We start from the raw sequence: 57,010 nt of genomic DNA, 5'->3' as shown, positions 1-57,010 counted from the left end.
AAAGCGCCCATCGGGCAGCCGTTCGGCCATGTCGCCGGGGACTGCATAAGCCTGTCCGTCGATCGTGCGATAAACGCTGGCGGTCTTTTCGGGATCGCCATGATAGCCGGCGCCGAACGGCGGTCGCCGCGCCAGCCAGCCCGAACCAACCTCATCATCGGCAAGCACGCGGCGGCCGTCCTGATCGACGATGACCGTCTGCGGACCCGGCTCAAACAGGCCCGTCGGCGTGGCGCGTTCGCTGTTGGTGATCGCATAGCCGAAACCCGAGGCTTCCGAAGCACCAAGAATGTCGAGCAGTGTGAGCTGCGGCAATGCCTCAAGCAGCGCCGCCTTCACCTGTTCGGACCACATAAGGCCCGCCGAGGAAATCAGCCGCAACGCCGACAGATTCCAGCGCCCCGGATTGGCGAGCAACGTATCGGCCATCGGGCGTGCAAAGGCGTCGCCGACGATCAGGATACGCGTGACGCGATGCCGTTCGGCCTCGCTCCACAATTCCTCGGCACTGAAGCGATCCGACGGTAGCAACACGGCCGTGCCGCCGACGAGCAATTCGGCGAGCGAGCTATTAAGCCCCGCACCATGCATCAGCGGACATGCTGGCATCACGCGACCCGCCGCGCCCTTCAGCACCTGCGCGACATGATCGTCCATGCTGGCGGGCGTCGACACGGCGACCGGCGATTCCAGTTGCGAGCGCCGCGCATCGGCCGAGCGCCACATCACACCCTTCGGACGCCCGGTGGTGCCGCCCGTGTAGAGAAGATAACCATCGTCGGGCGAACGCTCGATGCCCAGCGGCGACGCCTCACCTTCCGATACGATCGCGTCATAGGTGCCCTCACCGCCGATCTGCACCGCATAGGTCAAATGGTCGATCTCGCCGCCGATCAGCGACGCAACGACCGGAGCGAACTCGTCCTGATAAAAGAGGCCAGCGGCCTGACAGTCACGCAGCACATATTCGATCTCGGACGTCGTATAGCGATAGTTCAGATTGACGTGCGTCAGCCGAGCCTTGAACGCTGCGGCGGCAATCTCGATGAACTCGGGAATGTTGCGGGCGAGGATCGCGATACGCGCGCCTGCGGGCAGCCCAGCCGCCAACATCGCACGCGCCAGCCGGTTCGACCGCGCGTCGAAATCGGCCCAGTTGGTGACATGGTCGCCGCGAATGATCGCCGGCCGATCGCCCGGCACATTCGCCGCGGTCGCGTCCAGCAGGTCGCCGAAATTCCAGTCCATGACGGTAGCCCTCAGCGGCCCTGGAAAACCGGCGCGCGCTTTTCGACGAAGGCCGCGACGGCTTCCTGCGCGTCATAGGAGGTCGAAAGCTTCGCGGTATTGCCCTGTTCATAGATATAGCCGTCGCGCAGCGTCATATTCTCGATCGTGCGCATGCTGTCCTTGGCATAGCGCGTCGCGAGCGGGCTCTTTGACGCGATGACCGCCGCCATCTCCATGCAATAGGGCAGCAGCTCGTCGGCCGGCAGGCATGCCTCGATGATGCCGCGACGGTACATTTCCGCCGCTGGCGCGCGATAGCCGGTCAGCATCATGCGCCGCGTCAGCGAATGCGGAACGATGCGCGACGTGTGCTTGCCACCGCCCATCAGGCCCACGTCGATCTCGGGGAGGCCGAAGACGGCATTTTCGGAGGCCACGATGATGTCGCAGCTCGCCGCGAGGCCGAAGCCGGCGCCGAGCGCAGGGCCGTTGACCGCTGCGATTACCGGCTTCGCGCAATCGGCGATCGAATAGGCAACCTCGCGGACGACGCGATTGCGGTTCCAGCGTTTGCCGGGGATCGACAGGTCGGGCCGATTCTTGAGGTCAGCGCCGGCGCTGAAGCATTTGCCCGCGCCGGTCAGCACCGCAACGCGTACATCATCGCGGTCATTGAAGCTGTCGAAGACGTCGGTGAGTTCCTGAAGCATGTCCAGCGCGGCGGCGTTGACCGGCGCATTGTCGAGCGTGACGAGCGCGACGTAATTTTCGATTTCGGTGCGGATGCTGCTCATGATTATGTCTCCCAGTTGCCGGGTTCATGGCATCGGCACGACGGATCGGGACGAGAAAGCCGCGAACCGGCCCGAAAATCTCATTCTGGATTGAACACGCCCTCGCGGAATCGCGATTGTGATTATCGGGCCCTCTTGCCGCGCCCGCATTGCTCTTCGCGCTCCGACACCGGAACGGGGGGCCGCCGGCTCGTCATCGAACGGCAACAGGACTTAAAACCCGCGCACCCCTTTTACGGCGAATCGCCAGACGAAGGACGAACGGAAAGCGCGATTCACAGGGAGTGGACAATGACAACGCACCTCAGACTTCTTTTGGCGAGCGCCGGTTTCGCGGCGATGGCCATGGCGTCTCCCGTGTTCGCGCAGGAAGCCGATACGGCTCAGGATGAAGCGCAGCAGAACGACGGCGGCGGCCTCGGCGACATCATTGTGACCGCGACGAAGCGCGGTTCGGCGCAGAATGTGCAAGATGTTCCCATCGCGATCACCGCATTCGGGTCGAACGAACTCGACAGCATTCACGCGCGTTCGATTTCCAGCGTCAGCTACGCCGTTCCCAACGCTTCGCTTGAAAGCGTCGGGACGACGCCGGGCTATGCGAATTTCTCGATCCGCGGCCTCGGCATCAATAGCTCGATTCCCTCGATCGACCCGACCGTCGGCGTGTTCGTCGACGGCGTCTATCTGGGCGTCAGCGCTGGCGTGCTCTTCGACACCTTCGATCTTGAAGGGGTCGAGATCCTGCGCGGCCCGCAGGGCCTGCTGTTCGGCCGCAACGTTACCGGCGGCGCGGTCCTCCTGCGCACCACCACCCCGTCGAACCGCTTCCGCCTCGATGCAAAGGCCGCACTCTCGACCGGCCTTGAAAAGCGGGCGAGCATCTCGGTGTCGGGCCCGCTTGCCGGCGATGTGCTCAGCGGCAAGGTTGCTGTCTATTACAACGACGACGACGGCTGGTTCCGCAACGACTTCGACGGCAAGAAGATCGGCGGCAGCGAAACGCTGATCATGCGCTCGGCGCTTCGCCTCCAGCCGAACGACAGCTTTGACCTGGTCCTGCGTTACGAGCACGGCCGCATCCGCGGCGACGGTCCTGCAGTCACGAACCACGGCCTCTATCCGCGCGACAGCTTCCGCGTGAATCAGAACTACGCCGGCTTCGTCAAAACCGACTGGGATCAAGGCATCGCCGAACTCAACATCGACACCGCATTCGGTGACGGCAAGATCACCAATATCGCCGCCGTCCGCGCGCTCAGCAACGATTCGGGTGCCGACGTCGACGGTTCGCCCGCGACCAATCTCCACTCGCGCAACAACATCCACCAGTGGCAGTTCAGCAACGAACTGCGCTACGCGGGCACCTTCGGCGCGTTCGACGTCACAACGGGTCTCTTCTATTTCAATCAGGACATCAATTACGCCGAACAGCGCCTGCTGTCGGGCGGCGCGCTGACCGTATCGGGTGGCGGCCGTCAGAAGCAGCGCACCGGCGGCATCTTTGCGACCGTCGACTGGCGCCTTACCGAACAACTGACCTTCAGCGTCGGCGCGCGCTATTCGGCTGAGGAAAAGGAAGTGCAGGTCCGCTCGATCGGCGTCGGCGGCTGTAATCTCGACACGCTTCGCTGCAGCTACGACTTCAATGACAAGGACAGCTGGGACGGCTTCACGCCGCGCATCGGGGTCCAGTTCAAGCCCAGCGACGATACCCTGCTCTATGCGTCGTTTGCCAAGGGTTTCCGAAGCGGCGGATATAATTTCCGCAACCTCAACCCCAATGTCGATCCGGGCCCGTTCGACCAGGAAAAGCAGGACGCCTATGAAATCGGCCTGAAACAGGAATTCGGCGGCTTCGCGCGCGTCAACATCGCGGGCTTCTACAGCCGCATCAACGGCACACAGCGCGAATTCCAAGCGCCCTTCGCACCCTTCGGCAACTTCCAGATCATCACCAACGCGGCCGATGTGTCGATCAAGGGGATCGAGGGCGAACTGCTGGTAAAGCCGGTTTCCGGCCTGACCATCGCCGGCCAGTTCGGCTACACCAAGGGCAAATATGAGGACATCCTTTTCGACCTCAACGCCGATGGCGTCATCAACGACCGCGACTATTCGCTGAAACTGCCGCGCCTGTCGCCGTGGAGCTATGGCGGATCGATCACCTATGCGACCCGCGTCGGCGGCGATTTCGATGTCGAAGGCCGCGTCGGTGCGAACTATCGCGATGCCGCTTTCTACAACGATCAGAACACCGGCCTGCTCCGTGCGGCAACGATGGTCGACGCCAGCCTTGCCGTTACGCATGGCCGGGTGAAGGTGTCCGTTTACGGAAACAACCTCCTCAACGAGGCGACGTTCGGGACCGAGGCGCCGCTGCCCTTCTTCGCCGGATCGACCTTCTCCCCGCTCAACAAGGGCCGGGTCTACGGCGTCGAAGTCGGATACAAATTCTAACCTCTCTCCCACTGGAGCCCGCCAAAAAGCGGGCTCCATTTTTATGGGGCTCTCCATGACCAAATCACTCGAGGGGCGCGTCGCGCTCGTCACCGGCGCATCGCGCGGCCTCGGCCGCGACATCGCGCTCAAGCTTGCCGGCAACGGCGCATCCGTCGCGCTGCTTGATCGTAAGGCCCATTGGGCTGAAGATCTGGCCCAGCAGATCGCGGCCGACGGCGGCAAGGCCGTCGCGCTCGGCTGCGACGTGTCGGATGGCGCCGCGCTGCACGACGCGTTCGACACCGCCGCGACCGAGCTTGGCGGCATCGACATTGTCGTCAACAACGCGATGTGGACCAAATATTCGCCGATCGAGAGCATAGACGCAGAAAGCCTCGATCGCATGCTCGGCGTCGGCATCGCCGGCATCATCTGGGGCACGCAGGCTGCGGCGAAGCATATGCGCACGCGCGGCGCCGGGTCGATCATCAACATCGCATCGGTATCGGCGCACGTCGGACTGCCCAACGCGATGGTCTATTGCGGCATCAAGGCGGCGGTCGAAGGGATGACGCGGTCGTCGGCGATCGAACTCGCGCCGTCGGCCATCCGAGTCAACGCCGTTGCTCCGTCGACCGTTGCGACCGAAGGTGTCCGCGCGATGTTGGACGATGCGACCTTCGAGGCGCGCGTCGCCAGCACCCCGCTCGGCCGACTGGGCGAAACCTCGGACATTGCCGAGGCGGTGCTCTTCTTCGCCGACAGCGACCGGTCGGGCTTTGTGACGGGTCAGTCTCTGCTTGTCGACGGCGGCATCTCGATCGCCCTTCGCTGACCGCTCAGCGATAAATACCTTCCGCGATCCCGGGGACGTCGAGCCCCCGGATCGCGGTGATCCGCCCCGCATCGGGATGATTGGCGACCAGCCGATGCCCCGAATTGGCGATGCTCGTTAGATAGAGCGTATCCATCTCCTCCCCGCCGAACGCGGGACACGAAGGATAGGGCAGCGGCACGGGGATCGACCGCAGCAGCGTCCCGTCGGGCGAATAGCAACCGACCGCTTGCGCGAGCACCAGCGCAACCCAGATTCGCCCGTTGGCATCGACGGTCGCGCCATCGGCCCCCGATCCGCCGTTCACCTGACAATCGACCAGATCATGGCGCTTGCCGATCGCTCCCGTCTCCTGGTCATAGGCATAGCGGCGAAGCTTGCCGTCGAGGCTGTCCGCAAAATAGAGCGTATCGCCGGTCGGCGAAAAACAGATGGCATTGCCGATCCCGATTCCGCTCTCGATCTGCTCGGTCGCACCGTCGGCGTCGAGCCGGAACAGCCCGCCCGCGCCCAGCGCATCACCCGTTCGCATCGACGCACATAGAAAACGCCCGGCACGGTCGGCCTTGCCGTCGTTCAGCCGCGTCCCCCCCGCCATCGCGGGGCGCGCCACCGGCGACACCTGCCCGCTGCCCGTGTCGAAACGATAAAAGCCATCTGCCATCGCAACGATCAGGCCCTCCGACGCCAATCCGATGCTGCCGATGGGCTGATCGAGCGTCCATTCGGCCTGCTTGCGGCCTTCGGCGTCGCTGGAATGAAGGCGCCCTGCCGAGGAATCGACCCACCAAAGCCGGCCGCTCCGATGATCCCATAGCGGACTTTCGCCTAGGCCGGCGACGCCAGCATCAAGCAGTTCGATTTCGACAGGCATAGAATCTCCCTTTCGCCGTCACGATAGACGTCGGCGCGGTACCCACAGCGCGTCGTACGCGGCGGGCTCCCATTATTCCGGATGAAATGCTTATTCGGCGGCGATCGCGTATTCGTCGATATCGTCGTCGCCGGCCGGCCGCTGATCCTGCGGAAAACGCACATGATACTCGGCGATCGTCTCGCGCATCATTTCCACATATTCGGCGCGGCGCGGCGACAACCGCTCGGTCGTACCGCCGATGCCAAGAACGAGCGGAATTCCGTGAATGCTATTGCCAAGGGGCATCGCTATCGATGCAATCCCCGGCACCGGATGTTCGGGCCAGTAACAATAGCCGGTGTGGCGGATCCAGCGAATCCGGCTCATCACGTCATCCAGCGTGATCGCTTTGTCGGGATTGAGCTCATAATAGTTCGAATATCGATAGATTTTATCGATCTCGCGGTCGCGCATCCGGCTCATCAGCGCCATCCCCGCCGTCGCATCCAGCATCAGCCGCATCTCGCCCGGATTGGGGGGACGCTTGTGCGGATGATCGGGCAGGCGCATTGCCACATATTGGATGAACAGGTCGTTCTGCGTCGCCAGTACGATCGTTTCCTCGGTTTTGCGAAACAACTCGTCGATCAGCCAGTTATAACCGCTACCGAAAGCGACATGGCCATAGAGCCAGCTGCCGAGCGAGGCGACCTGCAAGGTCGGCAGATAGGTGCGCGTCTTGCGATTGTAGTTGAGATACCCTTCGATCACCATGCTCTTAAGCAGGTTCGTCGTGCTGGACTGCGGATATCCGAGCGCCGAATATATCTCGTTAAGCCGCAATGGCTCCCGCCGATCACGGAACAGCTCCAGGACCTCGAACGTACGCGAGGCCGATTTGACGGGTTTTCTCTTCATCTCTCCATCCCAACAACGAGAAGGCGTCATCGCCTTGAACGGTCGGTCCAATCGCCGTCCTGCGACGGTCTCTGATGAAGACATGATAACTTCAAAGACCGCCAAGCGGCCAAAACCGCGGGTTTGGCGGCCCATATCACATATGTGATTTCTGTGCGACCCTCAGGCGTGCGCCATTGCTGCCGTCAAATGCGCCGATATCCGCTCGCCCCAAGCATGCCGAAGTCGCGGCGGACCGTCATGGCCCATCGTCTCGTCGACCTCGATCACAGCGCCTGGGATCGCTTCAGCGGTCTCGAAGGCGCGTTCCAACGGGATCACCTTGTCATGGCGGCCGTGCAGGATCAGCGCGGGAACGCGAATGGCGCGGATCGCCGCGCGCAGGTCCGGAGCGGCAAGGCTTGCTGCGAAATGGCGCGCGGTGCCGCCGGGATGGATACCGTGCCGCCAGGCCGTTCGCGCCTCCTCAGCGATGCGTTCCGCGTCGAAATCCTCCGCCATGCCGTTCACCTGTGCAACGGCGAGCTGGCGCGCGACATAAGCGTCTTCATCGGGAACATTCTCGGCCATCAGCCGGTCGAGCGCTGCATCGGGGACCGCATCGGCCATCGACCGGCTCATCGCCATAACGAGCGCCAGGCTCAGCACGCGTTCGGGGTGCCGAACCGCAAGCTGCTGCGCGACGAGACCGCCGATCGACCGCCCGACAAAATGCGCCGCCATGACGCCCTCGGCGTCCATCACCGCCAGCACATCCGCGGCCATGTCGCCGATACTATAGGGCGGTCTCGCGTCGCCGGTGTCCAGCGCGGCGGCCTTGATCGCTTGAAGGTCCGGAATCGTGCCGGTCATCGCGGTCGAATGGCCGGTATCGCGACTGTCGATGCGGATCGGCACGAGGCCCGCCGTCACGATCGGTGCGCAAAAGCCATAGTCGAAATCGGTCGATGGACGCCCTGCTCCGGCGAGCAGGATCACGACCGGCCCGTTCCCCGCCGCCATGCGCTGATAATGGACGCGAACAGGGCCGTTATTCGCATAGGCCATGTGGGTATCTCCTCGCCGGCCTGTCTGCTCGGTGCGCGCGTCCGGTGCGAGCGCGATACGCTGGGCGTGCAACATATCAGCATAGGGATAATCGCCCTGCCCGGCTGCCTCGCACCTAACGTCCGCAAAACTCCCGCCTAAGGTGGCTGCCGTAAAAGACGGGCGACGTGCCCGGCATGGAGAGGCAAATGACCGGCGACACCATCCCCCACCCCAGCGACGGCCAGCAAAAACGGATGCCCTATGGCGCGCTGTCGTTGCTGATGATCGTCTACGCCTTCAACATGCTCGACCGGCAAATCGTGACGATCCTCGTCGAGCCGATGAAGGCCGACCTCAACCTTGCCGACTGGCAGATCGGGATGATCAGCGGCCTTGCCTTCGCGCTCTTCTATACTCTGCTCGGCATCCCGCTTGCGCGCATCGCCGACCGTGGCAACCGCGTCGGTATGATCGCCGTCGCGCTGTTCGTTTGGAGCGGCTTCACCGCGCTATGCGGTCTTGCACGCAACTTCACCGAATTGCTGTTTGCGCGCATCGGCGTCGGCGTCGGCGAAGCCGGCTGTACTCCCGCTGCACACAGTCTGATCACCGACTATGTCCCGCGCGAACAGCGGGGCCGCGCGCTTGCCCTCTATTCGCTGGGCGTTCCGGTCGGCTCGCTCGCGGGCCTCGTCCTCGGCGGCATATTGCTCGCTAGCCTTGGCTGGCGCGCCGCCTTCCTGATCGCCGGCGTTCCCGGCATCCTGCTCGCGGTGATCGTATGGTTCACTCTCGACGAGCCCCGCAAGCGCGCCGTCGCAACGCAGACCGCTGTCCCGCATATGCCGCTGGGTCAGGTGCTCGCGACGCTGCGCCGCCTGCCCAGCTTCTGGCTGATTTCATTCGGCACCGCGATGGGCGCGTTCGGCTATTATGGTCAGGCGTCCTTCTTCGGCTCGCTCTACATGCGCACGCATCTTGCCGGAATCGACGCGATGGCCGCCGATTGGGGCGTGCCGCCGACCGTCTTCCTCGGCCTCAGCCTAGGCCTGATCGTCGGCCTAATTGGCATGGTGGGAACTTTCGTCGGCGGCCAGCTCGCCGACCGTGCGGCGCGGCGCGGGATCAAGGGTTACACGCTGGTTCCATCGACCTCGCTCGTGATCGCTGCGCCCCTGTTCGCGGGCGCCGCGCTCGCCCCGACCGTCACGCTGTCCTTCACGTTCCTGAGCTGCGCGATCTTCGTTCACGCGCTCAACTATGGCTCGGTCTTCGCCTCGGTGCAGACCCTCGTCCCCGCACGGGTACGCGCGATGGCAGCGGCGGTGCAATTGTTCGTGACCAACGCGATCGGCCTTGCATTGGGGCCGTTGTTCGTCGGTATCGCCAGCGACCTGCTCGCGCCTTCGCTCGGCAGCGAGCAGGGGCTGCGCGCTGCAATGGCGCTCGTCGCGCTGCCGCTTGCGATCGGCTCGCTGCTGTTCTGGCTGGCGGGCCGCCGGATCGAAGCCGACGAGGCAAAGCAGAGCGCCTGAGGCGCCCTGCAAAACCCATCTTATCGGGTAAGTTCGGCGAACCGCGCTTTATGATGGTCACGGTCGCCATGCGCGATGTCCAGCATCATCTGGCGGCGGAGATGGTGACTGACGATCAGTTCCTCGCTCGTGCCGACCCCGCCGTGCAGTTGCACCGCCTGTTGCGCGACCGCGATGCCGCATTGCGCGACGCGCACCTTCGCTGCGGCGATCAGCGCCGAAGCGTCGCCACCGCTCGCAAGCTGCGATATCGCTACCATCGTCAGCGCGCGTGCTTCCTCGCAAGCGACGCTCATGTCGACGATTTTGTGCTGAACGACCTGAAAGCTGCCGATCGGCACACCGAACTGCTGGCGGGTGCGGACATAATCGAGCGTCGCGGCGACCGCCGCCTCCATCGACCCCACCGCTTCGGCCAGATGCGCCGCGATCGCGCGGTCGATCGCGGCGTCGATGCGGTCCGCCGCCTCGCCGATCGCGCCGACCGGAATGCCCGCAACGTCTTTAAGGTCCATGCTGCAATGGCGATGGCTGTCGACCGAGCGGAAACGCTGCACGATCAATCCGTCGGCGCCGCGCGGAACAAGGAAAAGACTGACGCCGTCGCGCTCGCCCGAAGCTCCCGTTGTGCGCGCCGAAACCAGATACCAATCGGCGTCGGCACCATCTTCGACATGCGCCTTGGCGCCAGTCAGCCTGAACGTGTCGCCATCGGGCACCGCTCGGGTAGAAATAGACGCGATATCAAAATCTTGATCCTCGACGAGCGCAGCGGCGATCCGCACCTGACCCGCTCCGATCTGCTCCAGCAGCGCCGCACAATGCTCGTCCCCACCTGCAATCAGTGCCGCCGGAAGCACGCAATGGCTGACATAGGCATCGGTCATCAGGTGCCGCCCGACACCTTCCATGATCGCCATGACCTCAACCGGCCCTCCGCCGAGTCCGCCGTCCTCCTCGGCGATCGGCAGCATCAGCCACCCAAGCTCAGCCATCTTCGCCCAACGCTGCGCGGCACCTTCGCCAACTTCCGCCAACCGCTTCAACCGGTCGGCCGCGTTCCATTCGTCAGAGCCGAAGCGCAAGGCGCTATCGTGCAGCATCTGCTGCTCGTCATTATAGGCGAACTGCATGGGTCTTCTCCCTCAAAGGCCGAGTGCGCGGCGCGCGATGATGTTGCGTTGGATCTCGCTCGACCCGCCATAGATGGTGGTCACGCGCGCATAGAGCGCGCCCTTAAGCGCGAAGGGCATGTCGTCGGGCAACATGCTCTCGTCATCGAGCGCGGCGAAATGCTGCGCTTTCGGCCCCAGCGCCTCAACCCATAGCGCGGTCGCCTGCTGCGTCAGTTCGGACCAGCGCAGTTTGACCATCGACCCGCGCGGGCCCGAGTCGGCACCCGATGCGGCGTCGGCCATCAGCCGCAGCACCATCGCCTGTACCGCCATTGCCTCGATCTCGACCTGTGCCAGCTTGGCCTTGAACTCCGGCTTGTCGATCAGCAGCCCTTGCGCGGTCCGGCGGCGCGTCGCCGCCTCGCGCACAGCGCGCAGCGTCTGCGGCAGGAACATCGCGGTCGCCGCCGCCACCATGCGCTCGCGGTCGAGCAAAACCTTGCCGTAATTCCAGCCCATGCCCTCCTCGCCGACGACATTGGCCGCGGGAACGCGGACATCGTCGAGGAACACCTCATTTGTGTGATGCTTTTCGTCGAGAGTATGGATCGGGCTGATCCGGATGCCTGGCGTGTCCATATCGACGAGCATCAATGAAATGCCCTGCTGTCGCTGCCCCTCCGTCGAGGTACGTGCAAGAATGAACATCCGATCGGCGACATGGGCATAGCTGGTCCACATCTTGTGCCCATTGACGATATAGTCATCGCCGTCCCGGTCGGCACGCGTACGAAGCGCCGCAAGGTCGGAACCGGCACCCGGCTCGGAATAGCCCTGACACCACCAATCCTCGCCGCTGATGATGCGCGGCAGGTAGAAATCCTTCTGCGCCTGGCTGCCATAGGTGAAGATGATCGGGCCGATCAGTTCGAGCCCCTGATGGAATTGCGCGGGTGCATCGGCCGCGGACGCTTCCGACCAGAAGATATGCAGTTGCTGCGGAGTCCAGCCTGTGCCGCCATATTCCTTTGGCCAGGTCGGCGCACCCCAACCGCGATCGGCAAGCCGGCGCTGATAGGCGACCAGGTTTTCGGGCGACAGGCGCAGCCCGGCGCGAACGGTCTTTTTCCATTCCTCGGGAATCGAGCCCGCGAAAAAATCACGCACTTCCTGCTGAAATTCCCGGTCTTCGGGCGCTAGGTCCAGATTCATCGTCGCTTCTCCCATCGATTGCGGAGGGCTTAGCGTCAGCGAGACCCCGCTGGCTCGCGAGCGGAAGGAGATCGCGCCAATTTCGCAAATGTGATTGTCGGCGTGTGCGACCCGCGATGCTTCGCACCCGCCGCCGGCTGGGCAATCGTCGGCGGCAATCAAGTCACTAAGGGAGAGATTTCATGCACGGCCTGATGCAGGCGCAACCATTGACGACCGCGATGCTGATCCGGCACGCGGCGACCAACCACTCGCGCCGTGAAATCGTGTCGCGCCGCGCCGACGGATCGCTCGAGCGGTCGGATTGGAAGACGGTCGAACGTCACGCGCGCCACATCGCCGCCGGGCTTGCCGACCTCGGCCTTACGCCCGGCGATCGCGTCGCGACGCTGGCCTGGAACCGCCTGCCCCACCTCGAACTCTATTATGGCGTCAGCGGTGCCGGCATGGTGCTGCACACCGTCAACCCCCGCCTCTTCCCCGATCAGATCCGTTACATCATCGATCATGGTGGCGCGCGCGTGCTGTGTGTCGACCCCGACCTGCTACCGATGATCGAGCCGCTACTCGGCGACCTGCCCAAGATCGAGCGCATCATCATCCTGGCCGATCAGGCTGATATGCCCGAAACCGCTATCGCCGATCCAATTTCGTACCAGAGCCTGATCGGCGGCCCGCGCGCGATCGCGGACTGGCCCGAACTCGACGAGAACAGCGCGAGCGCGCTCTGCTACACCAGCGGGACGACCGGCAATCCGAAAGGCGTCCTTTACAGCCATCGCTCGACCGTCCTGCACGCGATGAGTGCGCTCGCGAATGATTCAATGTCGTTAGGCGCTGCGGACACGATCCTGGTCGTCACTCCGCTGTTCCACGTCAACGCCTGGGGCATCCCCTATTCGGCCGCGATGGCGGGATCGAAGCTCATCCTGCCTGGATCGGCGCTCGATCCCGTGTCGCTCTATGAACTGATGCGCGACGAGGGCGTGACCTTCTCCCTTGGCGTGCCGACGATCTGGTTCGCCTTCCTCGATCATCTGGAGCGCGAGCGCGCGGCCGAAGATCGCGAGGCGCTCAAACTCGACCGCATCTTCACCGGCGGCGCCGCGACGCCTCGCTCGCTGATCGAACGCTTCCGCAACCTGCTGGGCGTCGAGACGATGCAAGCGTGGGGGATGACCGAAACCAGCCCGGTTGCGACCGTCTGCCGTCCGCTCGCGCATCATGCCGAACTCGGCGAGGAAGAGCAGGTGGACCTGCGCGCCATGCAAGGCCGTTCCGTGTTCGGCATTGAACTGCGCATCGAGGGTGAAGACGGCAAGGAACTTCCACGCGACGGCGAATCCTCGGGCCTGCTCAAAGTGCGCGGTCCGTGGGTCCTGAGCGCCTATCACGGCCAAGCGGCAGGCAGCGCGCTTGATGCGGGCGGCTGGTTCGACACGGGCGACGTCGCGAAAATCGATCCGGACGGCTTCCTTCAGATCACCGACCGCGCCAAAGACGTCATCAAGTCGGGCGGCGAATGGATTTCGTCGATCGATCTCGAAAATGCCGCCGTTGCGCACCCAAAGGTCGCCGAAGCCGCAGTGATCGGCGTCGCGCATCCCAAATGGCAGGAACGTCCGCTGCTGCTCGTCCGGTTACACGCCGCTGAAGCCTGCACGAAGGACGAGATCATGGATCATCTTGCCGACAAGGTCGCGCGCTGGTGGCTGCCCGATGACGTGATCTTCGTCGAGGAATTGCCGCACACCGCGACGGGCAAGCTGCTCAAGACCGAACTTCGCAAGCGCCACGGCGATCATTTCGCTGCGGCGGTGGATGCCGTCACCTGATCGCGAAGACGTGATACATCGGGCCGTCGTCGGTGCGCATGCCATTGGCGACGGCGATGATGCGGTTCATCCAGTCATAATCGGGATGCGACGTGACGAAGCGCGGCGTCGTGCGCAGATAGAGATCTTCATACGGCCCCGGTTCCCGTCGCCTGAAACGCTCGGCCGCCTCGGGCGAGGTCGGTACGGTGAGGCCGGTGTAATGCATCGCGATCCGCGCGCCATCTTCGGTTTCGAGCGAGGTGCGAACGTCGATGATCATCGTCCCGTCCCCGCGCCAGGTCACCCAGTCGGCCCCATCGGGCATCACACGCCCTTTGAGGCGCGGCCCCTCGAACGTCCCGCCATGCACGGGAAAAATCCCGAGCCGACTTTCACCGCCGATCGGCTGCGCCTGGTCATAGGCGACATTCAGCCGCATTACGAACAGCGGCTCCCATGCCAGCGTCTCGATGCCCATTACCCCTCTCCCTTCTCCGCCGTACCGAACAGCGCATAGACCGGATCGTCGGGCCAGGGACGCCCGACCGATTTGCGGTGCGCGAACCGCTCGGCCTCGCTCTTGTCCGGCGCCGGGCGTTCGTCAATCCAGTCGAAGACGACGACCCGGTCGGCCACTCGCCATTCGCCTGCCCGCTTTTCGAACCGGTCAACATAGCGTCCCGCCATCATGAGTTCGACCTGCCCGCCTTCACTGCCGGGCTGGCGTTGCAAGGCGGTGAAATAGCTTTCTACTGCCGCCTCATCGCCTCGCAGCTCGATCAGAATATTGTGGATCTGGTGAATGCCGCGTTCGATCAGGGGCAGCGCCTGCATCGCCCAGTCGATAAAACCGTCGGTCGTCCCGTTATAGGCACCGTGATCGTCGGTGCCGCCAGGCCAGCAGGCGGATCGCAATAGCGCCTCGTCCGCGCGGTCGATTCCGCGACAATAGCGAAAGAGGCAATCGCGGATCATCTCGCGATCCCAGAGTTTACCGATGTCCGCTTCCATGGCCTGCATATCTCCCGGGCTATTTCGGCCGAATGTGCCCCATCGGCGCGCGCGGCCAAAATTGCGCCGCGCCGGGAGCCGCATTATCCTGTGGGAGATGAACGGCCGGCGCGAAAGGCGTCAGGCGGCGCGCTCAAAGATCGCAGCGATGCCCTGTCCGCCGCCGATGCACATCGTCTCCAGCCCATACCGCCCGTCGCGGCGCACCAGCTCACGGGTCAGGTTCGCAAGAATGCGCCCGCCGGTCGCCCCGATCGGGTGCCCGAGCGAGATGCCCGACCCGTTGACGTTGAGGATTTCATTCCGGCTATCGCCGTCGGACCAGCCCCAGCCCTTGAGCACCGCAAGCACCTGCGGTGCAAAGGCTTCGTTGAGTTCGACGAGGTCGATGTCGCCCCAGCCAAGACCATTGCGCGCGAACAACCGCTCGACCGCGGGCACCGGTCCGATGCCCATCCGGCTCGGGTCGCAGCCCGCCGCCGCCGAGCTGTGATACCAGGCGATGGGCGTGAGCCCGAGTTCGTCGAGCTTGTCCTCGGCAACAACAAGACAAGCGGCGGCAGCGTCATTCTGCTGGCTCGCATTGCCCGCAGTGACGACCCCGCCTTCGAGCGGCCGCAGCTTGCCCAGCGTCTCCAGCGTCGCGTCGGCACGGTAACCCTCATCATGCGCGAAGACGACCGGATCGCCCTTTTTCTGCGGCACACTTACGGGCACCAGTTCATCGTCGAATAGCCCGTTCGTCCACGCCGCGGCGGCGCGCTGATGGCTACGCACGGCATAGGCGTCACATGCCTCACGGCTGATATCATAATCCTTCGCCAGATTTTCGGCGGTCTCGATCATGCCGGTGATGACGCCGAAGCGTTCGACCGGCTGCGACATCAGTCGCCCGCGCGTCAGCCGGTCATGGAGCGTCAGATTGCCCGCGCGCACCCCCTTGCGGATATCGGTGCTGTAATGTTCGACGTTCGACATCGATTCGACGCCGCCCGCAACGACGACATCGGACATTCCCGTCTGAACCATCATCGCGGCGTTGATCACCGCCTGCAGCCCCGACCCGCAACGGCGGTCGAGCTGATATCCCGGCACTTCGAGCGGTAGCCCCGCGGCGAGCCACGACCAATGGCCGATACTCGGGGCCTCGCCATTGCCATAGCCTTGCGAAAACACGACATCGTCGACGCGCGTCGGATCGATCTTCGTCCGCTCGACCAACGCCTTCAGAATCACGGCACCCAGCTCGCCTGCGGTCATCGACGACAATGCTCCCCCGAACTTGCCGACGGCGGTGCGGATGGGGGCGACAATGGCGGCGCGGCGCAGGGTCATGACTTCGGTCTCCGGTCAGGTAAAAGGTGAAGATGATCAGTTCGTAGCGGCGAATTCGCGTAGCATATGCTTCGCAATCTGGAGCTGAAGGATCTGCGTTGTGCCTTCGTAGATGCGGTAGATGCGCGCATCGCGGAAGAAACGCTCGGCGTCATATTCGGCCAGATAACCGGCGCCGCCATAGACCTGTACGCAGGCATCGACGACACGGCCGCACATTTCGCTGGCAAAGACTTTGAACGCCGCAGCCTTGCGGAGGACATTCTCGCCCGCGTCGGCACGCCGCGTAACATCGTCCATCATGCACTCAGCGGCGTAGATATCGATCTCGCTCTGTGCGAGCATCTGCTGGATCAGTTGGAAGTTTGCGATTGGTTCTCCGAACGCCTTGCGCTCGGTCGCGTAGCGGATCGCGCTGTCGAGCGCGCGGCGGGCGTAGGCGGTCGCCGCCGCGCCGACCGACATACGGCCATTGTCGAGGCTCATCATCGCAAAAGCGAAACCCTTGCCAAGTTCGCCGCCAAGCAATGTCTCGCCGCCGACACGGACGTCCTCCATGATCACGTCGGCGATGTGGCTGCCCGACTGACCCATCTTCTTGTCCGACTTGCCGATCGAGATGCCGGGCGCGTCGAGGGGGACGACGAAAGCCGAGACATGCGCGTTTTTGGGCAAATTCTCCTTGCTCGTCCGCGCCATGATCAGGCCAACCTTCGCAAAGGGCGAGTTGGTGATGTAGCGTTTGGTGCCGTTGAGTACCCAGCCATTGTCGGTTTGCGTCGCGGTCGTCTGAAGTCCTGCCGAGTCCGATCCCGATCCCGGCTCCGTCAGGCCGAAACAGGCGATCTCGCCCGATGCGACCCGCGGCAGCCATTCGGCTTTCTGCGCCTCGGTCCCGCCGTTCTTCAGGGCCGACGCAAACATGCCGATGTTGATCGAGATGATCGAGCGGAACGCCGGCATCGCGTAGCTGATGGTGTGGATCGTCTTAATATACTGGCTGACGTTCATCCCCGCGCCGCCGAATTCTTCGGGGATCGTCAGGCCGAACAGGCCCATATCGCGCATTTCGGCGAGAATATCGTCCGGGATCGCGTCGCTTTCGATGATCTCCTTTTCGGCGGGTAGAAGGCGATCGCGCACATAACGTTCGAGCTGCTCGATAAACTGCTCAAAGACGTCCGCATCCATTCCGGGATTGCTCATGGCCTGTTCCTCAAATCGGGTCGTAGGGAAAGACGTGCGCCGAGACCTCATCAGCGCGCGCAAAGTCGGGACGGAACGCCGGGATCAGCTCGTCGGCGATCGCCTCGGCGGTCCAGCCTTCGAGCTTCGCCATCGAACGCACGGGACGCGGTTTCGAGAAGAGCAATATCTCATTCTTGCGTACGCTGAAAATCTGGTTCGTGACATCCTTCGACAGGTCTGACGCCAGATAGGCGACGAGCGGCGCGATCTTGTCGGCCGACATGGACTGGAGGCGCTTGACGCGCTCCTGCTCGGCTGGCGTGGTCGCGGGGATCGAAGATGTCATGCGACTCCATGCAAAGGGCGCAATGCAATTCGAACGCACCCCCACACGCGCCATATCGAGAGCGATCGACTGGGACAGCGCGACGACGCCCAATTTTGCCGCCGAATAATTAGCCTGACCTATGTTGCCGATCAGCCCGCTGGTCGAGGTGAAGTGGATGAAGCTGCCCGACTGCTGTTCCCGAAAATACGGTGTTGCAGCCTTGGATACGTTGAAGACGCCGGTCAGGTTGACCTCGATGACACTCTTCCAGTCCTCGTAGCTCATCTTGTGCCAGATGGTATCGCGAAGGATGCCGGCGTTGTTCACAACGGCGTCGATGCGGCCGAACTTTGCGACCGCATCCTCGACGATACCGGCAGCTTCCTTGGGGTCGGCAACGTTGCCGAAATTTGCGGCCGCCTTGCCGCCCGCGGCGATGATGTCGTTTGCGGTGGCCTCGGCCGGAGCGGCGTCGCCACCGTCGCCCGCTTGCGCGACGCCTGGGTCGTTGACGATGACCGCCGCGCCCTGCGCTGCACAATGCAGCGCGAGTTCGCGGCCGATGCCGCGCCCCGCGCCCGTAATCGCAACGACCTTTCCGTCCAGACATCCGTTCATGGCTGTTCTCCCGACCGATTCCCGTCCGAATTGCGTTACGCGTTATATTTCGAATTTCAACATCAGGAATTGTTTTTTCATATATATGAAATTATTGACTGTGAATGACCGGTCCGGTGCGTTCTGTTGCGCAAGCCTTTGCGATCCTTCGCCTGCTCGCTGATTCAAAGGCGCTCCCGTTGTCCGAGATTGCTCGAACCGTCGGGCTCAGCCCATCGAGCTGTCTGAACTTGCTGAAAACCCTTTCCGCGGAAGGTGCGATTGAGCGCGAAGAGCTTAAGAAGCGCTATCGCTTGACCTCCGCCTGGCTCGCCACTGGGATTTTTTCGGACAGCCGCGCGATGCGGTTGATCGATCGCGCACGACCCGGCATGGCGCATTTCGCGCAGTCTTTCGAAATGGCCGTCGGGCTGTGGCGCATTGTCTCGCGTGACCGAATGCAACTCGTCGCCCACGCGCAAAGCGATGCGGGAATGCGGCTCGCACTTGCCGATAACCAACGCCAACCGCTGGGTGCAGGTGCTGCCGGGCGCGCGATCGCAGCAGCTCAGGCGGTCGACAAAGCCGAATTGGAGCGACGCTTTGCATCGGTTCGCTGGCAGTCCGCGCTATCGTTGGACACCTACACCCGCCAAGTCGAAGAGGCTGCAGCGAAGGGATTTGGGCTCGATCGCGGCTATGCGCATCGAGGGGTTTATACGGCTGCCGCCGCGATTACCGAGGTCCCACCGGGTTTCTGCCTTACCGCGTCATGCGTCGCCGGATCGCGGACCGACGAAGAACTCGCAATCTTCTGCTCGGCGCTCACCGGACTGCGTAATGAGCTGGTTTCATAATCAAATTGGCTAGCCGAAAGTTGACGCCTAAACTTGAAGCGCGTCAGCGCGAGACAGATAATCGCAGCTAAGTGGCCGCTGAACAATTTTCATTGCACTGGCGGACGCCGGCCTAATCGAGGTCGAACATGTCATATTCGCGGATGAGGACCATGGCAGCGTCGTTCCCGCGGCGATGATGCGCGGGCTGCGCTTCGCGGTCCCCGAGCCCGCGTGAGTCGTCCGCTCAAGGAATCTCGCGAACAGAGCAAGCCCCGCAATCTATTGAGAAATACGCTACGATCCATCGCGATAACGTCACCGATGATCAGGATAACGCTGGCTTAACCATGCTGCGGAGCAGCATGGCGAGTTGGTCGGGGTTAACCTCGGCAAAAAACAGCAAGGGGTCGTTCGTCATGCCAAGCCTGTACATCTCGCCTGCCGGATCCGGGGACAAAAGTGGCAGCGATATCAACAACGCCGCGTCAATAGGCTCGCTCAACACACTGATCGGAAAGGCAGGCCCAGGGGGCGAGGTACTGCTTCTCGCCGATCAGGGCGACTACAAGGTCACGGGCATCATTGGTGTCACCCGTGGGGGTGCCGAGGGACAGCCGGTTGTAGTGCGCGGCATCGATTCTGCCGGCAATTCGATGGCCGCATATTTCACTGGCTCGCGACCAGCCGACTGGCAAGCGGGCGACGCCTCCGGCAACGAGCTGTTCAAACTCGGCACGGGCGCGGACAATCTGGAATTCCGCGACCTCAGGATCGACAATGTCGGAACCGCCTTCCGCGTTACCGCCGACATCAGCAGTCTCCATATTGAAAATATCGACGCGAACAATGTCCGCCGCTTCTTTGAGGATTACGCCAGCGCACCCTCCGGCACCGCGACGATCAGCGGGCTGACGATCCGCGATGTCGACGTGCAGGGTTTCTCAAGGACGGCGTTCCGCCTGCAATACGATACCAACAATGTGGTGATCGACAATGTCACGGCGAACATGGCCGGGCAAACGGGCGACGACCTGCCCGCCGGCGTCCATCTCGACGGCACCGTCCACAATGTCACGCTCAACCGGGTGGTGATGGAAAATATCCAGAGCACCGCCGGCGCCTATTTCAACGGCGACGGCTTCTCGAGCGAGCGCGGCGTATATGACATACGCTTCATCGACACGGTCGCGCGCGGTAACAGCGACGGCGGCTACGACCTCAAGTCGAGCGGCACCTTGGTCGTCCGCGCGCTCAGCGAGGAGAATGGCCGCAACTACCGACTGTGGGGCGAGGCGACGCTGATCGACTCCGTGGGTCTGAACCCGCTGCTCCGCGGCGGCATCTCCGAACAGAACCAGCTCTGGCTCGACGATGAGGCGGATGTCACCGTAATCGGCGGGCGCTTCGACGATGCCGGGTCGGGCACCAAGGTCATTTCCTCGCAGGGTCATCTTAACTTGCAAGGCGTGGCTATCATCCGGTCCGAACTCTCGACGCTCGTCACTCGCGACTCGCTCCCTGGCCTGGTTGGAATCGAGACGATCCGCGAAACGCTGACCGTCAATCAGGGCGAAGCCTCGCCCGGCGCAACCGGCTATATCTCGCTGCTTCCCCTCCCCACCACTGTCACAACGGACGCGCTGAGTGGCACGTCAGGCAATGATATATTCCTCATCGACGATATCGGGGACCGGATCACCGAGGCGGCCGACGCCGGGTTCGACCGGGTCGAGACGACGCTGGGCAGCTATACGCTCGCAGGCAACATCGAGCAGTTGATCCGCCGCGGCGCTGCCGATTTTACCGGCAATGGCAATGCGCTTGCCAACGTGGTGATCGGCGGCGCAGGCAGCGACACGTTGGGCGGGCTCGGCGGCAATGACGATATTGCCGGCAATTCGGGCGACGACATTCTCGTGGGCGGCAATGGCGAGGATATTCTCGCCGGCCAGTCGGGTGCCGACGTGCTTCTCGGCGGCTGGCAGTCGGATACGCTCTTGGGCGGCGCAGGCGCGGACCGGCTCGTCGGTGACCAGGAATGGTTGAGCAGCCAGGGCGCCAACGACCGGCTCGACGGCGGCGACGATGCCGACCTGCTGATCGGGGATGCGACCAATATCTATGGCGCCGGCAGGGGAGGCAATGACCGGCTGACCGGCGGCGCGGGCAACGACATATTGATCGGCGACGGCGACATAATGATCGGCAGCGCCAGAGGTGGGGCGGACACGCTGGAGGGCGGCGAAGGCAATGACTGGCTCTACGGCGACGGCCGAGATTCCGCCGCGACCGTCATCGGCGGCGCAGACAAGCTCTATGGCGGCGACGGCCCCGATCATCTGATCGGCGGCGGCGGCAACGACCTGCTCGCGGGCGGCGCAGGCGCCGACTGGTTTGTCTTTGCGCCCGGCTCGGGTGCCGACGAGATCAGCGATTTCGCCTCGGGTATGGACCATATCGATCTCAGCGCTTTCGACATCGCGTTTGAGCAACTCGGCTTCATGACGAGCACCGACGGAGTCCGTATCACTATGGGTGCGGACAGCATCTTCGTCCGCGGCGCGCAGAACTTTTCGTCCAACGATTTTGTTTTCGGCTGACCGGAGGCTCAACCGAAAATGAAATCCGCCTGATCGAGCGCGGTCACCCCGCGCACGAAGATCGTATCGGTGCCGCCGAGTTGGATCGTCACCCCCGCGCTGCTCGTTGCAAAGCGCAGCGCCTCATATGCGATATCGAAGGCGCTGAGGTCGATCCGGTCGGCCTCGGCGCCGCCCCGGGTGAAGTCGGTGATCTCGTCGGCGCCCGAACCACGCGCGAAGACGAAGCGATCGTTCCCGCCACCACCGGTCAGCTTGTCCGCACCACCGCGTGCCCCGGCCGCCATGTTCATCGCATCGCCGACGAGCACATCATTGCCGAGCCCGCCGACCAGAGTGTCGGCACCGCCGACCCCACTCGCCGTCATGCTCATTGCGTCACCGATCAGAATGTCGTCGCCATCGCCGCCGTCGAGCGTGTCCCTGGCGGCGAGCGCCGATACCCATTCGCTATCGCCAACAAGAAGATCGTTGCCTACGCCGCCGTAGAGCCGGTCGGTCTGCTGACCGCCGTAAAGCGTATCGTCGTCGTCCTCGCCGGCAAGCATGTCCTCATTCTTGCCGCCATCCAGCCGGTCGGCGCCGGTGCCACCCCGCAACGTGTCGTTGCCGTCGTCTCCGGAGAGCGCATCGTCGCCTTCACCGCCTGTGAGTATATTTGCCACCGCGCTGCCGAGCAGCACATCGGCGAAGGCCGAGCCCTGTGCATTCTCGATGCTGATCAGCCGGTCGCCCATGGCATCCCCGCCGGTCGCGGTCTGGGCGCGAAGGTTGACCAGCACGCCGCCAAGCGAGCCAGCATATTCGGCCGTGTCCGATCCCGTACCACCGTCCAGGACATCGCCGCCCGCGCCGCCGCGCAGCACGTCCGCGCCGTCGCCGCCGGTTAACCTGTCCTCACCCCCGCTTCCGACGACGAAATTGTCGAGTGCATTGCCCGTCATCGTTGCGCCGATCGTCCCGGTATAAACAAGTTCCTCGATATTCGCTCCGAGCGTGTAGCTGGTCGCGGCAGTGCGGATGCGGTCGCGCCCCTCCCCCGCCCCTTCAATCACCTGATCCCCGGCCTCATAGACCACATACAGGTCGTTGCCCGTGCCGCCGCGCATCACGTCGTTGCCACTACCCCCGTCGAGTTGGTCGTCACCGACGCCGCCGAACAGGAGATCGTCGCCGCCCCGTCCATAAAGGATGTCGCCAACCAGCAGATCGTCGCTGCCTGTGATGCTGTCGGCATAGTTGGAGCCGATCACCGTTTCAATGTCGACCAGCCGGTCGCCCTCGGCCTCGCCGCCGCGATTCACGTTGGTGACAAGGTTCACGATAATGGCGGCCGACTTGGTGTAGTCGACCTGGTCGCGCCCCGCGCCGCCGTCGAGCAGGTCGGCGCCCGCGCCGCCCACCAGCTTGTCGTCGCCTTCGAGCCCGTAAAGCGCGTCGTTCAGCGCCTTGCCGTAAAGGCTGTTGTCGAGCGCATTGCCGGTGCCGATAAAACCACCGCTGCCGGTATAACTCAAATCTTCGACGCCATCGGCGAGCGTCAGCGAGGACAGGCTGGTCCGCACGATATCGACCCCGCCGCCGACCAACTCCGTGACCTGATCGCCTTCATTGTCGATCACATAAGAATCGTCGCCCTCGCCGCCGATCATCGCATCCGCCCCCGCGCCGCCATCGAGTATATCGTTGCCCGCACCGCCTTCGAGCCGATTGGCGTTCACGTCGCCGGTCAGAGCGTCGGCGAAAGCGCTGCCCACTACGCCTTCGATCCCCGACAGGCTGTCGCCCTGCGCGTCGCCGCCGGACATGGCGCCGGTGGCGAGGTTGACCTTCACCCCGAGGGCGCTGTTGGAATAGACTGCGATGTCGAACCCACCCGCCCCGTCGATCCGGTCGCTGCCGGCCCCGCCCACGAGGATCTGATCGCCGCCATCGCCGACCAGCGTGTCCGCAAAGTTGGTGCCAATGAAACGCTCAACGCCATCGAACCGGTCGCCCTCGGCATCGGCGCCGCTACTGGCGCCGGTCTGGAGGTCGATCGAGACGGCACCCGCATTGGCGCTGTAGTCGACCGTATCGATGCCGTCCCCGCCGATCAGGATATCGGCGCCCGCGCCGCCCTGAAGCAGATCGTCGCCGCCGCGTCCTTCGAGCCGGTCGGCGCCCGTGCCGCCGTACAGCGCCTCGTCGGCGCTTACACCGGCCAACACATCGTCGAAGGCCGAGCCTACCAGCGCCTCGATGCTCAACAGCCGGTCACCCACGGCGTCGCCGGTGCCGCCCTGCACCGACAGGGCCAAGTCGACCTCTACTGCCGCTGTCGATCCCGAATAGTCCGCCGTATCGAGGCCATCGCGCCCGTCAATCACGTCCGCGCCCGCGCCGCCGACCAGCAAATTGCGACCGGCGTCGCCGTTCAGCACGTCGTCGAACGCAGAGCCGATCAGTCCCTCGATCGCAACCAGGCTCACCCCGCCAGAGGCCGTGCCTTTCGCGAGATCCGCGGCCACCGCGCTCACGCTTGTTGAAAAGTCGGCGACATCGACACCCACGCCGCCGTCGAGCCGGTCCGCCCCGCCGTTGAGGACCAGTCGGTCGTCGCCGGCGGCGCCTGATAGGACATTGACGGCCCCATCGCCAACCAGCACATCGCCAAATCGGCTACCGATCAGATTCTCGATATCCGCCAGCACGTCGCCCTCGGCATCTCCGCTGCTGCCAGTCCCGCCCAGCACCGCGTTTACCGCGGCGCCGCTCGCCGAATAGTCTGCGGTATCGATCCCGGCCCCGCCGGTCAGCCGGTCCGCGCCCGCGCCGCCGGCCAGCATGTTGTCGAACGCGTCGCCGGTCAGTCCATCGCCGAACGCAGAGCCGATCAGCCGCTCGATCCCCTCAAGCCGGTCGCCCTGTGCGTCTCCACCACTGCCAGTGCCGGTCGCAAGATCGATCGTCACGGCGCTACCGCTAGCCGAATAGTCCGCGCAGTCGAACCCCGTACCGCCGATCAGCGTGTCGGCACCCGTACCGCCAACCAGCAAATCATCCCCGCCCCGTCCGTCGATCCGGTCATCGCCCGCCCCGCCGCCGAACCAGTCCGCTCCTTCGGTGCCCGAAAGCGTGTCGGCAAAGGTCGAGCCTTCGACCCCTTCGATATCGATCAGCCGGTCGCCCGCCGCGTCGCCGCCGCTCGCCGCGCCATCTGCCAAATCGACCACGACGCCCGCACCGCTGCTGCCATAATCGACCCGATCGACCCCGGCCCCGCCGTCAAGCAGGTCTGCGCCCACTCCCCCATCGAGCATATCATCGCCTGCACCGCCCGAAAGCGCGTCATCGCCCGCACCGCCGAACAACCGGTTCGCGCCGGCGTCGCCTGCCAGCACATCGGCAAAGGCCGAGCCCTCGACATCCTCGAACCCATCGAACAGGTCGCCCGCGGCATCGCCGCCGCTGGCGGTGAGCCGCATCAAGTCGACCTGCACCGCAGCATCGCTGCCCGCATAGCTTAGCAGATCGCGTCCGCCGCCTCCGACCAATATGTCCGCGCCCGCACCGCCGCTCAGAACATCGTCGCCAGCATTGCCGACCAGCATATCCTCGCCCGCGCCGCCGACCAGCAAATCGATGCCCGCGGTACCGCCGATCAGATCGTCCCCCGCGGTGCCCGCCGCGGCCAAAGCGCGTTGCCCCTCGAGCGTCAGCACCGACCCCGTGCCCTTTTTCCAAGTCATCGTGCCCGCGCCGGTAGCAAGGCCAAAATCGCGCACGGTCAACGCGCCATTCCTTTCGGCGAGGTTGAACAAGGTCGGCGAGCCTGGATCGGAGAAGAAGGCCCCGTCGATCGTCGCGCTTGCGCCTTGGGCCAGCCAGATATGCTCGCGATTGCCGCCCGCCATCGGCGCACCGGCGTCAAGGCTGACGACATTGCTGAGCTGCCCGCCCGTGCCCCACAGCCGGATGTTGCGGCCATTGCCCGAGACGATCGCGCCGTCGACCACGATGTTGTCGCTCTTGAGGTCGAGCCCGCCATCGCTGTTGCCCGTGGCAATCACGTTGCGAAGCGTGATATCATAGGTGCCGCGTTCGGTCGCAAATCCGTCGCCGTTGCGATAATCATTCACCGTGTCGAGCGTGTTGCGCATGGCGACGCGATCGATCGTCACATCGTGCGCGGTGCCGGTAATGTGAACGCCGATGGCGAAATTGTCGCCGTCCTGAAACTGACTGTCGCCGCGAACATCCTCTATCAGCACGTTATTGGTGTCGTACTGGATACGGATCGCGCCTTTAGAATATCCGTCCACGGCGACGTCGCGGATCGTCAATCCAGAGATTGTCGCGCTGGCATTCGCCCCCGAGACCATATTGTCGAAGAAGCGCGAGACGTTCGCCGCGTCGACATGCTCGATCGTCAGGTTGCGCACGTCTGCCCCGACGCGAAAGGCCGTGCCGACATTCTCGAAGGCAATGTCGCTGAAGCGGAGATTGTCGGCGCCGCTCAACAGCCGGAAGACTTCCTCTCCCGAGGGATTGGCCGGATCGAATGGTTCAATCCGCGTGCCGGCGATCGTTGCCGCCATCGCATTGCCCGCGCCGTCCACGCCGCGGATCGTTACCGGCGCGCTCGCCGTCCCTCCCCCGACGATCGCGAGCGCCCCGGTCGGCGCGACATAGTCACCCTGATCGGCGAGCAGAAGCACCTGCCCGCCCGGCCCCGCCGCAGCGATGAGCTGCGGCAAATCTTTCAGCGTCGCAGCGTTCGCAGCGCTCGAGCCATCGCCCGAACCGCTGCCGGTCGGCGAGATGTAGAGGGTGGGCATGGCAGGGCTCCCGTCATAAGCCTGAAAACATACCCCCCACTTGATGGCGCCCAGACAGCCCGCGCCGGCACCCGGGTCAACCATATGCTGCACTTGCGAAAGCCGAGCTGCCCCTTTGCTCCGACGACCGGAGCCGCAGTGCCTTCGCTCTCCAGACTTTGGCCGCTACCTAGGTTCGTGCCGGACGAGTCACGGTGCCGCACCCCGCAGATTGTCAACGCTTCAATAATCCGATCGGAGACCCACCCGTGCAGCAGGACCTGTCCCCCGGGACATCGGAGCCGCCCGTGGACACCGGGCTCGCGGCCTTCGCCCAGATCCTCGCCATGCACCGCATCGTCGCGGACCCGGCCGAGTTGCGTCACAGCCTTGGCCATTCCGCACCGGTCGCCGCATCCGATCTGGTGCGTCTCGCAAAGCGCATCGAGGGCGTTCGCGCGCGCGTCACGAGCGGCGATTTCGATCGGTTGAGACGCCTTCCCATGCCCGTACTGGCCAACGGCGCCGGGGGCTGGTTCGTGATCGGCCGCGTGGGCGAGGATGCCGTCGCGATTCAGCGCCCCGGCGCCGAAATCGAGCGCTGGCACCGCGCAGACCTCGAGGCCCGCTGGTCGGGCGAGTTGCTCCTCGTCGCCACCCGCGACGCCGCGCAGGTCGCAGCACCCGCCTTCGACATGACCTGGTTTGTCCCCCAGATCGTCAAATACCGAAAGTTGATCGGCGAGGTGCTGCTGATCACGCTCGCGCTCAATCTGCTCGGCCTCGCCGCGCCGCTCTTTTTCCAGAATGTCGTCGACAAGGTGCTGGCACACAACAGCCTCGCAACCCTGCAGGTGCTTGCCATAGGGCTGGTGGTCGTCTCACTCTGGGAAGTCGCCTTCGGCTGGCTGCGTACCCGGCTCTATTCGGAAACGAGCCAGAAACTGGATGTCGAGCTTGGCAGCCGCCTCTTCCGCCACCTGCTCCGCCTGCCGCTTGGCTGGTTCGAAAATCGCCGCGTCGGCGATACCGTCACGCGCGTCCGCGAGTTGGAGACGGTGCGTGAATTCATGACGAATGCCTCGCTCTCCGTCCTGATCGACCCGCTGTTCACGATCGTCTTCATGGTCGCGATGTGGCTCTACTCGCCGCTCCTCTTCGTCATCGTCGCGCTTACCCTCCCCGCCTATGTGATCGTCTCGCTCGTCGTCACGGGCCCCTTGCGGCGCCGGCTCGACGAAAAGTTCGCACGCGGCGCCGCAAACAACGCGCTGCTCGTCGAGAGCGTCTCGGGCATACAGACGCTAAAGGCCGCCGCGGTCGAGCCGCAATGGCAGGACCGCTGGGAGCGCCAGCTTGCCGCTTACAGCGCCGCCAACCAGCGCGTGATCAACCTTGGCAACTCGGGCAGCCAGACGGTCCAGCTCATCTCGAAGCTCAGCCTCGCCGCTATCCTGTTCTTTGGCGCGCAACAGGTCATCGCCGGCGCGCTGACCATCGGCGGACTGGTCGCGTTCAACATGTTCGCCCAGCGCGTGTCGGGGCCCGTAATCCGCATGGCGCAGCTCTGGCAGGACTTTCAGCAGGTGCGCCTCTCGGTCCAGCGGATGGGCGACATCCTGAACGCCGGGACGGAGCCCGGCGCCGGATCGCGTACCACCTTGCCCACGCTCGCCGGTCATGTCCGGTTCGAGAATGTCCGCTTCCGTTATGCCGCCGAGGGTCCCTGGACACTCGACGGCATCGATCTCGACCTGCCCTCCGGCGCCACACTCGGTATCGCCGGGGCTTCGGGCTCGGGCAAATCGACGCTCACCAAATTGCTCCAGCGCCTCTATCTGCCCGCAAGCGGCCGCGTGCTGATCGATGGCGTCGACATTGCCCAGATCGACCCCGCCTGGCTACGCCGCCAGATCGGGGTGGTGTTGCAAGAGAATATCCTTTTCAATCGTTCGATCCGCGAGAATATCGCGCTCGCCGACCCCGTTACGCCGATCGAGCGCGTTATGACCGCAGCCCGCCTCGCCGGCGCACACGATTTCATTCTCGAGTTGCCTCGCGGTTACGACACGATCGTGGAGGAGCGCGGTGTCAACTTCTCGGGCGGTCAGCGTCAGCGCCTCGCCATTGCCCGTGCGCTGATCACTAATCCTCGCATCCTTATTCTCGACGAAGCGACCTCGGCGCTCGATGCCGAGAGCGAGGAGGTCGTGCAGCGCAACCTCAAGGCGATCGCCGCCGGCCGCACAGTGCTGATCATCGCACACCGCCTCTCTGCGATCCGCCAGTGCGACAGCATCCTTACGCTCGACAAGGGGCGCATCGTCGAAAGCGGCACCCACGACGAGTTGCTCCGCCTCGGCGGCCGCTATTCCGCGCTCCATCACCGCCAGATCGGCGTGCAAGCCGGAGCTGCGGCATGAACGCACTAACGCGTCACTGGACCTCCGTGCGCGACGCGCTCGACAATGAACGTGCGCGATCGCGCGGGGTACTGCGCACCGAGGAGGCCGACTTCCTTCCCGCCGCGCTCGAAGTGATCGAGCGCCCCGTGTCGCCGACCGCGCGGGTCACAGCCTGGCTATTGCTCGGCCTGCTCACCGTTACCGTGCTGTGGCTGGTTCTTGGCCGGGTCGATGTCGTCGCGTCGGCGCCGGGCAAGCTCGTCCCCGCCGACGACGTCAAGTTGATCCAGCCCGGCGCGGCGGGGATCGTGCACGCCATCCTGGTCCGTGACGGCCAGCGCGTCCGCGCCGGCCAGCCGCTCGTCGAGCTGGATCCCACCGTCTCGGACGCCGATACGGCACAGGCGAGCAAGGCGTTGGAGGCCGCGATGCTCGACGCCGCGCGGCTGCGCGCCATATTGTCCTCGCTGGACGGTCAGGGGCTCCGCTTCACGCCGCCCGCCGGAACCACCGCCAACGTGGCCGACACCCAAATCGCGCTCGCCCGCGCCCAACTCGCGGAGATCCGGGCGGGTAGCCAGACGCGCGCCGCCGACACCGAATCCGCGCGCGCGTCGCGGGCCGAGGCACAGATCCAAGCAGCCAAGCTCGCCGAGACCCTCCCGCTGCTCGACGAGCAGATCGCTGCCAACGAGAAATTGCTTGAAAAAGGCTATGTGTCGAAGCTGCGTGTGATCGAAATGCGCCGCCAACGGCTCGTCGCCGCGCGCGACCGCGATGCCGCCCTTGCCACCGCGCGTAAGGCGGAGGCGCAGATCGCAGTCGCCGGCGGCAATTCGCGCCAGTCCACCGCCGAGGCCCGCGCCCGCATCCTCGCCGACCTCGCCAAAGCCGAGAGCGACGCTCGGCTGCGCAAGGAAGAACTGACCAAGGCCGCGAAACGCAGCAGCCTTCAGCGCCTCGTCAGTCCGGTCGACGGCACGGTCACCCAACTGGCCGTCCACACCGTCGGCGGTGTGGTCGAGGCAGCCAAGCCGATCATGGTCATCGTGCCGACACGTGGGAAGCTGGTCGCAGAAGTGACCATCGCCAACAAGGATGTCGGCTTCGTCCGCGCTGGCCAACCCGTCGCGCTCAAGGTCGAAGCCTTTCCCTTCACGCGTTACGGCGCTGTGCCGGGCCGGCTCGAACATATCAGCTCGGACGCGGTACAGGATGAAAAGCGCGGTCTTATCTATACCGCGCGGATCACGCTGGACCATGCGACGATCCGGCGTGACGGCGCGACGATCCCCTTTACCCCCGGCATGGCCGTCACCGCCGACATACGCACCGGCCGCCGTTCGCTCGCCTCCTATCTGGTGAGCCCGATCGACGAGATTCGCGCAACGGCGGGGCGCGAGCGCTAGCAACCGGCACCGCTTTCAGGATTTGGAGCCGCAAGCCTGACAGATAAATCAACGCTCGCCCGTGGGCATATGTACGTTGCCGAGGGAATACTCGCGACGTCGGTCGGCCAACGCTTCGGAACTTGCCATTTCGCCGACCCAGAGGACACGCTTAAGCATCGGGGCCGGTTGTTCTTTTAAGCTTCGTCGGATGCAAAGAGAAAGGAATTCCCAGCCCACGGGGTTCATTCGCGGGCTGATCATTTACCGTTTGGTGCCACGGACATCGAGATCGAGGAAGGAAAGTCACGCGAATAGAAGACCGAATGGGTTTGCGCCTGATAATCCCCTGACTTCGCCCTCAGAATATTGGGTATGAAAGTTTGCGGATTGCGGTTGATCAGCGGGAACCAGCTGCTCTGGACCTGCACGCCGATACGGTGGCCTTTTTGAAAAACATGCGACGCCGAATGGAGGTCGATCCTATATTCCAGAACCTTACCCGGTTTGAGCGCCGCCGGCTTTTCATAACTGACGCGAAAGCGGCCGCGGAACACATCGTTCGCAATCATGCGCTGACGGCCGCGCAAGCCCTCGGGTATCGCCGCATCGGACGGATAGATGTCGACAAGCTTGACCACCCAGTCAGCATCGGTGCCAGTCGTACTGGCAAACAAGCGCGCCGCAATGTCGCCAGCGACGGTAACATCCTCTACCAGCGGCTCGGTCTGCCAGAACAACACATCCTTTCTTTGCGTAAAGGGCGCCTGGTCGTCCGATATCCACGTTGACCAGTCAGACCCCGGCCGCATGAACGGCTTCAATATGGTCCGATCGCGATAAGGAACCGGGTTCGCCGGGTCCGAAACGAAGCTACTGGAGCCCTTGCGCGACTGCGGCGCGTCGAAGGAGAGCTTGCCTTCGGGATGGAGATACAGGTTGCGTCGCCTGCCTTCGGCGGCGGGCCAGCGCGAAAGGCGCTGCCACCGATTGCTACCCGACTGAAAAACGAGCGCCTCGGGCTGATCGAGTTTGCCGATGCCCTTGAGCCAATGGCGAAACCAGGGAAGCTCCACCGAAGTGCGAAACCATTCCCCCGTCGGCCCGCCCAGTTCGTACGGACCGTATTTGCTTCCATCGCCGCGCCAACCGCCATGGTTCCATGGCCCGACCACCAGATAATTCAGACCCCGGTCGTCACCCTTCTCCTGATTGGCATAGATTGTCATGGGACCATAAAAATCTTCCTGGTCCCACCAGCCGGCAACGATCAGATTGGGGACAGCGACCTTTTTGGGCATCATGTGCGAGGTTCGGCTCGCGCGCCAAAAGCCGTCATAGTTTGGATGTGAAACGAAGTTTTGCCAGCTTGGCATGGAACGGCCGAGCAATTGCTGATCCATATTGGCGAGGTCCGACTGTTTCAGATACCAGCCATAGGCATCGTCGGTGCCGAAATCGAACGCGTTCATCGTCCGCCCGTCGGTCTCCAGCGCCGACACCCACGACCAGGCATAATCGAGCCGGAAGGCACCATTGTGCAGGAAGTCGTCACCGATGAACATATCTTCGGGCGACGCCTGCGATGTGACCGCCTTGAGCGCGGGATGCGGATTCACTGTCGCAATAGCTGCGGTCCAGCCGCCATAGGAGACGCCGAACACGCCGACTTTGCCGTTATTTTCAGGCAGGTTCCTGATCAACCACTCGATGGTGTCGTAGGTGTCGGTCGCCTCGTCGATTCCGTCGGCCGTCTTCTTCAGCGGGCGTAGGTTCACAAACTCACCTTCGGAGCCAAAGCGGCCGCGAATGTCCTGAAAGACAAAGATGAACTTGTCCTCAGCCAACTCGCCATAGGCCCCCGCCTTGCTGAGGTTTCGGTCGATCCGATCACGCGTAAAGCCATAGGGCGACCGTGTCATGAGAATGGGAAGTTCGCCGACATGGCCCTTCGGACGCCAGACTTGCGCGTGCAGCCGGATGCCGTCGCGCGTCGGGATCATCACATCCTGCGCTTCATATCCGGAGAGGCTTGGAGCGGCGGCAATCGGCGGACTCGCCGCCGGTTGAACCATCGCAGGCGCGCCAACGAGAAGACCAAGTAACAACGCGGACAATGCAAAACTGTGACGGATCGAACCTATGCGCATGATCGCGAATCCTGTTGCCGTGTCTGGGAGCTCGACCATGGCGGATTCGCCGATCAACTCCAAATAATTTTCCAATCAGGATTGCATTTCTCCAAACTGCATGGTTTTCTCCGATGGACGTCGAACTGTTCGTGTCGTGTCAACTGACTGGGGCTGACCGTTGGCAGACGCATGTTTGCGGTGCATCGCGTGCACATGTGGACGTTCGGGAGTCAGTGCCGGAGAGAATTGAAAATTATCAGTGTTTCGTGACGATAGCCAACGTCCGCGCGATGCGTTCCCAGGTGCAGGAGGTCGTGGCGCAGCATGTCGTGAAGACTGCCGCGTGAACTGTTGGTGTGCTCCTAGGCACTGTCGCTCAGGCATGTACAAGAATGCCGGCAAAAGAAGCTGCGTTGGACAATCGCACGGGTGTCCCTATCAGTCCGGCGCGACGTGTTGGTCGATATTATGTGGAGTTTACCATGCCGGTCGAAATCGATCCCTTTCATGCCATCACGATCAGCCGTCTTGCGCATCGGATGCGCGCCGAGGGACGGTCGGTGATCCATATGGAGTTCGGTCAACCCTCGACCGGCGCTCCCGCGGCGGCGATCGAGGCGGCACACCATATTCTCGATACCGACGGCATGGGCTATTGGGAAAGTCCGGAACTGAAGGCACGTATCGCGGCGCACTATGAAGAAACCTATGGGGTCGGCGTCGAACCCGAACAGGTCATCCTCACCTGCGGCGCGTCACCGGCGCTGGTCCTTGCGCTCTCCTGCCTGTTTTCCCCCGGCGCCCGGGTTGCGCTGGCGCGCCCCGGCTATGTTGCCTATCGCAATACGCTGAAAGCCCTTCATCTGGAGCCGGTCGAGCTCGCCTGCGGCGAAGCCGAACGGTTCCAGATCACGGCCGAAGCGGTCGAACGGCTTGAGCCCGCGCCCGATGGGCTGATCGTCGCGAGCCCGGCCAACCCCACCGGCACGATCATTCCGCCGGAGGAATTGCGGGCTTTGGCGGAGGTCTGCGAACGCCGCGGCATTGCCCTTGTCTCGGACGAAATCTATCACGGGCTAAGCTATACCCGTCCCGCTGAAACTATGCTGAAGCACTCGCCCGATGCGCTGATCGTCAACAGCTTTTCGAAATATTTCAGCATGGCGGGCTGGCGCCTCGGTTGGCTCGTCGTTCCCGAGAAGCTGATCGACGCGGCGCGTGCCCGCATGGGCAATTTGTTCCTGACGCCGCCCTCTCTCGCTCAGCATGCCGGCCTGATCGCGTTCGACTGCCGCGAGGAGCTCGAAGGTCATATCCAAACCTATGCGCGCAATCGCGAACTCTTACTCAAAGCGCTTCCCAAAATGGGGCTTCGGCGGATCGCTCCGCCCGATGGCGCTTTCTATATCTACGCCGATGTCGGCCATTTGACGGATGACAGCCTCGCCTTCTGCGAAGCCTTACTGCGCGACACGGGCGTGGCGGTGGCGCCCGGGCTGGATTTCGATCCGGTCGATGGCAAGGCTTTCATCCGCCTCAGCTTCGCGGTCTCCACCGACCTGGTCGAGGAGGCGATACGGCGCATTGAACCATGGCTGACTGCCCAAAAGGCGGCCGGAGCGGCTATCCCGCTCGCTGGATGAGACTTTTAAGCAATCGTGTAGCAGCAACCGAATGACATTGGCCATTCGCGGTCTGGCAGCTTTTGGCGCGACAATAGCGAAAGCCGACGTAGGTCGATCTCCTGATGAGCGGCGGCTTAAATCGGCTGGTCGCGGCAGCTTCCAAGACAGGTGGGTCTGAAAACGGCAGCCTTACCAAGGGCCACGTAACTATTGAATGATGACAAAATCACGATTCCGAAAAAATGGCGCGGCCGCATTAGTTAAGCGAAAGTATTTTATAGAATAATACCGAAAATGGGCTATCCAAGTCGCAATCCTCCTCAGCTCGGCGGATGCTTGATGAGGTTAGTTCATGTGGCACTTTTCAACTTTAACCGGTTTCCTAGCTTTGGCCTTCATGCCGCAAGCTTACGCAGCAGAGCCGATGCGCCTCCAGCCGTCGTCAAACTGGCACGTCAACTATGCCGACGACAGTTGCCGGCTGGCGCGTTCATTCGGTAGTGGCGAAGAAGAGGTGACGCTTGTCCTCGACCGATTTCGGCCGGGCCCGAGAGTCCATATGACACTTGTCGGTAGTCCGGTCGACGTGCGTAGCGATGTACGCAGAATCGTTCTTCGCTTCGGTCCGAACGATGCCGAATTCGAGAAAAGGTTTGCACCCGGCACCCTCGACAACGGAAAGGCCGCGATCGTCGTCGGCGGGAACGTGTGGATCACGGGCTATGATGCCAAAGAGGCGGCTCTGGAAGATGAGGGAGAGCCAAATAGGCGACGGCCCATCGATCCCGCGCTCTACTCCGCGATCCAATTTCTCGAACTGCGCATTGCTGGCAAGCGGTCGGTTGTACTCGAAACCGGATCAATGTTGGCCGCCGAACAGGCGCTGACAGCCTGCAACGACGATTTGCTTCGCGGTTGGGGCATCGATGCCGAGGTAGACAAGAGGCTGTCGCGCCGCGTCACGCCTAACGGCGACCCCCGCAAATGGTTGAGGAGCAGCGATTATCCGTCTCGGATGAGGTTCCTTGGCTACCAAGGGCTGGTACATTTCCGATTGATTGTCGATGAACGGGGAATCCCTCAGAGCTGCCATATCCAGCTCTCGACTCGGCCGAAGGACTTCGACGACGCGGTGTGCAACAAGATCATGGCACGCGCCCGGTTCCAGCCGGCGCTCGACGCGGACGGAAAGCCGGTCGCCTCCTATTATACCAACAGCGCTCACTTCGCCATTCCCACACGCTCGTGGTAACAGTGGGTGACGGGACTCACGAAAATTGGAAACGTTCCGCTTCTTAGGCTCCAACGAATTGAATGAACGCAGGAAGCTCAGGTCGCAGCTTCCCGGCCAATAGCGACCAGCTTATTGGCTTCGGACTTCATAAGCTGTCCATCGACGGTGGAAGATGCGCACCCTTCAAGAACACCTATTCGCGCGCAAATTTGTCGCCACCGAGTTCCAGAGTGGCGATCTCTCCATCCGGGGCAAAGGTGAACCCGACGGGGGTTTGGCCGATTATGCTCATCTGGCCAGGACTATCCCACTGTGCCTTGAACATATCGTTGCGATCATGGTTGAGCATCGCCGTTGCCTGCGGACGTGCTAGCTTGAGCTTGCCGTCGGCCAGCGTGATCGAGATCTTACCGAGCAAGTCGCTCGAATAGGTGCCGACATAGCGACCGAGCGGCAGTCGCGCGGGCGCAATCGCCTCTGGACCCGACATCGCCGCTGCCTTTTCTCGCGCAATTCGGACCGCGTCATCATTCTCCTGCTTCATGGCGGCGCTGTGATCGGTCGCAGGCCCGCCAAGGAACGCATCAAGCACTCGCAATTCGACGGCCGCAGCCAGCTTTGTGCGCAGGCCGTTGGTCAGCACGACTATGCCGAGCTTCCTTTCAGGTATCATTGCAACCATGCTCTGCATCCCGTCGATCGCCCCGGAATGCTGGACAATCTTTTGACCGCGATATTCCTGCACGCCCCAGCCAAGGCCGTATTCACTGAACTTGAAAAGCGGGTCGGCTCGTCCGCGCGGGACGATCTGACCGCTATGCATTTCCGCCAGCGTCGTGGGGGCGATCAGCCGCTTGCCCTCGAAAGTGCCGCCACCTAATTGCAGGCGCAGCCACTGCGCCATGTCGCGAGCGCTGGAGTTGATCACCCCGGCGCCGCCGACATTGTCGATCATGCGATATTCGACCGGTATCATCCTGCCTTCGAGCAGCACATGCGGCGTTGCGACATTGTTCATCGCTTTGAGAGCGGTAATACTGGTGCTGGTCCGGCGCATTCCCAGCGGCTCGAATATGCGGCGGGTAATGAATTGGTCAAAGCTGGCGCCGCTCACTGCGGTGACGATCTCGCCCGCAACGATGAACATCTCATTCTGATACTGAAACTGGTTGCGAAAACCGAGCGTCTCGGCCTGAAAGCGTAGCCGCCGGATGATTTCCTGACGGTCGAACCCCGATCCATACCAGAGGCTGCCGTTGGTAACGACGCCGGTGCGATGCGACAGCAGATCGCGTACGGTCACGTGGCGGGTGACATAGGGGTCCTGAAGTTCGAACGACGGCATATAATCGTGCACCGCGCCGTCCCACTCGATCTTCTTCTCATCGACGAGCATGCCGAGCGCCGCGGCAGTGAAAGCCTTGGTCGCGGATCCGATCGCAAAGACGGTATCGGCATCGACCTTGCCCGGCTTGCCATCCTCGCGGACACCGAAACCTCTGGAATATATAATTTGGTCATCCTTGACGATCGCGATGGACAGGCCCGGCACTTGCCAAGTCTGCCGGGCGCCCTCGATATATGCGTCGAGCCCTATGAGCGCTTCCGGCGTCGCCGGCGATATCACCGGCGCTGGAGTGGGCGTCTCGGCCAAAGCCGGAGCGAAGACCTGACCGGCGAACAGGGCCAGGCTCGCGCTAGACACGACAAAATGCCTCAATCGTTTATTCGAGACCACGCTGTATGCCCCTCCGCAAGAAATTTCTATTTTGAAAATATTTTCTGATATGAGCATAATTGCCCCGAACAGAAATTGTCAACGGCCTGTCGTTCTGACCGTAGAGCGATGCGCGCCCCAGATCGAAGGCGTGTCGGCGACCGAATTTCTGGACACGGCCCACCCCGAACTTCGCTCCGCTCGGTGACACGACGAAAAAAGGCCCTCGCCATTGCCACGGCGACCCGGCCGATCTTCCAATTTTGCCGTCGCTGCAGTTAGGTTTGGAATGATCAGTTTTTTCCCACATTTCCTCCCTCAGGAGGAATTTGACACGTCCGGATCGGCATGGACTGGCGGACACGGATCACCTGAAAGCAGCGCAAGCGCTTGGCCTTCTGTCGATGCTCTCGGTTGTGTGGGGAAAACCCCTGGTGGCAGGGCTTGTATCGAACCTTAGATTTACTACCTGATTTATCAGTATTTTAGGTCGTCAAGAGGGCTTGATTCCCCCACATTTTCCCCCACACATTTCTTCAGCTGGCGAAAAAAATTCGAACGAACGTTTTTCATATAGCCGATCGTGTCGAAGATTTTGGTCGCGATGGATCGCCCTTTGAGAGGAGAATAAGGGTCCCCATGCCGTGGTGAGAGGAAGCGGATCAAAGCCACAGCAACATGATGTACCGCACGAAGCTGAACATCGGCTTAGGCCATCGCCGGACGCGGGATTTCTGAGGTCGAAATCTGCAGGAGTGTGGCTTGACCTGTGGTGGCGAAGCGAGTGCGGTCGTGCAAACAATGGTATCACGGGTGGCCGGGCGAAATGTCGCTCGCAGTCAGATCGGCGGAAAAGGACGATCCCTTACCCCGTAATGTCGGTTCGATAAGAGGGTGGGTCTGCAATCCATCGATCAAGTTGCGACTCTCGCCAGCCGACGGCAGTTTTGCTCAAGCGGATCTGGCTCGGAAAAGTGCCGTCGGCGATCTTCTCGTAGATCGTTGATCGCGAGAGCCCGGTGCGCGAAATTACAGTTGCGAGGCGAACAAGTCGGTCGGGGCGGTCGCTCATGGCTTCCTCCGGCGCTGCTTGCTAAACTCCCGATCGCTCCCAATAAAGCGTTCGATCATAGGAGGAATGAGCCGCTCGGGCGGGATCGCCTCGGGCAATCCGTTCAACTTGGCATGGACAGCACCATAATCTTGAAGGTCGCGCACGAGAGCGCCCGGGAGCTCAATCGTAAGTTTGACGGGCTTCTCTTCAATGATCGGGCCAAGGCGAAGCTTGCTCATCACCTACGCTCGCTGTTCTCAAAAACGAGATCCCGCGTCACGATGACGCGAAAGACGAAGCCGGGGCGCACCGTGAGCGTCGGCGCCATGGAAATCTCTCGCTCGACAACTCGCCGTCCCGCTTCATTCGTGCCGTCCTGCAGGCCGGACCGAAGCGCTCGGACAAGATCGCCCTCGCCGCTCGCCGCCAATTCTGTACCGACTCCGAGTAGCGACGAAACCAAGGCGGCGCGCAGCATGCGTCCCCAGTGACTGTTCACGCGATCCTCGAGTCCTGCATAGCCGGCCGCATCGGCACCCGGCTGGCGATCGAGGCGAATAGATCGTCCTCCGGGTAAAATGAGCCGATCCCAAGCCAGAAGTACCCGGCGCTGACCTGCCGCGACCTCGCTGTCATATTCGCCGATCAATCGGGCGCCCTGCGGAACCAGCAACAAGCGTCCCGTAGGGCTATCGTAGATATTCTGCGTGACCTGCGCAGTGATCTGGCCGGGCAGGTCCGAGCGGATACCAGTGATCAACGCTGCCGGGATAACGGTTCCTGCCTGAATGACTGCGGCCGAGCTCGGCGCAACAATGCGCTCACCGCTTTCGGCCCCACCACGCGGGCCTCCGGCGAGAAAAGCCTGCCGGCCCGTTTTTGCACCTTCTGGTACGTTTGCGGCCTGAGCTTGCGAAGACAGCGCCTCGGCTGCAGTCGTTCCGGACATCGCACCGCCGGTTCCCCCCAAGAAGAGCCGACTGCCTTGGGCGGCTTCACGCTCCTGCATAGCGCGCAGTCTTGCCTGTTTACGTGCCGATTGCGCGGGGTCGGCTGGCGGCGGCCCCATTGCGGGCACGGGCATCGGCTCGCCCGCCTTCTGCGCCGATACGATCGGTCGGCCTAAATCGCCCGGCAGGGGCGGACCGAGTTTCGGGACGGCGCCATAATCGGCCGGGGCGCCGGTCACAGTCTCGGAACGGTTCGGCACCGCGACCTCGTAAAGTTCCTGCGCGGCTTTGGGATCGACTGGCCGCAGCGCCCAGAGCAAGGCGCCCCCGATTGCGATTCCTGCGGCCCCGCCCAGCACGGCGAGCGTCTTTCGCGACAAGCGCATCACGTTCGGCAGCTCGCCCTCGAGACGAAAGCCGTCGGGACTGGGCGGCGCCATCGCCGCCGCCTCCGCTTCGGGAGCCGCGGGGCTCGCTTCCGTCGTATCGAGCGGATCCCCCGGCACGTCTTCGCGCCGGCTCACGGGCGGCCTCGCTCGACCGGCGTGTCGCGCGAGATGCGAACCTTCTTCGCCGCCTTACCTGCCCCGAGCCGTAGCTCGCCGCGTTCGAACAGCCGGTCGACGATCATGAAGCGGCCATCGACCCGGTAATTCAGGAGTTCGGCCGCCCCTTTCTCGCCGACCGCAAACAGCGGCGGCATTTCGCCGGTCGCAACCGAAGGGCCGAACTCGACGAAGAGCTGCCGGCCGTCGTCGAACGCGCGCAACGGTCGCCATGCGACCTTGTCGCCGCTGATCCGATACGCGAAGTTGAGCGACGGCAGGTCGATCCCGCCGGCGACCGGCGCGGCCCGCACACGCTCGGCTTCGGCGGCGCGAAGCGCGATCAGCTCGTCCCGCGGATAGCGCCACGAAACAGCGGCCATATAGGTCGATGGCGTCGCGCGAAGCTCGACGTGATAAGTCCTGCGGCTCGTGTTGATGACAGGCTCGCTTTCCTTCATCTTGCGGCCGTTCGGAACGATCGCGATCGGCACGGTGACCATCAAGGTCGCGAGCGTGCCCTCGTAGCTTCCGTCGTCCTTGAGGGTCAGATTTCCAATGGTGGTACCCATGTTCAGTCTCCTTTGATGCTCGGGGACCATCCCCGATGGCGCCAGAAGGAGGGGCCGTGAGCCGCCGTCACCGAGCGCATGCGAGGGCGAACCCCCGCAGGGGGTTGACGGCATTAGGCGAGCCGAGCCCCGCAATCAGGCAGCCAATGCGGGAAAGGTCCCATGCAACGGGAGACAATGGGCCTCAGCGGAATCATGACTCCGGACGCGAAAGCCAGGCTCGCGGCCGTCGCGATTGCCCCGCTCCGCGCTCCGTTGCCGCATCCCGGCGCAAGGGCCCGAACCTTCAGTATGCCCCGCCGCCGGCTCGTACCTCCCTCCGGCCGGCGGCGCCCCCGGCACCCTCGCTTTCCGGTCTTTCATCCACAGCGATGACACCGCTTCGCCGCAGCGCGCCTTGACGAACAGCGGGCAATGAGAACAAAGAAGGAACATAAGACCAGCTTACCGAGTTATCCGCACCTATGCGCCAGTCCGTCGTTCTTGAAGATATTCGCGCCAAAATTGCGCAAATCGAAGGCGTTGGCGCGCGTCATGACGTCATTCCGTTCGGGATCGATGATCTCGACTCGCGAATCCCGGCGCGCGGAATCGCGACGGGCGCGCTCCACGAGCTCGCCGGCAGCCCCGAACTGGCCGACGATGCGAGCGCCACGATCTTCCTCGCCGGCATCCTCGCGCGGAGCGACGGCCCGGTTTTCTGGTGCCTGCGCTGGCGCGATCTCTTCGCCCCCGCGCTTCATCTAGCCGGACTGCATCCCGACCGGCTCATTCATGTCGAAGCGGGCAGCGACACCAACGTCCTCCTCGCGATGGAGGAGTGCCTCCGCCATCCGGGGCTCGCCGGGGTCGTCGGCGAGGTCAAGAAGTACAGCACCACCGCGTCGAAGCGGCTGCAGCTCGCCGCCGAAGCCTCGGGCGTCCCCGCCTTCATCTTCCGCCGGGCCTGCAAGGCCGGCGAGCCTGCCGAAGGCAGCGCCGCTTTGACCCGCTGGCGCATCACCGCGAGTCCGACCGAGGATCTCGGCATCCCCGCGATCGGACGCGCGCGCTGGCGCGTCGCGCTCGAGCGCGCGCGCGGGGGCAATCCCTACAACTGGATCGTGGAGGGCTGCGATGCGACGGGTCGTATCGCTCTTCCTGCCGCACTGGTCGACCGACCGGCTGCGCAGGAAGATGCGCAAGCCGCAGCCTGACGGCAGCGCCCCGCCCCGCCCGCTCGTTACCGCGATTCCCGACCATGGCCGGCGTATCGTCGCGGCGACGTGCCGCGAGGCGCAAATGCTTGGCATCCAGACAGGCATGACGATCACGAAAGCGCGGGCTTTCGCGCCCGAGCTGGATGTCGTCGACGCCGAGCCCGAGGCTGATCTCGACGGGTTGCGTCGCCTCGCCCTCTGGGCAGGTGCACGCTATTCGCCGGTTGTCGCGCCTGATCCGCCCGACGGGCTCTGGCTCGACATCACGGGCTGCGCGGCCATCTTCAGCAGCGAGCGAGCCTTGCTCAAGGATCTTCACCGCCGCGTCGCGGCCTTCGGTCTCAGCCTGCAAATTGCGGTCGCGGACACGGCCGGCTGCGCGCATGCGGCCGCCCGCCATGTCCCCGCCGGGCGGCCTGTCACGGTTGAACCCGGAGCGCACCGTAAGGCGATCGCGCTCCTACCCGTCTCAGCGCTCCGCCTGCCGTCCGCCGATGTCGAAGGCCTTCGCAAATTGGGCTTCGAGCGGATCGAGCAGCTGATCGGGAGCCCACGCGGTCCGCTCGCGAAACGGTTCGGGCGCGAACTGCATCGCCGGCTCGACCAGGCACTCGGCACGCTGCCGGAGCCGATCGAACCGCTCTTCCCCGAAGAGCTGCCGCAGGCGAGGCGCGGCTTCATGGAGCCGCTCGCGACGGCGGACGCCTTGGCGCAGGTGATCGGCGACCTTGCGCACGATATCGCGGGCCAGCTCAACCGCGCGGGAACGGGCGCGCGGCGCCTCGACTGCTATTTCCACCGCGTCGACGGGCAGACGCAGGCCACCCGTGTCGGAACCGCCTCGCCCTCGCGCGATCCCCGGCATCTTGCGAAGCTGCTCGCCGCGCGGATCGAGAGCATCGATCCCGGTCTCGGGATCGAGGCGATGACCCTCGTCGCCGCGCTCGCCGAGCGGCAGCCAGGGAGCCAGGCCGACGCGCTCGAAAATATCGGACGGCGCGGACCCGATCTTCCCGCGCTGGTCGACACGCTCGCCAATCGCTTCGGGCAGCGCGCGCTCCAGCGCGCGGCGCCGCGACCGAGCGCGATGCCCGAGCGCTCGGTTGCTGCCCTCCCCGCGCTCGCGCCCGAGACAGGCGAGAGCTGGAGCGACTGGCCGCGGCCGTCGCGCATGCTAGCGCGGCCCGAACCAGTCGATGTCGTCGCCTTGCTCCCCGACGATGCGCCGCGCCTCTTCATCTGGCGCCGTAAACGCTACCGGGTCACCCAAGGCGATGGACCCGAGCGGCTCCAAGGCGAATGGTGGCGCGAGGGCGGGATCGAAGGCGAAACCCACCTCACCGTCCGCGACTATTATCAGGTCGAGACCGAGACGGGCGGCCGTTACTGGCTCTTCCGCCTCGGCGACGGGGTCAATCCCGCAACCGGTTCGATGCGCTGGTTTATTCACGGAGCATTCGCTTGAGAATGCGACCGGTAGCGAACCGCATTCGCTTGAGACTGCCACCGGTGTTTAACTGCATTTGCGTGATGCGGCCATCAAGCAGCGTTGCTTTCGCATGACCGATGACGGGGCGGCCTATATCGAGCTGCAGGTCACGACGCATTTCAGCTTCCTGCGCGGGGCCTCGTCGCCCGAGGAGCTCTTCACCGCCGCTGCCATGCTCGGACTGCCCGCGCTCGGCGTCGCCGACCGGCACAGCGTCGCCGGGATCGTGCGCGCGTGGGACGCCGAGAAGGTTACCGGCGTTCGCGCGTTGACCGGCACGCGCCTCAATCTTGCCGATGGCACGGCACTTCTCGTCTATCCAACCGACAAGATGGCCTATGGGCGGATGTGCCGGCTGCTCAGCGTCGGAAAGACGCGCGCCGGCAAGGGCGCCTGCCATCTCGACTGGCCCGATCTCGAGGACTGGAACGAGGGTCTGCTTGCGATCCTGCTTCCCGACCGCGCCGATGGCGCAGCCGAGGCGGCGATCGCCCGCGCCAGTCGCATCTTCGGCGATCGCCTCTATCTCGCACTCACGATCCGGCGCCGCCCCGGCGACGCGATCAGGCTGCGCGATCTCGCAGCCTTGGCCGCCAAAGCGAAAGTGCCGACGCTCGCAACGGGCGACGTCCTCTATCACATGCCCGACCGGCGCCTGCTGCAGGATGTCGTCACCTGCATCCGGGAGAAATGCACGATCGACGAGCTTGGTGATCGCCGCGAGCGCTTCGCCGACCGCCACATCAAGACGGCGGCCGAGATGGAGCGCCTGTTCCGCCGCTACCTCAAGGACAGCTCGCCGGTCGCCCGCACGGTCGATTTCGCGGCGCGCTGCACCTTCAGTCTCGAAGAACTGCGTTACCAATATCCCGACGAGATCCAGGTTCCTGGACGCACCCCGCAGGAGGAGCTTGAGCGGCTGACATGGGAGAAGGCTCCCGTCCGCTACCCCGAAGGCGTCAGCACCGAGGTCCGCACTCAGCTCGAGCATGAGCTGCGATTGATCGGAGAACTCGATTACGCCCCCTATTTCCTGACGGTTCACTCGATCGTCGCCGAAGCCCGCCGCCGCGAGATTCTCTGCCAAGGCCGCGGCAGCGCGGCGAACAGCGCGGTCTGTTACGTCCTTGGTATCACTTCGATCGATCCGGTGCGGTCCGAACTCCTGTTCGAACGCTTCGTCAGCGCCGAGCGCCGGGAGCCGCCCGATATCGATGTCGACTTCGAGCATGAGCGGCGCGAGGAAATCATCCAGTGGATCTACGAGACCTATGGCCGGACCCGCAGCGCGCTGACCGCAGTCGTCACGCGTTATCGTTCGCGCGGCGCCGTCCGCGAAGTCGGCAAGGCGCTCGGGCTTAGCGAAGACATCACCGCGGGGCTCGCCGGCGCGGTCTGGGGTTACAGCCGCGAGGGCGTCGAGGAAAAGCATGCCGAAGCGCTGAACCTCGACCTCGGGGACAAGCGCCTCGCGCTGACGCTCGAGCTCGCGCGCACGCTCATCAACACGCCCCGCCACCTTTCGCAGCACCCCGGCGGCTTCGTGCTGACGCGCGACCGGCTAGACGAACTCGTGCCAATCGAGCCCGCCGCGATGGAAGACCGGCAGGTCATCGAATGGGACAAGGACGACATCGACGCCCTCGGTTTCATGAAGGTCGACATCCTTGCTTTGGGGATGCTGAGCTGCATGCGCCGTACCTTCGAATTCCTGCACGATCACAAAGGACTGAAGCACGATCTTTCCACCATTCCCGCGGAAGATCCCGCGACCTATGCGATGATCCGCAAAGCCGACACGCTGGGCGTTTTCCAGATCGAGAGCCGCGCCCAGATGGCGTCGATCCCGCTCATGGCGCCGCGCACCTTCTACGATCTCGTCATTCAGGTCGCGATCGTCCGGCCGGGCCCGATCCAGGGCGACATGGTCCATCCCTATCGCCGCCGCCGAAACGGACAGGAGGAGGTGACTTACCCGACCCCCGAACTCAGGCGCGTGCTTGAGAAGACGCTGGGGGTCCCGCTCTTCCAGGAGCAGGCGATGCGCGTCGCGATCGAATGCGCCGGCTTCACCCCGAGCGAGGCCGATCTCCTCCGCCGCGCGATGGCGACCTTCAAACTCACCGGCGGGGTCAGCCATTTCCGCGACAAGCTGATCGATGGCATGGTCGGCCGCGGCTACGACCGCGAGTTTGCCGAAAAGACCTTCAAGCAGATCGAGGGTTTCGGCTCCTACGGCTTTCCCGAAAGCCACGCCGCGAGCTTCGCGCTCATCGCCTATGCCTCGTCGTGGATGAAATGCCATCATCCCGACGCATTCTGCGCCGCGCTGCTCAACGCCCAGCCGATGGGTTTTTACGCGCCCGCGCAGATCGTCCGCGATGCCCGCAATCATGGCGTCGAGATCAGGCCCATCGATGTCAATCACAGCCGCTGGGACTGCACACTCGAAGAAGCGGCCAACGGCAAATATCATGCGGTGCGCCTGGGTCTGCGCATGGTCCGCGGTCTCGCCAATGAGGATGGCGCCGCGGTCGCCACGGCCCGTGCCGGCGAGCCCTATAGCAGCGCCGAGGAAATCCAGCGCCGCGCCGGGGTCGGGCGCGGCGCGCTCGACCGGATCGGCGACGCGGACGGCTTCGCCTCGCTCGGAAGCTCGCGCCGGGAAGGGCTATGGGAAGTGAAGGGCCTCGGACCTGCCGCCCTTCCCCTCTTTCAGGCTGCCGACGAACGCGCCGGACGTCTCCAGCGCGAAGCGCTGGAACCCGAAACGCTGCTCGCGCCGATGGGCGAAGGCGCCGAGGTCGTCGAGGACTATAGAGCGTCCGGTCTGTCACTCAGGGCCCATCCCCTCGCCTTCCTGCGCGACGAGCTTCGCTCGCGAAAGATCATCACGTGCCGGGAGCTTCACGGCATCAAGGACGGCCGCTGGGTCAACCTCGCCGGGGTCGTTCTCGTCCGCCAGAAGCCGGGCTCGGCAAAGGGCGTCATGTTCATCACCCTCGAAGACGAGACCGAGGTCGCGAACCTCGTCGTGTGGACCAATGTCTTCGAGAAATATCGCCCCGTGGTCCTCGGCGCCGCGATGATGGGTGTGCGCGGTCAGGTTCAGCGCGAGGGCGAGGTCATCCATATCGTCGCGCAAAGGCTCGACGACCTCTCCCCGCTGCTCGCGAGCGTCGGGCAGCGCAAGGACATCGCCGATATCTACAAGGTAGGCCGCGCCGACGTCGTCAAGAGCCCCGTGGGTCCCGACCCGCGCGATCCGGAGACGAAGCCGCTCGGCCGCAATCCGCGCGACATCTATATTCCCGACCTCCGCCTCGGGTCCGGTATCATTCCCGGCCAACCCACCGAGGGCATCAAGATCAAGCCACGGGATTTCCGTTAGCTTTCAAATGGCAGGCGGCGGAACTCGACATGGTTTCAGGGGTCTAGATCATGAGGGGCCAGCGCATGCCCCGCCAAGGTCGGCCAGGCACGCAACCAAATGGAGTGATGCCGATGAACCGCCTGATGATCCTTCCCCTCGCAGCCGCAACCGCCATGGTAAGTGCCTGCGCCTCCACGGGCAGCAGCTACGCCTATGACGACGGCGGCTATGGCTATTATGATCGTGCCTATTACGACCAATATGGCCGCTACGACTATGACCGCCCCGATCCGCGCTACAGCGGCTATTATGCGGAGAATTACTATCGCAACGACCGACGCTATCGCGAACGCCGCCTCAACGACAACGACCGGATCTATCGCGGGCGCGACAATAAATATTACTGCCGCCGAAACGACGGGTCGACCGGACTGATCGTCGGCGGGATCGCCGGCGGCGTGCTCGGTAACGTCATCGCCGACGGCAGGTCGGAAACGCTGGGCACCGTGATCGGTGCCATCGGCGGCGCAGCCGTCGGGCGCGAAATCGATCGCAGCAATGTGCGCTGCCGATAGTCGCAAAATAATCGACGGCCGTTGGAACGATCTGGCGGTCAGCGCGTATCTACTTTGCAAGCTCGGGTCTCAGGACCCGACTTCAGGAAAGCCCCGCAGCCTTGTGCAGCGGGGCTTTACCTTTTTGGGCGTCGGATGCGCCCCACTTCCAACTTTGTTAACGCTCGGGGTCTAGGCTGAGCGTGCGGGATTTCAGGAGGTTCGGCCGTCCGCAGGTGGAACCGGTCCTCCCGGTGGGCGGTAATTCTCGGCAAGGAGCTGAGCGATGTCGACCCCGGTCAAATATTCACCCGATGCGATCGAGATCGAGCTGATCCGAAGTCTCTACGATGGCCTGCTGCCCTCGCTCGTGATGTCGCTCGGCTTTCTCATCTGCGGGGCGCTGATCATCGAACAATCGGGCGACATGCTGATCGCGGGACCCTATGCGATCGGCGTCCTCGCCTCGATCGCCCGGCTCCTCGTCGCCTCGTGCGACGCAGCTGCCGCGGATAATCCCGCGATCACACTCGGTGAGGCCCGCCGGCTCGAGCGCCGCTATGCGGCGAGCTATATCGTCTTTGCAGCCATGCTCGGCTTCTTCGCGGCGCGCGCGCTTGCCCTCCCCGATCCAGCCATCGACAAGCTCGCGATCTGTCTCGTCATCGGCTATGCGGCGGGCGTCGCGGCGGGGACGAGCCTTCGCCCGCGCATCGCCATCGCCGCGCTCCTTCTCGCCGTCATGCCGCCGGTCGTCACGATGCTCGTTGCCGGAAAGCCACTCCACATCGCGACCGCGCTGATGACCGCCGCTTTCCTAGCGGGCGGTATCTTCAGCTTGCGCAAACGACACGCCCGCGCCCTCGACGACATTGGCCGGCGGCTCACCTTCGCCTCGCTCGCGCGAAGCGACGGGCTCACGGACTTGCCCAACCGGCTGGCGCTGCGCGAATGGTTCGACCGTCATGTACGCGCCGCTAAGCTCCGCCCGATCGCACTACACTGCCTCGACCTCAACGGCTTCAAACCTGTGAACGACAGCTTCGGCCATCCCGTCGGCGACGCGTTGCTCACCGCGGTCGCGAGAAGAATTTCGGGAACCTTGCGCGAAGGCGACATTGCCGCGCGGCTGGGAGGCGACGAGTTCGTGATCATCCAGCTTCAGATCGGCAATCCTGACGAGGCCTATATGCTCGCGGAACGCGTCGCAGCCTCGATCGCGCGTCCCTTTGCCGTCGGAAGCCATGATATCCGCGTCTCGGCGTCGATCGGTTACATCGTCTGCGACGACCTGTCGCGCGACCTTGAACAACTGATCAGCCTCGCCGACGAGGCGCTCTACACCGCAAAGCGAAGCGGCCGCGGCATATGCCGATATCAGGACGCTGCCGAGGTACAGGCAGCGGCTTAAAAACGGCCAGGGAGCAGCAACATCCGTTCACGTCGCGCGTTGGTGCTGCGAGGGGGATCGAGGATGAATGATGCCCCGTATTCTATTGCTCATGACGTCCGTCCTCGCAATCGGTGCCGCCACCCTTTCGCTCCAGTCCTGCGGCAGCGAACCGGTTGAGGCCGCACCGCCGGAAGCAGCGACGAGCGCGCTCGTCACGCTTCCCGATGGATCGACGATGGCGGCAGCATCCGGATCGCTCACGCGCGAGATGGCCGATTGGCTTGCATCGCGCGATGGCCAAAGCGAGACATTCACTTTTCATGGCTTCGACGAAGACAGGCCCAAATTGACGAGCATCGGTCTCGGCCGAGCCGCGGACCTCGCCACCGTCCTTCGCGCGGCTCCGGCCGCGACAATCGAAATAGCCGGCGACGAAGCCCAGATTAGCCTTCTCGCCCATTTGCTCGAGGATCGCGGCATTGCATCCGAACGGATGAAGATCGTCCCGGCGGCCGGAATCGGAACGGCGATGCTGACGCTCCATCGCGGCTCCATGTCTCCGCTGATGACGGCAAAGTCCTGAACCTCTATGAGGTGAATGAAGGCCAGCTTTAGCCTGCCAAGTCCTCGAACCACCGCGCGTAGGGCGTGTTGACTGCCATATGCCGGTTATAGTCCAGGGCTCCATCGTCCCACCACACCGGTCCGCGCTCGCCAAGCGCGCGTTTCGACCGATCGATCGCCGAGCGGGCCCGCCGAAGCGCGACGCCATCCCTTGCTGCGAGCGCCGTTCGCACGTTCCGCCGGGCAGTCATTAGTTCGGAAACAAGTCGCTCGCGCTGGCCAGGCTCAAGCGCCGGGTTCGACATACGCCAAAGGCGGCCGCGAATGACGAAATAGCGGCCGTCGGGGGTGACTTGGATTGTGTCGGGCCGCTGCTCAGACACGGCCGAAAAAGGAAGGCGATATAGTCGTGTGCCGGCGACCGAGGGGTTTGTGATCGCCGGCACCCGTGAGGATGGCAAAGTCGGAAACTTCGGCCATCCCGGAAACTCAGGGCAATGTGCGGCGTCCGCGCCCGAAAACGAAGGCGACGATGAAGAGGACAACGCCGATCACGAGTAAAATCTTCGCAAAGTCGGCCGAAAGGCCGGCGATGCCGCCGAAGCCGAGAAGCGCCGCGACGAGCGCGACGACGGCAAAGATGATAGCCCATCTGAACATGATAAATCTCCCGTCTGGACGCAGTCCGCCAGTCGCCCGACCGCGCGAGCGGGGGACGGTGAAAGCTGCGCCGATTCATCCGTGGTGGATGTCCGGGTAACGCTGGCTCGTTTAGAAAGTTCCGCGCCGAGCGCGCCTCCGCATCCCCGGAATAACCTGTGTTAATCCGAAAAATTTTCTCGGGAACGCTTGCCGCCATCGGTGCGTCATTCGAGGTTGAGATGCCTTCGGCTGAACCGGCGGGAAAGGCCTATCGAAGGCAAGGTACCGACAGGATCGCGGTACAGACGGGCGCGGATATTCTGCGCCTTCTGGGCCGGGCCGCAGCTCCCGCGCGGCCCGGCTTCGCGGGCCCCTTACGCAGGAGATCATGATGGCGGACGACAAGAAGCTGACGGGCGCCCCCGATCGCGATCGGATCAGCCTTTCCGAGGACCATGAGATCCGCGACTGTACAGAGAGCCTCGGCGTGGGCGAGAATGAACTACGCGAGGCTGTCGATGCGATTGGCAACAGCGCAGACGCGGTCCGCGCCTACCTGAACACCGGCCGATGACCTGGGACGCCGCTGCAACGGCGCCGGTCGAACGGATTGCCCGGGTCCTTGCCGGCCATGAGCTCAGCCGGAACGGCGAAGGCGAACTGGAATCGGCGGCCGCTGCGGTCGATGTACTCTGGCCCGATTACACGGCCGCGGCGCTCGCCATCCTCAAGACGATGCGGGAGCCGAGCGGGCGCATGCTGGCGGTCGGAGATGCCGGAGTGTGGGAACGCATGATCGCCGCGGCGATCGACGACGAGACAATCTCGGAGAGCTGATCGTTCAGCCGCCCGACATTAGCCCAGCGCTACAGGGCTGAGATGCCCCTCACCACCGATCTCCCTTGGGAACAGCTCGCGATCTATGCGGCGGGCGCCGCACTGGTCCTGATCCTTCTGTTCAAAATTCCCTATGTCGGCCGCGTGCTGCGCGGCCTCTTGTGGTTCGCGCTTCTCGCCTTCGCGATCTTCCTCATTCTTCAGCAGGCCCCCTTCGATCCGAACCTCAGCCGTCTCACCTCTGCGATCGGTCTCGATCGACAGCAGGTGGTCGGCAGCGAGGTGCGCATTCCGATGGGGCGGGACGGACATTTCTGGGTCGATGCCGAAATCAACGGCATCAAGCGAAGGATGCTCGTCGACAGCGGCGCCACCGTGACCGCGCTATCGCAGGAGACCGCCCGCGCAGCCGGGGTCGAGGCCGATGCAACGCTGCTGCCGCTCCTGATGCAGACCGCGAACGGGACGGTGCGGGCCGAGGCCGGAACGGTCGATGCGCTCGCGGTCGGCGCCATCGAGGTACAGCGGCTGAAGGTCGTGATCTCACCCGCGCTCGGCAATACGGATGTGCTCGGCATGAATTTCCTGTCGCAGCTCGCCGCCTGGCGCGTCGAGGGCCGCACGCTCTTCCTTGTTCCTCAACCCGCCGACGTCGACCCCTAATCGACACGGCACGGATTCGCCTTTGTTCCATTTTTGTTCTATGTTCCGTGACCGACTCGCAACGAAAGACCGGCCATGGGTGACGTAATCCCGTTCGACAGATCCGAAGGTGACGACCGCATCGGCGGCCATGCTGCCGCCAATGATTTTTTCGCACCCGGCGGTTTTCTCGCCGCGATCAATGCGGTCCATATCACCGGCGCGCATCTCGCGCGCGCGATCGAGACGATCCGGCATCTTGTGGTGAAGAGCCCCAGCGACATTGCGGAGCATGGCCGTCTGCTTGAGCGCTTCGCGCGCGAGCAGGGACTCGGTGATCACGGCGGCGCCGCGCTCCACGCGCGCGCAATCGCCCTCGATCGCTGGGCGCAGGAATTCGACCCGTTCGGCGAGAGCGACATCAGCGGCTTCTACGCCGCCGGCGGCAGCGCCCCGCTCGTCGAAACCGAGATCGGTCTCGGATTCGAGCCGGCGAGCTTTGCGGAACAAGTCCAAAAATGGACGAAGATTTTCGCCTGAAGCCCGAGAGATGAGCCGCCTCTACACCCTTGCCGCCACGGCTTCGGACGTCGCCGATCATTTCGGCGCCGGCGGCTTTACCGATATCGCCGTTCACTCGGAGACGATCGAGGCCCTCCCCGGCCTCGTCGTCCACGAAACGAACGGCCGGCGGCACCTTCGCCAGATGCTCTGGGGCTTCCCGCGCCTCACCCGCGAGATGCGGCTGCGCGGCGATCCGCCGGGCCGCATCGGCCTCGTCGCCGATCTCACCAACCCGATGTGGGAAGGTCTCGTCGTCGAGCCCCGCTATCGCTGCCTCATTCCGCTGACGCACTTCGCGAACCCCAACGGCTCGCCGGGCGAGAAGACACGCAGTTGGTTCTCTGCCGAAGGCCAGCCGATCATGGCCTGGGCGGGCTTCGCCAAGAACACCCCCGAATTGGGTCCCGTTTACGCCGGCATGACGATGGACGCGAACGAGCTCGTGCATCCCACCAACGATCGCATGCCCGTCCTCCTCATGCCCCATGAATATGAACGCTGGCTCCACGGCTCGATCAAGGATGTCATCGGCTTCCAGTTTCGTCCGCCACCGCCCGCAGAAAATTTTGTCGCCGAGCATACCGACGATCTTTGGCGCAGCGGCAAATTGCCGCCGAGCGCGCGGCCCCAGCAAGCGCTGCTCTAGCAGAGCGCCGTTTCCCCCCATGCCCTTCCTTCCCGGCTCGATGCTGATAGACTGACGTCCATGTGCAATCTCTACACCGAGCGCAAAAGCGCGGCCGAGGTTGCGGCGCATTTCGGCGTCGACCTCCCCGTACCGGCGTTCAACAGCGCCGAGGATGTGTATCCCGGCTATTCGGGCATGGTCGTCCGCGAAGAGCAGGGAAAGCGCGTCCTGCGCTCGATGACCTGGGGTTTTCCGCGCCACTCCAAAAGCAAGAAGACGGGCCTGCCTAACAAGCCGAGCCCGACGAACAACGCACGCGACGATCAGCTCTTCAATCCTTATGGTATGTGGAGCCAATGGTTTGCCCAGCCGGCGCATCGCTGCCTGATCCCGTTCACCGCCTTTGCCGAAGCCGTCGGCGAAAAAGGCGCAATGACGAAGACCTGGGTCAGCGTCACCGATCAGCCGCTTGCGGCCTGGGCGGGACTATGGCGCCCCACCGACGAATGGGGCGACGCCTATACCGGCGTGATGGTGGACGCGACCGAGGAACTGCTCGATATCCACGACCGCATGCCGGTGATCCTCCGTCCCGAAGATCATGAGACTTGGCTGCACGCGCCCGCCGACGAAGCATTCGGGCTCGTGCGCAAATATCCGGGCGACCGCCTCGTTGCCGAGCATAGCAACGACCCCTGGAGCAACCGCGGCAGGACGTCGCCCCCGCTCCCCGATATGCCGACCCTGCTCTGATGCTCACCGAAGACCGCCATCTCTGGGCCTGCGCCCTCGCCGTCGAAAAGCAGCATGGAGCGGGCGCACCGCGCTTCGTCGCAGCGCGCATCGGTGCGCTCGCGCTCGCGGGGGATAATGCGGGCGTCGAGCGCTGGAAAGCGATCGCGGCGAAGCTGAACGCACTCGCAAGGACATGAAACACAACCCTGTCAGCAAAAGTGCCGCGGCGCAGGCCGATCTGTTTGGCCGTGCACTGCTTCCCGGTCTCGAAGCGGCCGAAGCCTTCGTCACGGAAGCCGAGGAAGCGGCGCTCATAGCCCATATCGAACATGCTGGGCTCGAGGCCTTCAAATTCCAGCAATGGGAGGGCAAACGCCTCACCCGCTCATTCGGATGGAGCTATGATTTCCAGACGGGGGTTTTCGCACGCGCCGCGCCGATCCCCGACTGGCTCGCGCCGATCGCCGCTCGCGCCGAGCGTTTTTCAGAACTTCCGCCGGGCGCCCTCGCGCAGGCGCTGCTGATTTCATACGGCCCCGGGGCCGGCATCGGCTGGCATAAAGACCGGCCCGTCTTCGAGCATGTCGTCGGCATTTCGCTGGGAGCAGAGGCGGCGATGCGCTTCCGGCGCCGCCGAGGAGACAAGTTCGACCGCTTTGCACTGCCGCTCGCGCCCCGCTCGATCTATCGTTTCACCGGCGAAGCGCGGCACGCGTGGGAACATAGCATCGCGCCGATCGAGACGGCGCGCTGGTCGATCACCTTCCGCAGCCTCGCGAGTTGATCGCGATAGCGAAGGCAAATATTCGCTCCTATAGAGACCGCCCGGTCGGCGAGGGGCCGACCGCATAAGGGAGATATTGAATGAACCATGCCGACCTTTCGGACGCAGTTGCTAGCGCGCTCGGAACCAGCAAGGCCGACGGCAAGAAGGCTGTCGACGCCGTGTTCGCCGCGATCGCCGACGCCGCCGCCAAGGGCGAGGAAGTATCGGTAAACGGCTTCGGCAAGTTCAAGGTCAAGGAAAGCGCAGCCCGCGAGGGCCGCAACCCTTCGACCGGTGAGACCATCCAGATCGCGGCCTCGAAAAAGCTCGGCTTCGGCGCGGCGAAGGCGGTCAAGGATCGCCTCAACGGCTAAGACCCGACGTCAGGCGCTGAAGGTCACATGGCCTTCGGCGTCGATCGGCCAAGCCGGATTCCAAGCGATTTCCCAGGCGTGATCGTCGGGATCGGCGACATAGCCCCGATAGCCGCCATGCGGCGGTGCATCGCCTGGCCGGAGCACCCGCCCGCCTGCAGCCTCCAGTGCCGCGATCACTGCATCGACCTCTTCCGCCGACCCGACATTATGGGCGAGCGCGAAGGCCCCCGGGCCTCCCAACGAGGTCCGCGTCATGTCCTCGGCGAGCTTTGCCTCAAGCCATGTGCCGAGGATCAGACCGTTCATCTGATAGAAGGCGATTTCCTCGTTCGCGAACACCGGCGTCCAGCCGAAGCCTTCGCTATAGAAGCGGCGGGACCGGACGAGATCCGCGATCCCGAGCGTCACGACTGCAATCTGCTGCTGCATGCATCGGTCTCCGATATAGGCTCTTTAACAACGGCAAGGGAGCCAGCCTTGTTCCCGCGATCACGAAGTCCCTATGAATCGCCGAAGCCAGACATCAGCTCGCGCCGAACAATGGATCACGAACCTCCTTGTTGGAAAGTCGAGTACCGCACGGAAATTCGGGTAAACTTGATCGAAATCAATATCATATTACACGTCATTCGGAACAGTTCCTCGTAGGTGCGCATTCTTGTAGTGCCTCGTCTCTCCCCCTGGTTCCCGGGAGACGAGGTTCTCTCCCCAGATAATATTGCTACCAACGAAGAGGTTGAAAGCGCCCCGCGTCGCGGCCAGAAGCGCCCGATGAACCAGCGCCTCCTTTTTATAGCTGCTACTCTCCTTTCGCTCAGCGCTTGCGCGGGCGCCGAGCAAGCTTCGCAGCCCTTTTCGCCCTCTGTCCTGCAAGACCGGCCGCTCACCCTGGCGAGCTGGAACCTCGAATTCCTTGCCGAGCATAACGGCGACGGATGTCAGCCGCGAACCGACGCCGACTATGCCGCCATGCGGCAGATAGCCGATGGGCTCGACGCCGACCTGATCGCGTTTCAGGAAGCGGAGAGTGTCGCGGCGGCAGAGCGCGTGTTCGACCCCGCCCGCTATACCGTCGTCATGGAAGAGCGCGCCGGTAGGCCCAGCGGGACCTGCGGCGGCGAGCACAAGTCGCAGCGCGTGATCCGCCAGGCTGTCGGATTCGCGATCCGCAAGACCATTGCGTTCGACCGCCACCCCGATGTGACCAGCCTCATGCTCGGCAATCCTCAACTGCGCTCGGGCGTCGACATCACGCTCCGACCTGAGCGCGCGAGGCCGCTCCGTCTGCTTTCGATCCACTTGAAGTCGGGCTGCTTTGCCGGAGATACCGCCAAGGCGTGCCCGATCCTGTCCGAGCAGATCCCCGCGCTAGAGGCGTGGGTCGATGCGGCTGCCGAGGCGCCTGTGCGCTTCGCCCTGCTCGGCGACTGGAACCGCAGGCTCGGCCTTGCAGCCGACCGCGTCTGGTCCGAGCTCGATGATGGCACGCCCTCGAACGCCGATCTCCGTCTCGCAGATGCCGGGACGGGACCGAAATGCGATCCGCGCTACGACAGTTTCATCGATCATATCGTCCTTGACCGGCGCGCCGGCGCGGACATGCTGAGCTTTGCCGAGACGCTCTACGGGTCGGGCACCAAGCATTACTCCGATCATTGTCCCATATCGGTGACGCTGGCGCGGTGACGGGAAGAACAACCATGGATCAGGACCTTGTCGAAGCGCTTGAATTCTTGCTTGGCCGGGATGACGACGGCGCCCTGTTCGATCGCGAAACGCCGGAAGGCGGATATCGCTCGCAAGGTCTCGAGAATGCGCTGAGAACGATCCGCCGCAACCTTCGCGCAAAGCCGGATTGACCTTGGCAGCGAGAACGCTGGCCCGAAGGGCCGAAAGCCGCACTCTTGCCGGAGCCGCAGCCGGGGCGGCGTGCGGGCGGGAGCGGCGGGTCGGACGCGGCGGAGCCGTGGCCGGAGCCGCGCGCAGCGCGGCTTGCCCGCCGTGAACGCGCGCGCCCGCACCGGCAAGAAGCGAGGCAAGTGTGCACGCGCGGCCCTACATCCGTGCGACCCCTGGCCGAGCCTGCGAGGCCAGAGCGCGCTCGACAGATGCCGCGCTCAACCTCCCCGAGGCAGAATTCGATCACAGTTCCGACGAGGAACAAGCCGTGCATTGAGCGAGAATGATCTGCCAACAGTCGCCCTGCTGCTTCCAGAGCCGGAGATAGGCAAAAGTCCCGAAGAAAGCCGCGCCGGCATAGGTTCCCGCGACATCGGCCGTTACGACGACGCTCGCCACGTCACCGTGGGACCAAATGCGGCGGTCGCCGCGAAAGTCGAGTGAACTCAGGTCGAGCAGGCCCGAACGGTGCGCCGCTATATCACCCTCCCGCGATCGCCTGACCCCCTGTTGATCGACGAAGATCATGTCCTCCGCAAGCAGCCGCTCCAGTGCCTCGACATCGCCGGCCAGCATCGCGGCCCGCAGCTCTTCCTCGCACCTCGCAATAGCCTCGATCAGCTGCATCCATCCTACTCCCGAATCTGGCCACCGGCCCGATCCGGCGCGGCCCTCGTTCCCGCCGCCCTATCGATCAACGAGCAGAATGGGCAAATATTGAAAGACGATTCCGAGCCCGCCGAACGCCAGCGCCAGCATGGCGGCACGCCGTCGCCACCGCGCGAAGGGATCGCCGGACGTTTTGTGCCGCACCGCTACGAACATCCATGCCACGCCGCCGAGAATAACCAAGGTAAAGAGCGATGCTGCGAGGCGTATGCCGGGTCCGCTGCCTCCGAACTCGGCGAGGAGGTAGAGGAGGAAGAAATGTACGGCCCACAGGACGAGACCGCCCATCATGATGAACCAGCTCTTCATCCGCCAGCGCCGACCAGTCGCGAGACGAGTGCGCCCGTCACCCCCTGTGCCGCGGTGTAGACGAGAAAGAGCATCGTGAGGTCGATGCTGTTGTTCCTAGGCTGCGGGACAAGGCCCCGCACAGCACGCGCCGCGCAGTAAAGCGCCATCAAGATTGCAATCGCCGCTGCGCATGCCTGAAGGGCCAGCAGCGCATAGACGACAGCCCCCTGCCCGCTCGCGGTGGGACCAAGTTCGCTACTCGACCAACTCACGTAATCCATGCCAA

Annotated in this window: 51 protein-coding genes and 3 pseudogenes (2 of these 54 cut by a window edge); 28 read left to right on the top strand and 26 right to left on the bottom strand. The window is 63.7% G+C overall.

Annotated elements, in window-relative coordinates:
* Window positions 1–1,248, bottom strand: the 5' portion of a protein-coding gene (locus SC1_RS07680; protein ID WP_062179675.1) for an AMP-binding protein. It extends 348 nt beyond the left edge of the window; 1,248 of the gene's 1,596 nt are visible here — the first part of the coding sequence; the start codon lies at window positions 1,246–1,248; its stop codon lies off the left edge, out of view.
* Between the two features lie 11 nt (window positions 1,249–1,259).
* Window positions 1,260–2,024: an enoyl-CoA hydratase/isomerase family protein gene (locus SC1_RS07675; RefSeq protein ID WP_062179672.1), complete on the bottom strand. Its 765-nt coding sequence runs from the start codon at window positions 2,022–2,024 to the stop codon at window positions 1,260–1,262.
* Window positions 2,025–2,315: 291 nt separating this feature from the next.
* Between SC1_RS07675 and SC1_RS07670 the strand changes: the two genes are divergently transcribed.
* Both SC1_RS07670 and SC1_RS07665 read left to right on the top strand, forming a co-directional pair.
* Window positions 2,316–4,484, top strand: coding sequence for a TonB-dependent receptor (locus tag SC1_RS07670; RefSeq protein WP_062179669.1), 2,169 nt, complete (start codon window positions 2,316–2,318; stop codon window positions 4,482–4,484).
* Window positions 4,485–4,539: 55 nt separating this feature from the next.
* Entirely contained in the window at window positions 4,540–5,301 is a 762-nt protein-coding gene (locus tag SC1_RS07665) for an SDR family NAD(P)-dependent oxidoreductase (protein ID WP_062179666.1), read from the top strand.
* A gap of 4 nt (window positions 5,302–5,305) precedes the next feature.
* Here SC1_RS07665 and SC1_RS07660 read toward each other — a convergent pair whose 3' ends face one another.
* The 3 genes from SC1_RS07660 to SC1_RS07650 form a co-directional block, all read right to left on the bottom strand.
* Complete coding sequence (locus SC1_RS07660; RefSeq protein ID WP_062179663.1) at window positions 5,306–6,175, bottom strand: SMP-30/gluconolactonase/LRE family protein; 870 nt, start codon at window positions 6,173–6,175, stop codon at window positions 5,306–5,308.
* Between the two features lie 90 nt (window positions 6,176–6,265).
* The gene (locus SC1_RS07655; RefSeq protein WP_062179660.1) at window positions 6,266–7,075 is read right to left on the bottom strand and encodes an IclR family transcriptional regulator; all 810 of its coding nucleotides are present in this window, start codon (window positions 7,073–7,075) and stop codon (window positions 6,266–6,268) included.
* Window positions 7,076–7,237: 162 nt separating this feature from the next.
* Window positions 7,238–8,122, bottom strand: a complete 885-nt coding sequence (locus SC1_RS07650; protein ID WP_062179657.1) for an alpha/beta fold hydrolase — start codon at window positions 8,120–8,122, stop codon at window positions 7,238–7,240.
* 188 nt (window positions 8,123–8,310) lie between these two features.
* Between SC1_RS07650 and SC1_RS07645 the strand changes: the two genes are divergently transcribed.
* A complete protein-coding gene (locus SC1_RS07645; protein ID WP_062179654.1) occupies window positions 8,311–9,639 on the top strand; it encodes an MFS transporter in 1,329 nt (442 codons plus the stop codon).
* A gap of 20 nt (window positions 9,640–9,659) precedes the next feature.
* Here SC1_RS07645 and SC1_RS07640 read toward each other — a convergent pair whose 3' ends face one another.
* Window positions 9,660–10,772, bottom strand: coding sequence for an acyl-CoA dehydrogenase family protein (locus tag SC1_RS07640; RefSeq protein WP_062179651.1), 1,113 nt, complete (start codon window positions 10,770–10,772; stop codon window positions 9,660–9,662).
* 12 nt (window positions 10,773–10,784) lie between these two features.
* Window positions 10,785–11,966 carry an acyl-CoA dehydrogenase family protein gene (locus SC1_RS07635; RefSeq protein ID WP_062183772.1) on the bottom strand — a complete coding sequence of 394 codons (1,182 nt, stop codon included), beginning with the start codon at window positions 11,964–11,966 and terminating at the stop codon, window positions 10,785–10,787.
* A 182-nt stretch (window positions 11,967–12,148) separates the two neighbouring features.
* On the opposite strand from SC1_RS07635, the gene SC1_RS07630 reads away from it, so the two are divergent.
* A complete protein-coding gene (locus tag SC1_RS07630) occupies window positions 12,149–13,801 on the top strand; it encodes a long-chain fatty acid--CoA ligase (RefSeq protein ID WP_062179648.1) in 1,653 nt (550 codons plus the stop codon).
* On the opposite strand, the gene SC1_RS07625 is transcribed toward SC1_RS07630, so the two are convergent.
* The 5 genes from SC1_RS07625 to SC1_RS07605 all read right to left on the bottom strand — a co-directional run bounded on the left by SC1_RS07625 (window position 13,794) and on the right by SC1_RS07605 (window position 18,263).
* Window positions 13,794–14,261 carry a DUF3237 domain-containing protein gene (locus tag SC1_RS07625; RefSeq protein WP_062179645.1) on the bottom strand — a complete coding sequence of 156 codons (468 nt, stop codon included), beginning with the start codon at window positions 14,259–14,261 and terminating at the stop codon, window positions 13,794–13,796. The two genes, SC1_RS07630 and SC1_RS07625, sit on opposite strands and share 8 nt — an antisense overlap.
* Window positions 14,261–14,794 carry a nuclear transport factor 2 family protein gene (locus tag SC1_RS07620; protein WP_238586615.1) on the bottom strand — a complete coding sequence of 178 codons (534 nt, stop codon included), beginning with the start codon at window positions 14,792–14,794 and terminating at the stop codon, window positions 14,261–14,263. Before SC1_RS07620 ends, SC1_RS07625 begins: the two co-directional genes overlap by 1 nt.
* Before the next feature lie 120 nt (window positions 14,795–14,914).
* A complete protein-coding gene (locus SC1_RS07615) occupies window positions 14,915–16,129 on the bottom strand; it encodes an acetyl-CoA C-acetyltransferase (protein WP_062179639.1) in 1,215 nt (404 codons plus the stop codon).
* A gap of 36 nt (window positions 16,130–16,165) precedes the next feature.
* Window positions 16,166–17,335 carry an acyl-CoA dehydrogenase family protein gene (locus tag SC1_RS07610; protein ID WP_062179637.1) on the bottom strand — a complete coding sequence of 390 codons (1,170 nt, stop codon included), beginning with the start codon at window positions 17,333–17,335 and terminating at the stop codon, window positions 16,166–16,168.
* Window positions 17,336–17,345: 10 nt separating this feature from the next.
* Entirely contained in the window at window positions 17,346–18,263 is a 918-nt protein-coding gene (locus SC1_RS07605; protein ID WP_062179634.1) for an SDR family NAD(P)-dependent oxidoreductase, read from the bottom strand.
* A 104-nt stretch (window positions 18,264–18,367) separates the two neighbouring features.
* Here SC1_RS07605 and SC1_RS22390 point away from each other — a divergent pair.
* The 3 genes and pseudogenes from SC1_RS22390 to SC1_RS07595 form a co-directional block, all read left to right on the top strand.
* Window positions 18,368–18,526 (top strand): annotated as a pseudogene (locus SC1_RS22390) (helix-turn-helix domain-containing protein); the annotation flags it as partial.
* 30 nt (window positions 18,527–18,556) lie between these two features.
* On the top strand, window positions 18,557–19,099 hold the full coding sequence (locus SC1_RS07600; RefSeq protein ID WP_238586734.1) for a hypothetical protein: 543 nt from the start codon (window positions 18,557–18,559) through the stop codon (window positions 19,097–19,099).
* Between the two features lie 398 nt (window positions 19,100–19,497).
* Window positions 19,498–21,681 carry a M10 family metallopeptidase C-terminal domain-containing protein gene (locus tag SC1_RS07595; protein ID WP_062179626.1) on the top strand — a complete coding sequence of 728 codons (2,184 nt, stop codon included), beginning with the start codon at window positions 19,498–19,500 and terminating at the stop codon, window positions 21,679–21,681.
* A gap of 8 nt (window positions 21,682–21,689) precedes the next feature.
* On the opposite strand, the gene SC1_RS07590 is transcribed toward SC1_RS07595, so the two are convergent.
* On the bottom strand, window positions 21,690–26,501 hold the full coding sequence (locus SC1_RS07590) for a hypothetical protein (protein ID WP_062179623.1): 4,812 nt from the start codon (window positions 26,499–26,501) through the stop codon (window positions 21,690–21,692).
* 287 nt (window positions 26,502–26,788) lie between these two features.
* On the opposite strand from SC1_RS07590, the gene SC1_RS07585 reads away from it, so the two are divergent.
* Together SC1_RS07585 and SC1_RS07580 are read left to right on the top strand one after the other, a co-directional pair.
* Window positions 26,789–28,903, top strand: coding sequence for a type I secretion system permease/ATPase (locus tag SC1_RS07585; protein WP_274520231.1), 2,115 nt, complete (start codon window positions 26,789–26,791; stop codon window positions 28,901–28,903).
* Entirely contained in the window at window positions 28,900–30,294 is a 1,395-nt protein-coding gene (locus SC1_RS07580; protein ID WP_062179620.1) for an HlyD family type I secretion periplasmic adaptor subunit, read from the top strand. The genes SC1_RS07585 and SC1_RS07580 overlap by 4 nt, the downstream gene beginning before the upstream one ends.
* Before the next feature lie 239 nt (window positions 30,295–30,533).
* Here SC1_RS07580 and SC1_RS07575 read toward each other — a convergent pair whose 3' ends face one another.
* The gene (locus SC1_RS07575) at window positions 30,534–32,423 is read right to left on the bottom strand and encodes a CocE/NonD family hydrolase (protein WP_062183766.1); all 1,890 of its coding nucleotides are present in this window, start codon (window positions 32,421–32,423) and stop codon (window positions 30,534–30,536) included.
* 464 nt (window positions 32,424–32,887) lie between these two features.
* Between SC1_RS07575 and SC1_RS07565 the strand changes: the two genes are divergently transcribed.
* Both SC1_RS07565 and SC1_RS07560 read left to right on the top strand, forming a co-directional pair.
* The gene (locus SC1_RS07565; protein WP_062179613.1) at window positions 32,888–34,048 is read left to right on the top strand and encodes an aminotransferase class I/II-fold pyridoxal phosphate-dependent enzyme; all 1,161 of its coding nucleotides are present in this window, start codon (window positions 32,888–32,890) and stop codon (window positions 34,046–34,048) included.
* Between the two features lie 334 nt (window positions 34,049–34,382).
* Complete coding sequence (locus tag SC1_RS07560; protein ID WP_083435739.1) at window positions 34,383–35,282, top strand: energy transducer TonB; 900 nt, start codon at window positions 34,383–34,385, stop codon at window positions 35,280–35,282.
* A gap of 175 nt (window positions 35,283–35,457) precedes the next feature.
* Here SC1_RS07560 and SC1_RS07555 read toward each other — a convergent pair whose 3' ends face one another.
* The 6 genes and pseudogenes from SC1_RS07555 to SC1_RS22630 all read right to left on the bottom strand — a co-directional run.
* Entirely contained in the window at window positions 35,458–36,969 is a 1,512-nt protein-coding gene (locus SC1_RS07555; protein WP_193749129.1) for a serine hydrolase, read from the bottom strand.
* Window positions 36,970–37,846: 877 nt separating this feature from the next.
* Window positions 37,847–38,053, bottom strand: a complete 207-nt coding sequence (locus SC1_RS21535) for an AlpA family transcriptional regulator (RefSeq protein ID WP_082395575.1) — start codon at window positions 38,051–38,053, stop codon at window positions 37,847–37,849.
* Window positions 38,050–38,274 (bottom strand): DUF2274 domain-containing protein, encoded by a 225-nt coding sequence (locus tag SC1_RS07550; RefSeq protein ID WP_054727774.1) that lies wholly within the window; start codon window positions 38,272–38,274, stop codon window positions 38,050–38,052. Before SC1_RS07550 ends, SC1_RS21535 begins: the two co-directional genes overlap by 4 nt.
* Window positions 38,274–39,509 carry a TrbI/VirB10 family protein gene (locus SC1_RS07545; RefSeq protein ID WP_370568720.1) on the bottom strand — a complete coding sequence of 412 codons (1,236 nt, stop codon included), beginning with the start codon at window positions 39,507–39,509 and terminating at the stop codon, window positions 38,274–38,276. Before SC1_RS07545 ends, SC1_RS07550 begins: the two co-directional genes overlap by 1 nt.
* A pseudogene (locus tag SC1_RS07540) lies at window positions 39,506–39,973 on the bottom strand (TrbG/VirB9 family P-type conjugative transfer protein); the annotation flags it as partial. The pseudogene SC1_RS07540 and the gene SC1_RS07545, both read right to left, overlap by 4 nt.
* A gap of 9 nt (window positions 39,974–39,982) precedes the next feature.
* Window positions 39,983–40,102: pseudogene (locus SC1_RS22630) on the bottom strand (DUF736 family protein); the annotation flags it as partial.
* A 464-nt stretch (window positions 40,103–40,566) separates the two neighbouring features.
* On the opposite strand from SC1_RS22630, the gene SC1_RS07535 reads away from it, so the two are divergent.
* From SC1_RS07535 to SC1_RS07510, 6 genes are all read left to right on the top strand, one after another.
* Complete coding sequence (locus tag SC1_RS07535; protein WP_054727824.1) at window positions 40,567–41,298, top strand: ImuA family protein; 732 nt, start codon at window positions 40,567–40,569, stop codon at window positions 41,296–41,298.
* Window positions 41,219–42,766 (top strand): DUF6504 family protein, encoded by a 1,548-nt coding sequence (locus SC1_RS07530; protein ID WP_062179604.1) that lies wholly within the window; start codon window positions 41,219–41,221, stop codon window positions 42,764–42,766. Before SC1_RS07535 ends, SC1_RS07530 begins: the two co-directional genes overlap by 80 nt.
* Window positions 42,767–42,860: 94 nt before the next feature.
* Entirely contained in the window at window positions 42,861–46,181 is a 3,321-nt protein-coding gene (locus SC1_RS07525) for an error-prone DNA polymerase (protein ID WP_062179601.1), read from the top strand.
* A gap of 113 nt (window positions 46,182–46,294) precedes the next feature.
* Window positions 46,295–46,738, top strand: coding sequence for a glycine zipper 2TM domain-containing protein (locus SC1_RS07520; protein WP_062183763.1), 444 nt, complete (start codon window positions 46,295–46,297; stop codon window positions 46,736–46,738).
* A gap of 265 nt (window positions 46,739–47,003) precedes the next feature.
* Window positions 47,004–48,128, top strand: a complete 1,125-nt coding sequence (locus SC1_RS07515; RefSeq protein WP_062179597.1) for a GGDEF domain-containing protein — start codon at window positions 47,004–47,006, stop codon at window positions 48,126–48,128.
* 91 nt (window positions 48,129–48,219) lie between these two features.
* Window positions 48,220–48,693, top strand: coding sequence for a hypothetical protein (locus tag SC1_RS07510; RefSeq protein ID WP_062179594.1), 474 nt, complete (start codon window positions 48,220–48,222; stop codon window positions 48,691–48,693).
* Between the two features lie 28 nt (window positions 48,694–48,721).
* Here SC1_RS07510 and SC1_RS07505 read toward each other — a convergent pair whose 3' ends face one another.
* Both SC1_RS07505 and SC1_RS21530 read right to left on the bottom strand, forming a co-directional pair.
* Window positions 48,722–49,057 (bottom strand): hypothetical protein, encoded by a 336-nt coding sequence (locus tag SC1_RS07505; protein ID WP_238586614.1) that lies wholly within the window; start codon window positions 49,055–49,057, stop codon window positions 48,722–48,724.
* Window positions 49,058–49,163: 106 nt separating this feature from the next.
* Complete coding sequence (locus tag SC1_RS21530) at window positions 49,164–49,334, bottom strand: DUF1328 domain-containing protein (protein WP_077029184.1); 171 nt, start codon at window positions 49,332–49,334, stop codon at window positions 49,164–49,166.
* A 373-nt stretch (window positions 49,335–49,707) separates the two neighbouring features.
* Between SC1_RS21530 and SC1_RS07500 the strand changes: the two genes are divergently transcribed.
* From SC1_RS07500 to SC1_RS07460, 9 genes are all read left to right on the top strand, one after another.
* Entirely contained in the window at window positions 49,708–49,890 is a 183-nt protein-coding gene (locus SC1_RS07500) for a DUF3606 domain-containing protein (RefSeq protein ID WP_062179587.1), read from the top strand.
* Window positions 49,887–50,153 (top strand): hypothetical protein, encoded by a 267-nt coding sequence (locus SC1_RS07495; RefSeq protein ID WP_062179584.1) that lies wholly within the window; start codon window positions 49,887–49,889, stop codon window positions 50,151–50,153. The genes SC1_RS07500 and SC1_RS07495 overlap by 4 nt, the downstream gene beginning before the upstream one ends.
* A gap of 42 nt (window positions 50,154–50,195) precedes the next feature.
* Window positions 50,196–50,816 carry a TIGR02281 family clan AA aspartic protease gene (locus SC1_RS07490; RefSeq protein WP_062179581.1) on the top strand — a complete coding sequence of 207 codons (621 nt, stop codon included), beginning with the start codon at window positions 50,196–50,198 and terminating at the stop codon, window positions 50,814–50,816.
* 75 nt (window positions 50,817–50,891) lie between these two features.
* Window positions 50,892–51,335, top strand: coding sequence for a hypothetical protein (locus SC1_RS07485; RefSeq protein WP_062179578.1), 444 nt, complete (start codon window positions 50,892–50,894; stop codon window positions 51,333–51,335).
* A gap of 10 nt (window positions 51,336–51,345) precedes the next feature.
* Window positions 51,346–52,005, top strand: a complete 660-nt coding sequence (locus SC1_RS07480; RefSeq protein WP_062179575.1) for an SOS response-associated peptidase family protein — start codon at window positions 51,346–51,348, stop codon at window positions 52,003–52,005.
* Between the two features lie 60 nt (window positions 52,006–52,065).
* On the top strand, window positions 52,066–52,740 hold the full coding sequence (locus tag SC1_RS07475; protein ID WP_062179572.1) for an SOS response-associated peptidase: 675 nt from the start codon (window positions 52,066–52,068) through the stop codon (window positions 52,738–52,740).
* Window positions 52,740–52,919 carry a hypothetical protein gene (locus SC1_RS07470; RefSeq protein WP_062179569.1) on the top strand — a complete coding sequence of 60 codons (180 nt, stop codon included), beginning with the start codon at window positions 52,740–52,742 and terminating at the stop codon, window positions 52,917–52,919. Before SC1_RS07475 ends, SC1_RS07470 begins: the two co-directional genes overlap by 1 nt.
* Window positions 52,916–53,506, top strand: coding sequence for an alpha-ketoglutarate-dependent dioxygenase AlkB (locus tag SC1_RS07465; protein WP_062179566.1), 591 nt, complete (start codon window positions 52,916–52,918; stop codon window positions 53,504–53,506). The genes SC1_RS07470 and SC1_RS07465 overlap by 4 nt, the downstream gene beginning before the upstream one ends.
* Window positions 53,507–53,586: 80 nt before the next feature.
* On the top strand, window positions 53,587–53,862 hold the full coding sequence (locus SC1_RS07460; RefSeq protein ID WP_056350296.1) for an HU family DNA-binding protein: 276 nt from the start codon (window positions 53,587–53,589) through the stop codon (window positions 53,860–53,862).
* A 9-nt stretch (window positions 53,863–53,871) separates the two neighbouring features.
* Here the strand turns inward: SC1_RS07460 and SC1_RS07455 are convergent, their stop codons facing one another.
* Entirely contained in the window at window positions 53,872–54,294 is a 423-nt protein-coding gene (locus SC1_RS07455; protein ID WP_062179563.1) for a VOC family protein, read from the bottom strand.
* A gap of 342 nt (window positions 54,295–54,636) precedes the next feature.
* Between SC1_RS07455 and SC1_RS07450 the strand changes: the two genes are divergently transcribed.
* Together SC1_RS07450 and SC1_RS22135 are read left to right on the top strand one after the other, a co-directional pair.
* Window positions 54,637–55,551 carry an endonuclease gene (locus SC1_RS07450; RefSeq protein ID WP_062179560.1) on the top strand — a complete coding sequence of 305 codons (915 nt, stop codon included), beginning with the start codon at window positions 54,637–54,639 and terminating at the stop codon, window positions 55,549–55,551.
* 14 nt (window positions 55,552–55,565) lie between these two features.
* Entirely contained in the window at window positions 55,566–55,724 is a 159-nt protein-coding gene (locus tag SC1_RS22135; RefSeq protein WP_171013847.1) for a hypothetical protein, read from the top strand.
* Window positions 55,725–56,007: 283 nt separating this feature from the next.
* On the opposite strand, the gene SC1_RS07445 is transcribed toward SC1_RS22135, so the two are convergent.
* The 3 genes in view from SC1_RS07445 to SC1_RS07435 are tightly spaced (at most 60 nt apart) and all read right to left on the bottom strand, a layout consistent with a single transcriptional unit that may run on beyond the window.
* Window positions 56,008–56,391 carry a nuclear transport factor 2 family protein gene (locus SC1_RS07445; protein ID WP_062179557.1) on the bottom strand — a complete coding sequence of 128 codons (384 nt, stop codon included), beginning with the start codon at window positions 56,389–56,391 and terminating at the stop codon, window positions 56,008–56,010.
* 60 nt (window positions 56,392–56,451) lie between these two features.
* A complete protein-coding gene (locus tag SC1_RS07440) occupies window positions 56,452–56,742 on the bottom strand; it encodes a hypothetical protein (protein WP_062179553.1) in 291 nt (96 codons plus the stop codon).
* Window positions 56,739–57,010, bottom strand: the 3' portion of a protein-coding gene (locus tag SC1_RS07435) for a cbb3-type cytochrome c oxidase subunit I (protein WP_062179549.1). The gene runs 2,260 nt beyond the window's last position; only the last 272 of its 2,532 coding nucleotides appear in the window; its start codon lies off the right edge, out of view — the gene reads right to left on this strand; it ends in the stop codon at window positions 56,739–56,741. Before SC1_RS07435 ends, SC1_RS07440 begins: the two co-directional genes overlap by 4 nt.

The organism is Sphingopyxis sp. C-1 (genome assembly GCF_001047015.1).
Taxonomy (GTDB): domain Bacteria; phylum Pseudomonadota; class Alphaproteobacteria; order Sphingomonadales; family Sphingomonadaceae; genus Sphingopyxis.
The sequence above is the reverse complement of the archived record's forward strand: the minus strand, read 5'-3'. Positions and strand labels throughout refer to the sequence as shown.

Bases quoted from the DNA above. Each gene is read 5' to 3' on its own strand.
- SC1_RS07675 (WP_062179672.1), bottom strand. From the start codon at position 2,024: ATGAGCAGCATCCGCACCGAAATCGAAAATTACGTCGCGCTCGTCACG.
- SC1_RS07670 (WP_062179669.1), top strand. From the start codon at position 2,316: ATGACAACGCACCTCAGACTTCTTTTGGCGAGCGCCGGTTTCGCGGCG.
- SC1_RS07665 (WP_062179666.1), top strand. From the start codon at position 4,540: ATGACCAAATCACTCGAGGGGCGCGTCGCGCTCGTCACCGGCGCATCG.
- SC1_RS07660 (WP_062179663.1), bottom strand. From the start codon at position 6,175: ATGCCTGTCGAAATCGAACTGCTTGATGCTGGCGTCGCCGGCCTAGGC.
- SC1_RS07655 (WP_062179660.1), bottom strand. From the start codon at position 7,075: ATGAAGAGAAAACCCGTCAAATCGGCCTCGCGTACGTTCGAGGTCCTG.
- SC1_RS07650 (WP_062179657.1), bottom strand. From the start codon at position 8,122: ATGGCCTATGCGAATAACGGCCCTGTTCGCGTCCATTATCAGCGCATG.
- SC1_RS07645 (WP_062179654.1), top strand. From the start codon at position 8,311: ATGACCGGCGACACCATCCCCCACCCCAGCGACGGCCAGCAAAAACGG.
- SC1_RS07640 (WP_062179651.1), bottom strand. From the start codon at position 10,772: ATGCAGTTCGCCTATAATGACGAGCAGCAGATGCTGCACGATAGCGCC.
- SC1_RS07635 (WP_062183772.1), bottom strand. From the start codon at position 11,966: ATGAATCTGGACCTAGCGCCCGAAGACCGGGAATTTCAGCAGGAAGTG.
- SC1_RS07630 (WP_062179648.1), top strand. From the start codon at position 12,149: ATGCACGGCCTGATGCAGGCGCAACCATTGACGACCGCGATGCTGATC.
- SC1_RS07625 (WP_062179645.1), bottom strand. From the start codon at position 14,261: ATGGGCATCGAGACGCTGGCATGGGAGCCGCTGTTCGTAATGCGGCTG.
- SC1_RS07620 (WP_238586615.1), bottom strand. From the start codon at position 14,794: ATGGAAGCGGACATCGGTAAACTCTGGGATCGCGAGATGATCCGCGAT.
- SC1_RS07615 (WP_062179639.1), bottom strand. From the start codon at position 16,129: ATGACCCTGCGCCGCGCCGCCATTGTCGCCCCCATCCGCACCGCCGTC.
- SC1_RS07610 (WP_062179637.1), bottom strand. From the start codon at position 17,335: ATGAGCAATCCCGGAATGGATGCGGACGTCTTTGAGCAGTTTATCGAG.
- SC1_RS07605 (WP_062179634.1), bottom strand. From the start codon at position 18,263: ATGAACGGATGTCTGGACGGAAAGGTCGTTGCGATTACGGGCGCGGGG.
- SC1_RS07595 (WP_062179626.1), top strand. From the start codon at position 19,498: ATGCCAAGCCTGTACATCTCGCCTGCCGGATCCGGGGACAAAAGTGGC.
- SC1_RS07590 (WP_062179623.1), bottom strand. From the start codon at position 26,501: ATGCCCACCCTCTACATCTCGCCGACCGGCAGCGGTTCGGGCGATGGC.
- SC1_RS07580 (WP_062179620.1), top strand. From the start codon at position 28,900: ATGAACGCACTAACGCGTCACTGGACCTCCGTGCGCGACGCGCTCGAC.
- SC1_RS07575 (WP_062183766.1), bottom strand. From the start codon at position 32,423: ATGCGCATAGGTTCGATCCGTCACAGTTTTGCATTGTCCGCGTTGTTA.
- SC1_RS07565 (WP_062179613.1), top strand. From the start codon at position 32,888: ATGCCGGTCGAAATCGATCCCTTTCATGCCATCACGATCAGCCGTCTT.
- SC1_RS07560 (WP_083435739.1), top strand. From the start codon at position 34,383: ATGTGGCACTTTTCAACTTTAACCGGTTTCCTAGCTTTGGCCTTCATG.
- SC1_RS21535 (WP_082395575.1), bottom strand. From the start codon at position 38,053: ATGAGCGACCGCCCCGACCGACTTGTTCGCCTCGCAACTGTAATTTCG.
- SC1_RS07550 (WP_054727774.1), bottom strand. From the start codon at position 38,274: ATGAGCAAGCTTCGCCTTGGCCCGATCATTGAAGAGAAGCCCGTCAAA.
- SC1_RS07535 (WP_054727824.1), top strand. From the start codon at position 40,567: ATGCGCCAGTCCGTCGTTCTTGAAGATATTCGCGCCAAAATTGCGCAA.
- SC1_RS07530 (WP_062179604.1), top strand. From the start codon at position 41,219: ATGCGACGGGTCGTATCGCTCTTCCTGCCGCACTGGTCGACCGACCGG.
- SC1_RS07525 (WP_062179601.1), top strand. From the start codon at position 42,861: ATGACCGATGACGGGGCGGCCTATATCGAGCTGCAGGTCACGACGCAT.
- SC1_RS07520 (WP_062183763.1), top strand. From the start codon at position 46,295: ATGAACCGCCTGATGATCCTTCCCCTCGCAGCCGCAACCGCCATGGTA.
- SC1_RS07515 (WP_062179597.1), top strand. From the start codon at position 47,004: ATGTCGACCCCGGTCAAATATTCACCCGATGCGATCGAGATCGAGCTG.
- SC1_RS07510 (WP_062179594.1), top strand. From the start codon at position 48,220: ATGACGTCCGTCCTCGCAATCGGTGCCGCCACCCTTTCGCTCCAGTCC.
- SC1_RS21530 (WP_077029184.1), bottom strand. From the start codon at position 49,334: ATGTTCAGATGGGCTATCATCTTTGCCGTCGTCGCGCTCGTCGCGGCG.
- SC1_RS07500 (WP_062179587.1), top strand. From the start codon at position 49,708: ATGGCGGACGACAAGAAGCTGACGGGCGCCCCCGATCGCGATCGGATC.
- SC1_RS07495 (WP_062179584.1), top strand. From the start codon at position 49,887: ATGACCTGGGACGCCGCTGCAACGGCGCCGGTCGAACGGATTGCCCGG.
- SC1_RS07490 (WP_062179581.1), top strand. From the start codon at position 50,196: ATGCCCCTCACCACCGATCTCCCTTGGGAACAGCTCGCGATCTATGCG.
- SC1_RS07485 (WP_062179578.1), top strand. From the start codon at position 50,892: ATGGGTGACGTAATCCCGTTCGACAGATCCGAAGGTGACGACCGCATC.
- SC1_RS07480 (WP_062179575.1), top strand. From the start codon at position 51,346: ATGAGCCGCCTCTACACCCTTGCCGCCACGGCTTCGGACGTCGCCGAT.
- SC1_RS07475 (WP_062179572.1), top strand. From the start codon at position 52,066: ATGTGCAATCTCTACACCGAGCGCAAAAGCGCGGCCGAGGTTGCGGCG.
- SC1_RS07470 (WP_062179569.1), top strand. From the start codon at position 52,740: ATGCTCACCGAAGACCGCCATCTCTGGGCCTGCGCCCTCGCCGTCGAA.
- SC1_RS07465 (WP_062179566.1), top strand. From the start codon at position 52,916: ATGAAACACAACCCTGTCAGCAAAAGTGCCGCGGCGCAGGCCGATCTG.
- SC1_RS07460 (WP_056350296.1), top strand. From the start codon at position 53,587: ATGAACCATGCCGACCTTTCGGACGCAGTTGCTAGCGCGCTCGGAACC.
- SC1_RS07455 (WP_062179563.1), bottom strand. From the start codon at position 54,294: ATGCAGCAGCAGATTGCAGTCGTGACGCTCGGGATCGCGGATCTCGTC.
- SC1_RS07450 (WP_062179560.1), top strand. From the start codon at position 54,637: ATGAACCAGCGCCTCCTTTTTATAGCTGCTACTCTCCTTTCGCTCAGC.
- SC1_RS22135 (WP_171013847.1), top strand. From the start codon at position 55,566: ATGGATCAGGACCTTGTCGAAGCGCTTGAATTCTTGCTTGGCCGGGAT.
- SC1_RS07445 (WP_062179557.1), bottom strand. From the start codon at position 56,391: ATGCAGCTGATCGAGGCTATTGCGAGGTGCGAGGAAGAGCTGCGGGCC.
- SC1_RS07440 (WP_062179553.1), bottom strand. From the start codon at position 56,742: ATGAAGAGCTGGTTCATCATGATGGGCGGTCTCGTCCTGTGGGCCGTA.